Genomic DNA, 57671 nt, shown 5'->3' on the forward strand with positions numbered 1-57671 from the left:
CTGCACTACACCCAATTGGCCGATACCCGCCCGCATTACCAGGCCCACCTGCGCCTGCACGATGGCAGCCCGCTGACCATCGATGTGCGCCCCTCCGTCTCGCCGCTGTCGCCCTGGCTGCCCCTGGTACTGGTCGGCCAGTTGCTGCTGTTGCTGGCCTGTACCTGGCTGGCGGTACGCACGGCGATCCGCCCGTTGACCCGGCTGTCCCAGGCAGTCGACACCCTGGACCCCAACGGCGGCGGCGCGCGCCTGGACGAGTCAGGCCCGGTTGAAGTGGCCTACGCCGCAGTCGCCTTCAATACCCTGCAAACACGCATCGCTGCCCATGTGAAAGAACGCATGCAACTGCTGGCCGCCATCTCCCACGACCTGCAAACGCCCATCACGCGGATGAAATTGCGCGCCGAGTTGATGGAAGACTCCGTGGAAAAAGACAAGCTGTGGAACGACCTGAGCCAGATGCAACACCTGGTGCAGGAAGGCGTGGCCTACGCCCGCAGCATGGACAGCGCCACCGAAGCCAGCCGGCGCATCGACGTGCGGGCGTTTCTGCAAAGCCTGGTGTTTGACTACGAAGATACCGGCAAGCATGTCAGCCTCGACATGCCACGCGACGCCGTGCTCGACTCCCGCCCTCACGCCTTGCGCCGGTTAATGGTGAACCTGGTGGACAATGCCCTCAAATACGCCAGTGACGTCGAGATCGCCGTGGGCCGGCCCACGGCCGGCAGCCTGAGCATTTGCATTCTGGATCGCGGCCCCGGCATTCCCGAAGCGCTGCTGGGCGAAGTGCTCAAGCCGTTCTATCGCCTGGAAAGCTCGCGTAACCGCGACACTGGCGGCACCGGGCTAGGCCTGGCGATTTCCCAGCAATTGGCGCTGTCGCTGCAGGGTTCGCTGCAGCTGTACAACCGCGAAGGCGGCGGGCTGTGTGCCCAGCTGAGCCTGCCACTGCCGGTGGCCGAACAGGTGAAGGCCCAGTTGATCGGCTAACGCACCTGAAGGCGCACTGCCACAGGCCCCGGTAGGAGCGAGCGCAGCTCGCGATGCGGGCTCACAGCGGGCTGAGTGCGTGAGGTAGATTGCACCTGCCAGATCGCATTCGCGAGCTTTGCTCGCTCCTACAAGGGTTTGAACTGCGCACGCGCTAGCCCACGATGCGGCGTATTTCACAACCTGGCCTGCCCCGCCTCCCACCCCCCGCGGTTTTCAGGCAGACTCCGGGCAAAAACCACGCTGGCGGCCCAGCACACCTGGCCACACACAGAGAACCCCCATGCCCAACCCGCCTGACCTCAGCCACCTGGTCAATGCCGTGCCCGGTTTCATCTGGAGCGCCGGCGCCAATGGCGAGGTCAACTTCATCAACCAGCGCTGGTGCGACTACACCGGCATGACTCAGCAACAGGCCAGCGGCCACGGCTGGACGGCCTCGCTGCACCCGGAAGATGCCGAGGGCCTGCTGCACTACTGGGTGGCCTTGATGCAGGAAGGCACCGCCGGCGAATACGAAGCCCGCCTGCGCCGCCAGGATGGCGTGTACCGCTGGTTCCTGATCCGCGCCGTGCCGCAGCACGATGAGCACGGCACGGTGGTGGGCTGGTATGGGGAAAACACCGACATCGAAGGGCGCAAGCAGGCCGAAGAAGCGCTGGACAAAGTCCGCTCGGAAATGGCCCACCTGGCACGGGTGGCAAGCCTGGGCGCGCTCACCGCGTCCATCGCCCACGAAGTCAATCAGCCGCTGGCCGGTATCGTCACCAATGCCGGCACCTGCCTGCGCATGCTCGCAGCCGACCCGCCCAACGTCGAGGGCGCCATGGAAACCGCCCGGCGCACCCTGCGCGACGGCAACCGCGCCGCCGATGTCATCAAGCGCCTGCACGCCCTGTTCGCCCGGCACAGCGTAATGGCCGAGGCGGTGGATGTGAACGAGGCCGCGCACGAGGTGGTTACCCTGCTGCTGGGTGAACTGCGGCGCAACGGCGTGGTGCTGCAAGTGCAATTTGCCAAGGACCTGCCTGCAATCAAAGGCGACCGCGTGCAACTTCAGCAGGTGATCCTCAACCTCATCCTCAATGCCGTGGAGGCCATGCGCGAGGTGCCCGGCGCGCTGCGGCAACTGCGCATCAGCACCACGCTGGAGCCACGCCAGTGCGTTCAGCTTGCCGTGCGCGACAGTGGCGCGGGGTTCGATGCCACGGCGGTTGGCCGCCTGTTCGATGCCTTCTACACCACCAAGCCCAACGGGATGGGCATGGGCCTTTCCATCAGCCGCTCGATCATCGAGCATCACCAAGGCGAGCTCTGGGCCACGCTCAACGATGGCCCCGGGGCGACTTTCCATTTCTGCATTCCGCTGCCCGACCTGCTCTGGGAGTGAGGAGCCCACCCCATGAACGCCCACACCTCCTCCCCCTCTGCCGGCGCCGTGGTGTACGTGGTGGACGACGACATTTCCGTGCGCGAGTCGCTGGAATTGCTGATTCGCTTCGCCCACTGGCAACCGCGGCTGTTCGACTGCGCCCAGGCATTCCTGGCCCAGCCGCGCGAACCGCTACCCAGCTGCCTGGTGCTGGACATCAACCTGCCCGACCTCAACGGCCTTGACCTGCAAGCCGCCCTCGCCGCCAGCCGGCCGCACATGCCGATCATCGTCATCACCGGCTACGGCGACATTCCCAGCACGGTACGGGCGATGAAGGCCGGGGCTGTGGAGTTTCTGACCAAGCCGTTCGACGACGGCGTGCTGCTCGACGCCATCAGCGCTGCGCTGGAGAAAAGCCGCTGCGCCCTGGAACGCGAAGGCCAGCTCAGTGACCTGCGCGCACGCTACGTCTCGCTCACCCCACGCGAGCGGGAAATCATGCAGCGGGTGGTCGACGGCTGCATGAACAAAGTGATCGCGCTGGACCTGGACATCAGTGAAATCACCGTCAAGGCCCACCGTGGCAAGGTCACGCGCAAGATGAAGGCGCGCTCGGTGGCCGAACTGGTGCGCATGGCAACGCAATTGGCGCAGGCCCCCACGGTCGAACCGTGAGCCCTGCGCCCGGGGTGTTCATGCATTACCAGTTCATGGCGGCGCTCCTGTGTGGTGGCGGGCAACTGGCTCAGTTCTGGCCGATGCAGTGGTCGCCCAGGGTGCGGTAGTTGAGCACCTGGGTCTGGTCGTGGGAGTCAAGGTAGGTCAGGCGGGCATTGACCACACCGCAGCTGGGCGTTGCGTCCTGGCTGGTGGCCAGCACTTTCTTGATGTCCAGCTGGGTGCCGTAGGTGTAGTCGCGCACGTTGTCGGCGGCTTCGGCACGGGCGGCCAGGGTGCAGACGTTGAGGGCGGCGAACAGGCAGGCGGCGTAGATGGCTTTGGTGTTCATGGTGGATGCTCCGGGCTTCTAATGGGTTCTGGTTCAGTGACTGCGAGGCGCTGTGCCTCGATGGAGCCCATTTAACGCCCGGAACGTACCTGGTCCGTGTCAACAACCCCACCGGTTTGAACCCCCAGGTATCTGCCCCCCCTCTCGATACACACCGATACAAACCACCCCAGGTTCACCCCCACCACCCCGGTAGGAGCGAGCGCAGCTCGCGATGCGATTCCCCAGGCGAATACAACCCTTGAGGCATGCGGCGTTTGCCAGATCGCATCGCGAGCTGTGCTCGCTCCTACCGGGGGAGGGGGGCCGCGCTGTCAGCGCAATTGAATCCAGGTCGTTTTCAACTGCGTGTACTTGTCGAACGAATGCAACGAAAGGTCCCGCCCAAAGCCCGACTGCCCGCCCCCGCCAAACGGCACGGTCACATCCAGCGCATCGACCGTGTTCACCGACACGGTCCCCGCCTTCAGGCGCTTGGCCACGCGATGGGCACGGTTGAGGTCGTCGCTCCACACCGAAGCCGCCAGGCCATACACGCTGTCATTGGCCAGGGCGATGGCCTGCTCCTCGCTGTCAAAAGCGCTCACGGCCAGCACCGGCCCGAACACCTCTTCCCGGGCCAAGTCCATCTGCGGGCCAACCCCGGCGAAAATGGTCGGCTCGATAAAGTTGTCCGAGCCACCCAGGTTCAGCCGTTGCCCGCCACACACCAGCTTCGCCCCCTGCTCCTGGGCCTGGCCGATGGCCCGCAGGATGCGCCCGGCCTGTTCGCCGTCGACGATCGCCCCGGCCCGGCTGGCTGGGTCCAGGGGGTTGCCCGGCTGCCAGTGGCGGGCCTTGGCCTGCAGGCGCTCGATAAATTCATCGTGGATCGAACGCTGCACATACAGCCGCGAGTTGGCCGAGCACACCTCGCCCTGGTTGAAGAAAATGCCGAAGGCCGCCTTCTCCGCCGCCAGGTCCAGGTCCTGGCAGTCCTCGAACACCAGGTTCGGGCTTTTACCCCCGCACTCCAGCCACACCTGCTTGAGGTTGGACTGCGCCGAGTACTGCATGAAGTACTTGCCCACCTGGGTGGAGCCGGTAAACACCAGGCAGTCGACATCCCCATGCAGCCCCAGCGCGCGGCCAGCCTGTTCGCCAAGGCCCGGCACCACGTTGAGCACGCCCTCCGGCAGGCCCGCCTCCAGCGCCAGTTGCGCCAGGCGCAAGGCCGAAAACGGCGACTGCTCTGCCGGCTTGAGCACCACACTGTTACCCGCCGCCAGCGCCGGGGCGAGCTTCCAGGCCGCCATGTCCAAGGGGAAGTTCCACGGCACCACCGCCGCCACCACGCCCAGCGCTTCGCGGGTTATGGTGGCCACCGCGTTGGACGCCGTCGGCGCAACCTGGTCGTAGCGTTTGTCGAGGGCTTCGCCATACCAGGCGAACACCTGGGCCGAACCAGGTACATCGATGCTGTAGGCGTCCATCACCGGCTTGCCCATGTTCAGCGAATCGAGCAAGGCCAGTTCTTCACGGTGGGCCATGATCAGCTCGGCCATGCGCAGCAGCACACGCTTGCGCTCGGCAGGCGCCATGCGCGCCCAGGGGCCATGCTCGAAAGCCTGGCGCGCACTGCGCACCGCGTGGTCGACATCGGCGTCGGCACAGGCCGCCACCTGGGCCAGCAAACGGTTGGTGGCCGGGTTGATCGAGTCGAACGTTGCACCGCTGGCCGCGGCAACGAATTGGCCGCCGATCAGTGCGTTGTTCAGAAAGGTCTGCCTGGCAGCTTGTTGCTGCCAGTAAGCGAGGTCGTACACGTTGTGCTCCAGGCGACCGTCTGCTCGGTCGTTCGTGGGTGGATGCCGCTGCCGAGTATCAGCGTTAACAGCCACCCACGAGAATCACCCTTCAGGGTGAGCCCTGGCGCTCAGGGCTGCTGGCGCGTGGCGCACACCACGATTTCACGCACGCACACCGACTGCGGCTGGCCGTAGGCGAACTCGATGACTTCGGCAATGCTCTGGGCACTGAGCACCCCGCCCATCTCGGCCTTCCAGGCGTCGTAGCCGGCCTTGATGCCGTCGTCGGTGGTGTGGCTGAGCAGTTCGGTGTCCACCGCGCCCGGCTCGACGGTGATCACCCGCACATTGCTGGGCGACAGCTCCTCGCGCAGGTTCTCGGAAAGCCCGGTAACCGCGAACTTGGTGCCCACATAGGCAACGTGGTTGGGGAAGGCTTTGCGCCCCGCCACGGAGCTGACATTGATGATGGTGCCGTGCTTGCGCGCAACCATGCCGCCAGCCACGGCGTGGATGCCGTTGAGCAGCCCGCGCACATTGACGTCGAGCATGCGGTCCCACTCGGCCGGGTCTTGCGTGGCGATGCTGCCCAACAGCATCACTCCGGCGTTGTTGATGATTGCATCCACCGGGCCGAAGCGCGCCTCGGCCTCGGCGACGGCGGCCAGCACGGCGGCGCGGTCGGTGATGTCGACGGCCAGCGCCAGGCAGTTGGGCAACTGCAGCTGCTGCATCGGCGCCAGGCGGCGAGACAGCAGCAACAGGGCGTGGCCACGGGCGGACAGGCGCTGGGCAGTTGCCAGGCCAATGCCGGAGCTGGCGCCGGTGATCACCACCAGGGGTTTGTGCGTAGTCGTCATCAGAAGTGTCCTGTTATCCAGATTGCCTATAGGTAAGCAGCAGAGCGAGTATAAAAGGCCCTTAGATCAACGAAAAATGGGATATTCTTCTGGCAGCCATCGGCAACACTTATGGGTAACCCATGGATTATCGCCAGCTTCGCGCCTTCATCGCCGTGTTCGAAGAACGCAACATCACCGCTGCTGCACGCGCCATACACCTTAGCCAACCGGCACTTTCCGGCAGCATCAAGGCCTTGGAAGAAAGCCTGGGCACCACCCTGTTCGTGCGCCAGGCGCGGGGCGTGGAGGTCACCGAAGACGCCCGTGCGTTGTACCCCGAGGCCCAGCGCATGGTGGCCGATGCCGGCCGGTTGCTCACCCGCTTCCGGCAGGACCGTGAGCGTGAACCCCTGCACATGGGCGTCGAGCACGACGTGGCCGCCCAGGTGCTGCGCACTGTGCTGCAGGCGGCGGCAGGCCTCAGCCCAGCGGTGCGCCTGCAACTGCGGGTGGGTTGCCAGGGCGCGGTGCGCTTGGCCAGCGAGGAACTGCGCTGCGAGGATGAGCTGTTCCTGGCGCTGCACAGCGAACCGTTCGTGCTGGCACTGCCGCCAGGCGGTGAGCGGCATCACTGGGTCACCTGCCCCGCTCAGCCCAGCCACCAGCGCCTGCTACCCTACTACGACCGTGCGGCAGTGGCAGAAGCCGAAACCTTTGCCTTGGCGCTGGAGATGGTCGCCGCCGGCATTGGCGCTGCCATCGTGCCGCACTCGCTTGCCGCCGAACATCCGGGGGTGCGCAGCGAGCCATTGCACCAACTGGACCTGCGCCGGCGCATCGGCCTGTGCTATTCGGCCCAGGCACTGGCACTGGAAGGCGTGGTTCGCCTGCGCGATGCCTTGGAGGGCAAAATTGTACAAATAAATTCCGCTGTATAGATTTATCCAGGCACCTGCACTATACCTTGTACATCCAATGAATTTTGTACAGGTATTGTGCATGACCGCCTACCTGCAACATTTCACCGAACGCTTTACCACGCTGGGTGCACACAACCTCGACCTGCTCGCTGACTTGTACAGCGAGGATGTAACGTTTCGCGACCCGCTCCACCACATCAGCGGGCTGGCCGCCTTGCGCGCCTACTTCGCCCAGCTGTACGCCAACGTTGCCGAAGTGCGCTACACCTTCGAAGGCCTGGACGAACCACAGCCCGGCCTGGGCTACATTCGCTGGTCCCTGCACTACCGCCATCCACGCCTGGCCGCTGGCAAGCTGATCAGCCTGCAGGGCTGCAGCCACCTGCGCTGGCGCGAACGGGTTCACTTTCACCAGGATTACTTCGACGCAGGCGCGCTGCTGTACGAGCACATCCCACTCATGGGCGGCGCCATTCGCTGGCTCAAAGGCAGGCTGGCATGAGCCGCTGCTGGCTCACCGGTGCCAGCAGCGGCATTGGCGCAGCGCTGGCCCGGCGGCTGCTCGAACAGGGCCACCAGCTGGCACTGGGGGCGCGCCGCGCCGAAAGCCTGGCCCCCTTGGCAGCACGCTTCCCCGGCCAGGTGTTGCTGGCGGTTGGCGACCTCGACCAGCCCGAGCAGGTAGCCCGCATCGCCGCCGAAATCGAACAGGCCTGGGGCGGGCTGGACCAGGTGATCCTCAATGCCGGCACCTGCGAATACCTGGAGCCGGGGCAGTTCGACCCCGCCCTGGTCGAGCGGGTGATACGCACCAACGTGCTGGGCACCAGCCAGTGCCTGGCCGCCGCCCTGCCCTTGCTGCGCCGCGGCCAGCAACCGCACCTGGTGGTGATGGGCAGCTCGGTGAGCTGGCTGGCACTGCCCCGGGCCGGTGCCTACGGCGCGTCCAAGGCGGCGCTGCGCTACCTGGTGGAATCCCTGCGCATCGACCTTGCCCACGAGGGCATCGATGTCACCCTGGTCAACCCTGGTTTTGTCGACACACCGTTGACCCGCCGCAACGATTTTCCCATGCCCCAGCTATGGACCGCCGAGCGCGCCGCCGGCCTGATCGCCAAGCGCCTACCCCGTCGCCCGCTGGAACTTACCTTTCCCGCCACCTTCACCCTGGTGCTGCGCCTGCTCGGCGCATTGCCAGCCGGCTGGCGCCTGAAGCTGGGCCAGCGCCTGGCGCGCCAACCACAGGGCTGACCTATGCATATCGCCATCATCGGCACCGGCATCGCCGGGCTCACCTGCGCCCACCTGCTGTCTCGCCGGCACGACATCACGGTGTTCGAAGCGGCAGACCGCGTCGGCGGGCACACCCACACCTTCGATGTGCACTGGCGCGGCCAGCATTACGCAGTAGACACCGGCTTCATCGTGTTCAACGACTGGACCTACCCGCACTTCATTCGCCTGCTCGAACACCTGGGCGTTGCCTCACGCATCACCGAAATGAGCTTTTCGGTGCACGACCCGCGTACCGGCCTGGAGTACAACGGGCACGACCTCAACAGCCTGTTCGCCCAGCGCCGCAACCTGCTCTCACCCGGCTTCTGGGGCATGTTGCGCGATGTGCTGCGCTTCAACCGCCAGGCACTGGCCGACCTGGACCAACAGCGCATCGACGGCAACACCACGCTGGGCGACTACCTGCGCGAGCACCGCTACGGGCAGCGCTTCATTGACCACTACATCGTGCCCATGGGCTCGGCGATCTGGTCGATGTCGCGGGCCGATATGCTGCATTTCCCGCTGCAGTTCTTCGTGCGCTTCTGCCGCAACCACGGCTTGCTGTCGGTCAACCACCGCCCGCAATGGCGGGTGATCGAGGGCGGCTCGCGCAGTTACCTGGCGCCGCTGTGCCGGCCCTTTGCCGAGCGTATCCGCCTGGGCTGCCCGGTGCAGCGGGTGAGCCGCGACGCAAGCGGCGTAACCGTCACCTGGCCAGGCGCCAGCGAGCGTTTCGACAAGGTGGTGTTCGCCTGCCACAGCGACCAGGCCCTGGCCTTGCTGGAGGCCCCCAGCGAGCAGGAACAGGCGATTCTCGGCGCTATCCGCTATGCCAGCAACGACGTGGTGCTGCACACCGACACCCGCCTGCTGCCGCGCCGGCGCAGGGCCTGGGCCAGCTGGAACTACCGCCTGGGCGGCAGCCCCCAGGCCCCCGCCGCGCTCACCTACGACATGAATATTCTCCAGGGCATCCAGGCGCCGGTCACCTTCTGCGTCAGCCTCAACCAGACTGCGCAGGTGGACCCAGCACAGATCATCGCCCGGTTCGACTATGCCCACCCGCAGTACAGCCTGGCAGCGCTCGCCGCCCAGGCCCGCCAGGGCGAGTTGCAGGGCCCGCTGCACAGTTACTATTGCGGTGCCTACTGGGCCAATGGTTTCCACGAGGACGGCGTGCTCAGCGCCTTGCACGTGGCCGAGCAGTTCGGAGAACGCCTGTGAACAGTAGCCTGTGCCAAGGCTGGGTCAGCCACCGGCGCCTGACGCCCAGGCCCCACGCCTTCCGCTACCGCATCGGCATGTTCTACCTGGACCTGGACGAGCTGCCCGGCCTGTTGAAGTTGTCCCGCTGGCTGGGCCGCTCGCGCCTGGCCCCCCTGTGCTGGCGCGAAAGCGACTACCTGCCCGCGCTGACCCGCCACGGCATGCCCCTGGTGGACGCCGCCCGCCTGCTGGTCGGCCAGGCCACCGGGCAGGTGCCCGAAGGCGCCGTGCACCTGTTGACGCAACCGCGCTGCTGGGGGCTATCGTTCAACCCGGTCAGCCTCTACTTCTGCCACGACCGCCACGGCCAGCCCAGCGCGGTGCTGCTGGAAGTGCGCAATACGCCCTGGCGCGAGCGCTTCCACTATGTGCTGCCGGTGCACGGCGAACTGAACCAGCCCTTTGCCGTGGCCAAGGCCTTCCACGTGTCCCCGTTCATGCCGCTGGACATGGACTACCACCTGCGTTTCGCCGTGGGCGCGCAGCACGTGCGCGTGCACATGGAAAACTGGCGCGCCGGGCACAAGGTGTTCGAAGCCGACCTGGCCCTGCAACGCCAACCGCTGCAACGCAGTAATCTGCACCGCCACCTGCTGGCCTTCCCGTGGATGAGCCTGCGCACCGTGGCAGGCATCTACTGGCAAGCCCTGCGCCTGCTGCTCAAACGCACCCCCGTCTACGACCATAGCGCCAGCCAGCATGACCTGGCACTCGGCCAACCCATCCGCGAGGAGCCCGACCATGTCCGAACCGACCTTGAGCGTTAGCAAATCGGCCGGGATCACCCCGCTGCTCGGCGGACTGGCCAGGCGCGCCGTGCTGGCGCAACTACGCCAGTTGCGCCACGGCCACCTGCGCCTGATCAGCCGCGACCAGCAATGGACCTTCGGCGACGTAGCCAGCCCGCTGTATGCCGAAGTGGAAATCCTCGATGACGCGGCCTGGGGCCTGGTGGCCGGCAATGGCTCGATTGGCTCCGGCGAAGGCTACATCCACGGTTACTGGCGCAGCCCCGACCTGGCAGCAGTCACCCGCCTGTTCGTCGCCAACCTCGACGTGCTGGACGCCATGGAGGGCGGCCTGGCGCGCCTGGCGCGGCCAGCGCTGCACCTGCTGCACCGGCTCAACCGCAACGACCGGCGCGGTGCCCGGCGCAATATCCTTGCCCACTACGACCTGGGCAACGCCCTGTTCGAGCGCCTGCTCGACCCGACCATGATGTACTCCGCCGCGCAGTTCGACAGCGCCGAGCAAACCCTGGAGCAGGCGCAACTGAACAAGCTGCAGCGCATCTGCCAGAAGCTTGAGCTCAAACCCCACGAGCATCTGCTGGAAATCGGCAGCGGCTGGGGCAGCCTGGCCATTCACGCCGCCTTGCACCATGGCTGCCGGGTCACCACCACCACGCTGTCGGCGGCGCAGCATGCCTATACCCTGCAGCGGGTAAAGGCCCTGGGCCTGGAGCGGCGGGTTACCGTGCTGCTCGAAGACTACCGCGACCTGCGCGGGCGCTTCGACAAGCTGGTGTCCATCGAGATGATCGAAGCGGTCGGCCACCGCTACCTGCCCACCTACTTTCGCCAGTGCGCCGCCCTGCTCAAGGACGACGGCCTGATGCTGCTGCAGGCCATCACCATCCGCGACCAGCGCTACGCCCAGGCGCGGCGTTCGGTGGACTTCATCCAGCGCTACATCTTCCCAGGCGGCGCCCTGCCGTCGCTCAGCGTGCTGCTCGACACCGCCAGCCGCCAGACCGAGCTGAACCTGGTGCACCTGGAAGATTTTGGCCAGGACTACGCGCGCACCCTGCGCCACTGGCGCGACAACCTGCGCCATGCCCGCAGCGAACTGACGGCACTGGGGTATGACGACACCTTCCAACGCCTCTGGGAGTTCTACCTGTGCTACTGCCAGGGCGGTTTCGAGGAGCGCACCATCGGCGTTGCGCAGATGCTCTGGGCCGGGCCCCAGGCGCGCCGGGCAGTGCTGCCGGGTAGCTGAGCATGGGCCACCGGGGCTGGCTGCTGGGCAACGCCGTGTGGCTGCAGGCCGGCTGGTGGCTGTGTGTACTGGGCGCCGAGCGGCCCTGGCTGCTGGCACTGGTGGTGGCGGGCCTGGCGCTGCACCTGCGCCTTGCCCCTGACGGTGAACTGCGGGTGCTGCTGGGGGTGGCCCTGGCAGGCTGCGTGCTGGACAGCACCCTGGGCCTGCTCGGTGTGTTCGCTTTCAGCCAATGGCCGCTGCCCGCCTGGCTGGCGCTGCTGTGGCTGGTACTGGCCAGCGGCATGCGCCACAGCCTGGCATGGCTGGGCCAGCCCCTGTGGCGCGCGGTGCTGGCGGGCCTGCTCGGCGGCCCCCCGGCTTACCTGGCCGGCGCCCGCTTGGCCGGAGTCGAACTGCCCCTGGGGGCGCTTGGCACGGCGCTGCTGCTGGCACCGATCTGGGCATTGGCCCTGCCGCTGGCCTTGCGCGTTGCCGCACGTGGCTGAGGGCTCAGGTGCGCAGCACCTGCTCGCCGGCATTACGCGGCAGGCGCACGGCGTCCACCAAGGCGGCGCAGGCAACCAACGCCACGCCGAACAGGGCCCAGTGGAAATCACTGACCGCAAGGCCGCCCTCGCCGCCTCGCACTTGCATCGCCACCCGCAGCAGCAGGGCCGCCACCGCCACCCCCAGCGCCATGGCCAGTTGGAAGAACATGCTGAACAGCGTCGACGCCTCGCCCATCTGCGCCTTGGGCACCTCGGCAAAGCCCACGGCGTTGTAGGTGGTGAATTGCATCGAGCGCGACAGCCCGCCCACGAACAGCACCAGCGCCATCCAGTACCAGGCCATGCCCTGCTGCAAGCCCAGGCAGGCCAGGATGCAACCCACGCCGATCAGGCCATTGACCAGCAGCACCCGGCGAAAGCCATGGCGGCGCAGCAGCCCGGTGGTAAACGGTTTCATCGCCAGGTTGCCGGCAAAAATCGCCAGCACCAGCAACCCGGCATCCACCGGCGACAGGCCGAAACCAACCTGCAGCAACAGCGGGATCAGAAACGGCAAGGCGCTGATCGACAGGCGGAACAAGGTGCCGCCGACGATGCTGGCGCGGAACGTGGCGATACCCAGGGTCGCCAGCGGCAGCAGGGGTTGCGGGTGGCGCCGGCAGTGGCGCACCGACAGCCAGGTAAGCAGTGCGCCTGCAGCAACCAGGGCAGCGCCCGCCCCCAGGCTGCCACCGCTCAGCGAGCCCAGCATCTCCAGGCCGAGCAGCCAGGCCGCGCAGGCCGAGGCCAGGAACACGAAGCCCATCAGGTCGAAGCGGCGGGTTTCGCTGGCACGGGCGTTGGGAATCAGCCACCAGGCCGCGGCGATGGCGAGCCCGCCGAGGGGAATGTTCAGGTAGAAGATCCACGGCCAGGACAGGTGGGTGACGATCAGCCCGCCCAGCGGTGGGCCGAGCACCGGCGCCACCAACCCAGGCCAGGTAATCACGGCAAGCATCTTCACCAGGTCCTGCTTCTCGGTGGTGCGCAACACCACCAGCCGCCCCACCGGCACCATCAATGCCCCGCCAATGCCTTGCAGCACGCGCGCGGCAACGAAGGTTTCCAGGGTGGGGGCCAACCCGCATAGCCAGGAGGCCAGGGTGAACAGGCCGATGGCGCCGGCGAACACCTGGCGCGCGCCGAAGCGGTCGGCAACCCAGCCGCTTAGCGGGATGAATACCGCCACCGCCAGCAGGTAGGCGCTGATGCCGATGTTCAGGCTCACCGGGTTCTCGGCAAAATCACGGGCCATCTGCGGCAACGCCGTGGCGATCACGGTGGCGTCGAGGTTTTCCATGAAGAACGTGACGGCGACCAGCAGGGCGATCCAGGTGGCTTGGCGAGGGGTGTTGGGGGCTGCGGGGGTGGCCAAGGATACACATCCTTCTGCAAATGGGGGCTCGTCGTGTGTGTGTGTGTAGGAGCGGGCTTGCCCCGCGAACACCGGCAAGGCCGGTGCCAACCACCGTGTCGCCTGGTTCGCGGGGCAAGCCCGCTCCTACACGAGCCCTTTGATCATGTTCATCGCCGCACGCAGCGCCAGCAGGTAGGTTTCAACCCCAAACCCGCAGATCTGCCCGCGCACCACGTCGGCGAACACCGAATGATGGCGAAACGGCTCCCTAGCATGGATGTTCGACATGTGCACTTCAACCACCGGCGCCTCAAGAATGGCCAGCGCGTCACGAATGCCGTAGCTGTAATGGGTCCAGGCCCCGGCATTGATCAGCACGGCATCCACCCGTTGCTCATGGGCCAGGTGAATGCGCTCGCACAGGGCGCCTTCGAAGTTGCTGTGGAAGCTCTCGACCCGCGCCCCCAGCGCCTCGCCCAGCGCCAACAAGGCCCCGTCGATGTCGGCCAGGGTGGCCGTGCCGTACTGACGTGGGTCGCGTTTGCCGAACATGTTGTGGTTGATGCCGTGCAGCATCAGCACCGTGGCAACCATGGGCTTACTCCAAGGGAATCGTCAGTTGATCGATCACGGCGCGCGTGCCTGGCCGCACCCCGCGCCACCAGGCAAAGGCTTCTGCCGCCTGCTCCACCAGCATGCCGACACCGTCGGCCAAGCGCACCACGCCCTGCTCCCGGGCCAAGGCCAGGAACGGGGTGAGGCCTTTGCCATAGGCCAACTCGTAGGCCAGGCGTGCCTCGCCCAGCACCGCGCCCGGCAGCGGCGGCAGCTCGCCGGTCAAGCTCGCGGAGGTGGCGTTGACCACGATGTCGAACGCCTGCCCTTGCAGTTCCTCATAACGGCTGATGCGCAGCCGTGGGTGATCGAGTTCGTTGCGCAGGGCCAGCGCCTTGGCCATGTCGCGGTTGGCGATCACCAGCTCGCGTGGGCCTGCCTGCAGGAACGGCAACAACGCCCCGCGCACCGCACCGCCAGCGCCCAGCATCAGCACCCGGCGGTTGCGCAGCGGCTCGCCAAGGTTCTCTTCGATGTCGCGCAGCAAGCCGATGCCATCGAAGTTCTCGGCCACGATGCGGCCGTCCTCGAATTTCAGCGCGTTGGCCGCCCGTGCCAGTTGCGCCCGCTCGCTGCGCCGGTCGGCCAGTTCGAAGGCGCGCAGCTTGAACGGTGCGGTGATGTTCATGCCCAGCCCGCCGCCCTCGCGAAACTGCAGCACCTGGGCCTCGAAACCGTCCAGCGTCCCTTCGATGGCGCCGTACGCCAGCTGCTGGTGGCTGGCCTGGGCGAACAGGCCATGAATCAGCGGTGACTTGGTGTGGTTGATCGGCCGGCCGATCACTGCATAGCGGTCGCTCATCGTGCATCTCCGTGGGTAAACAGCACACCGTCTGCCTGCAGGGCCGTGATTTCTTCAGGGCTCAGGCCCAGGCTGGCGGCGACTTCGGCATTGTGCTGGCCAAGGTCGGGGGCCACTTGGTGAATCGTGGTGTCGCAGCCGGAAAATCGAAACGGCAGGTTGGCCAGGCGCACGCTGCCATAGCGCGGGTGCTGCTGTTCGATCACCATGTTGCGCGCCTGGACCTGCGGGTCGGCCAGCACCTCGTCGATGCGCTGCACCTTGGCGCTGGGAATGTCGATGCCATCGAGCAACGCCAGAATCTCGGCCACCGGGCGCACGCCAACCCAGTCGCGTACCACCGCCAGAATCGCCTCGCGGTGGGCGTTGCGGCCATTGAGGCTGTGGTAGCGGTGGTCGCTGCCGAACCCAGGCGGGCCACCGTTGGCTTCGAGCATGCTGGCAAAGCGTTGCCAGGCATCATCCACCTGGGCGGCGATCACCAGGTCGCCGTCGGCGGCGCGAAACACGCCGTACAGGGTCGAGGTGGGCATGTCGTGGCCGGTTTGCTGCGGCAGCACGGTGCCGCCGGACAGCGTGTAGCACTGCACCGCGTACTCGTGCATCGACACCAGGGTGTCGTACAGGGCCATGTCGATATGCTGGCCACGGCCACTGCTCACCCGGCCCAGCAGCGCCGCATTGACTGCCGCCACCGCATGAATGCCGGTGTACATGTCGCCCAGGGAAATGCGCAGCAACGGCGGCGCTTCTCCGGGCACGCCGACCATCTGCATGATCCCGCTCTTGGCCTCGGCGATCAGCCCGAAACCTGCACGGTGGGCGTCCGGCCCGGTATGGCCGTAGGCGGAGATCGAGCAGTACACCAGGCGCGGGTTGCGCGCCGCAAGCTCGGCGTAGCCCAGGCCCAGCTTGTCCAGTGCGCCGGGGCGGTAGTTCTCGATGAACACATCGGCCGAGTCGGCCAGGCGCTGCATGAAGGCCTTGCCGCGTGGGTCTTTCATGTTCACGCTGACGCCCTGCTTGCCCATGTTCAACTGCAGGAAGTAACCGCTCTGCTGGTCGTCCAGGGTGTAGGCATGCTGGCGGCCGGCATCGCCGCTGCCCGGCCGCTCCACCTTGATCACCTCCGCGCCCAGCGCAGCCAGGCAACGCCCCACGTAAGGCCCGGCAAGGAAATGGCTGTAGTCGATGACGCGGATGCCTGCCAATGGCAATGCCTGCTTCATGCCTGCCCCCTGCGCGGCACCATCAGCCGGTGCTCGCCACGTTGCACGACTTCGCCGTGCTGGTTGATAAGCTCCGACGGCAGCACCACGATGCCCCAGCCCGGGCGGCTGTTGCTCGGGCGCATCGCCCCCACCCGCATGCGTACATGCAGCACGTCGTCGACCTTGATCGGCAGCACGAAGTCCCAGGTCCAGCCCAGCGACATGCCCGGCAGGAAACGGTAGTCGCACTGGGTTTTCAGGCCATCGGCGATCGACAGCCCGAACAGGCCGTGGGCCACCAGGCAACCGAAGTGGCTGGCCTTGGCATAGGCCTCGTCGACGTGCACCGGGGTGTGGTCGCCGGTGAGTTCGGCGTAGGCCAGGATGCGCTCGCGGGTCACGGTGTAGCTCGGGCTGATGCACTCATCGCCCTCGTGGGCATCGTCCCAGTATTTTTCCACCACGCTCATGCCTGCACCTCCTGGCGTGGGTCGATGGCCAGCGCCTGGTGCACGCTGGCAGCCGGCAGCGCCTGGATGAATTCGACTGCCAGGCCATCGGGCAGGCGCAGCCAGTTGCGGCCCTGGGGCATTTCACTGACACCGAAGCGCTGCGCGGCGGCCAACGCCGCTTCCAGGTCTTCGCACATGATGCCCAGGTGCGCCATGCGCCCTTCGGGCCCGGCGAAGTCCGGCTGGTGGATGAACTGCAGGCCGCCGAGCGTCCAATATTGCGCCGGCTGCTCGACGTCGCCTTGCACTTCACGCATGGCCATGCCGCACACTTCGCTGAAGAAACGGATATGCCACTGGATGTCCTTGACCCAGAACGCGACGTGTTCCAGGTACGCTTTTGGCGGGTTCATGGGTGCTCCCTTTTCTGGTGGTCGGCCATGGCGCGCTCGATGCCCTTGATACAGGCCACCAGGGTTGCGTTGACCGGCGTGGCCACGCCGTGGCGCTGGCCCCAGCGCACGACAGAGCCGTTGATGAAGTCGATTTCAGTGATCGAGCCCTTTTCCAGGCTCTGCAGCATCGAGGTGCGAAAGCTTGCCGGCAGGCCTTCGGCGGCCAGTGTCCAGGCCGCTTCGGGGCTGTTCAGGCTCAGGCGAATGCCAGCCTGCCGGGCAACGCTGATGGCCTCGGCCACGGCGGCCTTGGCCGTGCTTTCAAGCAGCGGCTCGCTGTACAGCTGGCCATAGCTGAGCATGGTGATGCCGCTCAAAGCGCCAGTGGCAACGTTGACCAGCAGCTTGTCCCACAGGGTGCCGAGGATGTTGTCACTGGCCGTGGTGGCCAGCCCGGCACCGTTGAAGGCGTCGGCAATGGCCTGCAACCGTGGCGTCAGTTGCCCGTCGAGTTCGCCGATAAAGGTCTGCTTGCCCGCCACGCCAGCGCGGATCGAACCTGGCCCGAGCAGCACGCCGCCGACGTAGGTCTTGCCGGCCAGCACCCGCTCGCGGCCCACCGCCTCGGCCAGGATATCTTCGTGGCCCAGGCCATTTTGCAGTGACAGCACAGAGGTGCGCGGCCCAATCAGCGATGCTGCTCCGGCGATGGCTTCAGCGGTGTGGAACGACTTCACCAGCACCACCACCAGGTCGGCTACGCCAACCGTTTCGGCGCAGGTCGCCGCCTTTACCGCCACCCTGCGCTCGCCGCGCTCGTCCTGCACGTGCAGGCCATGCTGGTTCATCGCCTCGACATGGGCGCGGCCTCGGTTCAACAGCCAGGTTTCATGCCCCGCCTCGCTCAAGGCCGCGCCAATGGCGCAACCCAGGGCGCCGGCGCCCAGAATGCAGATCTTCACGTCGCAAACCTCCTGTGGTGTGCAGCCACCTTATGCAGGAGGTCTTATTTGCGCTATACAATGGCCTCAATACAACTATTGAGATTCGCAATAATGGATGCACGCGAAGCACTGCCCGAACCGAAGCTGCTGCAGCTGTTCGACGTGCTCTACCACTGCCGCAGCGTGACCCGCGCCGCCGAGCAACTGGGGCAGAGCCAACCGACCATCAGCATCTGGCTGGGGCGCCTGCGCGAGCAGCTCAATGACCCGCTGTTCGTGCGCACCCCAGGCGGCATGGCCCCCACGCCTCGGGCCGAGCAGCTGATTGGCCCGTGCCGCGAGGTGCTGGAATCACTGCGCCGGCTGGCCGCCTGGGAGCCGCAGTTCATTGCCGCGACCGCCCAACGGCGCTTGCGCCTGTGCGTAAGCGATGCCAGCCATATCACCTTGCTGCCCAGCCTGCTCAACCACTTGCGCAGCCATGCGCCGGGTATTCGCCTGGAGGCCCTGCGCATCGATGGCAACACCGAGCGCGCGCTGGAATCGGGCGAGGCGGACCTTGCCATCGGCTTCGTGCCCTGGCTGGGCGGCGGCATGTACCAGCAAGTGTTGTTCGAGCAAGACTGGGTGTGCCTGAGCAACCCGCAGCACCCGCGCCTGGGCAAGGGCTTGAACCTGGCGCGCTACCGCGCCGAGGGGCATGTGCAGGTCAGTGCCGGCACCGGGCAGAAGCTGCTGGAGGCGGGGCTGGCGCGGGCCGCGGTCGAGCGCCGGATCATGCTGGAGCTGCCGGGTTTTCTGGGGTTGGGCATGATCATCGGCACCACCGACCTGCTCGCCACGCTGCCCCGGCACATCGGCCAGACGTTGGCCGACATGCATGGGCTCAGGGTGCATGACTGCCCGTTCGAGGTGGAAGGTTTTACCGTCAAGCAGCACTGGCATGCCCGCTATCACCAGGACAGCGGCAACCGCTGGTTGCGCGAGGTGGTGCGCGGGTTGTTTGGCGTTGGTAGGAGCGAGCAAAGCTCGCGATGCGCCCCCACAGGCGGGCTCATGCCTTGAGGCAGATTGCGCTTGTCAGATCGCATCGCGAGCTTTGCTCGCTCCTACGGGCGGTGGCGCGCTGCCCGGCTGCGCCTTGCATCTGCCTGCCCATACGTGCAAGGGTAAAAAAGGAACGTCAGTCACCGGAAAAGGAAGATAAGCACCTTATGCTTGGAATCACACGTATCCATCGCTACGTGCGCCCATTGTCTGCACACCAAGCTGCAGCCAGTGGGCGTGACGTCAACGTCAAACGATGCACCCGCATCAAAGCCACCCTTGCCACCCTCCTCTGCACCCCCCGCGCCGTCCCGCCCTACCTCTGGGTCACCCCCAAGCGCCCCCCTGCCGACCGCATGCCCCCGACCTGACTGCGCACACCGCAGCCATCCCATCTGCCTGGCCGTTAAAGGGCTCAGGGCAGCACGTTACATGCAACACAAGGGGCAACACCGCATGATCTTTTTTCACGGCAAGACCATTCACAGCGCCATCTTCGACATGGATGGCACGATGTTCGACACCGAGCGCCTGCGCTTCAAGACACTGAAACAGGCCTCGCTGGAAATATTCGGCCAGGCCTTGAGCGAGCAGACGCTGATCGGCTCCCTGGGCCTGAGCGCAAAGAAGGCCGAAGCCCTGGCCAAAGCCCACCACGGCGAACACTTCCCCTACGCGGACATTCGCCAGCGCGCCGATGAGCTGGAACTTGAATACGTGCGCAGCCACGGCGTGCCGATCAAGGCTGGCCTGCTGGAAGTGCTCGAACGCCTGCGCAAGTCCGGCCTGACCCTGGCCGTGGCCACCTCCAGCCGCCGCGCCATCGCCGAGGAATACCTGATCAACGCCAACGTGCTCAAGTATTTCGACATCACCGTGTGCGGCGATGAAGTCGGCCAGGGCAAACCCCACCCGGAAATCTTCCAGCGCGCCGCCCGCGCCCTCAATTGCCCGCCCGCCCAGTGTTTCATGGTCGAGGACTCGGAGAATGGCCTGCTCTCGGCGATCCGCGCCGAAGGCCAGGCCATCCTGATCGAGGACATCAAGCCACCGGCCACCGAGGTCAAGGCCGGCGCACTCAAGGCCTACCGCAGCATGCACGCCTTTCTCGCCGACCTCAGCGAATGCGTGCCCGACCTGGGCATGCCGGAACTGGCAGAGCCCTTCCCCTCGTCGTTGAACCAGTTTCGCGTCGGCATCCATGGCTTCGGCGCCATCGGCGGCGGTTACCTGACCCAAGTGCTCTCCCATTGGGACGGCTACACCCGGCCGTGCGAAATCATCGCCGCCACCCGCTCGCGCCTGCTCAGGGAGTCGGTCACCGCCTTCGGCCGCTACAGCGTGCGCTACGGCGCCACCGCCTTCGACCAAACCGTCGACAACGTGCGCATGATCGACATGGACGACGACCAGGCCGTGATCGACATGTACACCGCCGCCGAGGTAATCGGCATGAGCCTGCCCGAGCAGGCCATCGCCCACCAGGCCAAGGTCATTGCCCAAGGGCTGCTGCAACGCTTCGAGCGGCGCGGCCGCGAGCTGACCCTGCTGATCGTGCTGAACAAAATCGGTGGTGCGGCGTTCGTGCGCCGGCAGGTACAAGCGCAATTGGCGCTGTTGTGCCCGCCCGGCATCTGCCAGCAAGTGCTGAAAAAAACCCACTTTGCCGAAACAGTGGTCAGCCGCATCGTTTGCAAGATCAGTAACGAGGCGCTGGTGCGCCAGTTGCGCATCAAGTCGCAGATCTTTCGCAACAGCCTGGAAGACGAACCGGCGGCCCCGGGTAAAACCACCACGCCCGTGCCCGAGTATGAACGCCTGATCGGCCATTTCAGGCCGTTCGCCCAGTCCAGCAGTGCCCTGAGCCAGTTGCACCTGGTTCTGTTCAACAGCGAACCGGACATGCCCCTGTACGTGGAACGCGGCAGCCCCTTGCTGGAACGGCTGCGCCAGGTCAGGACGGTGGCCGACATCACCCAGATCCAGGTGATCAAGAACCGCTTGTGGAATGGCCCCCATGCGATCATTGCCTGGTACGCCAGCGTGCTGGGGCATGCCTGGGTTGGCCAGGGCATGGGCGACGCCCGCGTGAGCGCGCTGGCCGAGCGCCTGATCCACCAGGAAGTCGCGCCCGCGCTGGTGGCCGAGTACCCGCACATGGCCGAGGTGGTGCGCAGTTTCGCCAGCACGTTCCTGGAGCGCTGCAAAACCTCGTTCAAAGACCCCTGCGCCCGGGTCGGGCGTGACCCGCTGCGCAAGTTGCAGCGCCACGAGCGCATCCTCAGCAGCATCGACCTTGCCCGCAAGCACGCCATCCAGGCACCGGCACTGGCCTTCGGCGCGGCCTTGGCGATTCACCATGCCTTGCGCTGCCCTGCCGGCAAGGACCGCGAGGCGCAGCGGATCAAGCAGCTGTACCAGGCCAGTGGCGAGCGCGTCGAAGCGGTGCTGACCTACAGCGGCGATTACAATGGCAAACCCTACCCAGGGCTCGACCCGATTGCAGACAAGCCATTGATCGACGCCATTGCCGCCAGCTTCCAGCGCTTGCAACAAGGCGTCGAGCCGCCGCGAACACGGGCGCAGCCCGTGCCATCAACCGCCTGATTGCACCCTCAGCCAGCCAGCATCTCCCGCACCTGCCCCACCAACGCCTCCAGCGCGAACGGCTTGGTCAACACCCGCATGCCGGCGGGCAGGTGCCCATGGCCGATGGCGGCATTCACCGCATAGCCGGTGATGAACAGCGTGCGCAGCCCCGGCCTGAGCTCGCGCCCGGCGTCGGCCAGCTGACGCCCGTTCATCCCGCCTGGCAGGCCGACATCGGTAATCAGCAGGTCGATCTTCACCCCCGAGCGCAGGATCTGCATGGCCGCCAGGCTGTCAGCCGCCTCCATCAATCCATACCCCAGCCCGGCCAGTGCGTCGTTGAGCAGCATGCGCACGGACGGTTCGTCATCGACGATCAGAATTGCTTCGCTGCCGGGGCTGCCGGTCACCGCCTCGGCCGCGTTGCGCTCCTCGCCCTGCAACAGGTCGCCGTGGTAGCGCGGCAGGTACAGGCTGATGGTGGTGCCCAGGCCAAGCTCGGACTGCATGCGCACCTGCCCGCCTGACTGCTTGGCAAAGCCATAGATCATCGACAGGCCGAGCCCGGTGCCCTGGCCCAGTGGCTTGGTGGTGAAGAACGGGTCGAAGGCCTTGGCCATCACCTCGGCGGACATGCCGGTGCCGGTATCGCTGACGCTCAGGCACAGGTACTCGCCCGGGGGCATCTCCAAGGCTGCAGCGGCGTCCTGGTCCATCCCGCGGTTGCTGGTTTCAAGGGTGATACGGCCCCCCTCGGGCATGGCGTCCCTGGCGTTGATGCACAGGTTCAACAGGGCATTCTCCAACTGGCCGGCATCGACCAGGGCCGGCCACAGGCCCTGCCCGCACAGGGTCTGAAGCTTGATTTCAGGGCCCACGGTACGCCCGATCAACTCAGTCATGCCGTCCATCAGCACGTTGACATCGGTTGGGCGCGGGTCCAGCGTCTGCCTGCGGGAAAACGCCAGCAGTCGGTGCGTAAGGCTGGCGGCGCGGCGGGCGGCGCCTTGGGCGGCGTCCATGTAGCGCTCGACCTCGGCCAAGCGCCCCTGGGCCAGCCGCGCCTGGATCATTTCCAGCGAACCGGAGATACCGGTGAGCAGGTTGTTGAAGTCGTGGGCCAAGCCTCCGGTCAGCTGGCCAACGGCTTCCATCTTGTGCGCCTGGCGCAGTTTCTCCTCGGCTTGCATCAACGCCTGGGTTCGCTCGTCAACGCGCTTTTCCAGGGTATCGTTGAGTACCTGCAAGGCGGCGGTCGCCCGGTCACGCTCCTGCGCGACGGTGCGCCGCTCAGTCACATCGTTGAAGAAAATGGCGATCTGGCGCTCATCCTGCCGCCCGACCTTCACGGCGCGCACATCGAACCAGCGGTCGAAGGTGGTGGCGTAACTCTCGAAGTTGGCAGGTTCCCCGGACTTGGCCACGTGCCCATAAATTTCGAACCAGAACGGCTCAAGGTCGGGGGCGTACTCGGTGACCCACTTGCCTTTCAGGTCGATGCCGGATTCCCTGGCGAAGGCCGGGTTGGCGTCCAGGAAGCGGTAGTCCACGGGGCGATCCTCCTCATCGAACTTCACCTCGACGATGGCAAAGGCCGCCTCGATGGTATTGAGGATGGTGCGAAATAGCTCAAGGCGCTCCTGCAAGCGGGAATCGGCGGCGCCCGGCGCGATGAAGTCGAAATAGCCCAGGCTGGCCGGTGCTTGTTCAACCGATGGGGGTGGAGCAAGTGCCCGCAAGCGCATCACTTCGGCGATGAGCTCGTCACGGGTCAACGTGTTCAGGGAGTCGTCCCGAACCATCGCAGCGTTCCATGAAAGGGGTTGGAAAGAAGCCTGTCGCGGTTTGCAGCCTGTTCAAGATATAGCAGGCCGCTTGCCTGATGAAAACCCCAGGCCAGGGCGCCGTCAGTACGGGGCTTTGCTAACAGCACCAAACAGCAACAGATCCTGGTACTGGCCATCCTTCAAGAAGGCTTGCCGCTTGCAGCCCTCGGCAACCAGCCCTGCATTCTCCAACACACGCGCCGACGCCTCGTTGAAGCCGAAACAGGCACTTTCCACCCGATGCAACTGCAACACCCGAAAACCATGATCGACTACCGCCCTCGCCGCCTCGCTCATGTACCCAGCCCCCCGGTAGCCAGCCCCCATCCAGTAACCAAGGTGCCCACTGCGGTGACGCAGAGACAGTTTGAGATTGATCACACCGATCAAGCCCCCATCGCGCAGCTCAATAGCAAAAACCGGATTGGTTGCGCCGCTCTCGGTGGCCAAGGCGATATAGGCCTGAGCACACGCCAGCGTGTAGGGCGAAGGAAAATTAGCCGTGTGCGCAGCGATCAAAGGGTCGTTTCCCAATTCCGCCAAGCGCGGTGCCTGCTCAGCACGCAAAGGGCACAGCAGCAGGCGTGCAGTACGAATAACGTGGGTCATCAGCCGGCGTCCAAAGCCAACATCTTGCCTGCACGACATGACAATTTTGCCAGCAGCCGCGCCGCGGCCCCTTGTAGGAGCGGGCTTGCCCCGCGAACACCGGCGTAGCCGGTGCCATGCACCGCGTTGTCTGCTTCGCGGGGCAAGCCCGCTCCTACAGGATTTGTGCCATGCAAATGAAACGGCGCCCGAAGGCGCCGTGACGGGAAAATCAACCAACCGATTTCAACAGCGGGCGCCCCTCGATGCGCTCAAGCATGGTCGCGCAATACCAGTCATCGAACTGGCATACCCCATTCTCGGCATTCTCCGAAAACGGCCCCGGCTCGTAGCTGGGCGACGAAACCCCGGCATGGGTGCCCTCCACCAAGCGCCGATCCTGATCGTTGGTGGCCAACCAAACCTTGGTCAGGCGATCAAGGTCATAATCCACACCCTCAACCGCAGACTCCGGCACCAGCCACTTGGTGGTCACCAACGTTTCCCCAGGCCCGATCGGCAACACACGGAAACTCAGTGCATGGTCACCGAGAAAGTGGTTCCAGGTAGACGGATAATTGAAATACAGCAACGCACCGATATCCGCCTCACCGCTCTTGTCCAACCGCCCCGCTACCGCAGGCTTGCCATCCATGGTGTAGCTCACCGCACCGGCAGAAAGCGGAATGCGCGTCATGCGAAAACGCCCCAAGGGGTCCATGTTCAGCCGGCTGGGCATCCCGGCGGCCTCGCAGCGGTCCCAGTGCGCCACCAGTTCCGGGTCGTCATCTCCGCCCACCCCAGCCACCGACAAGTTCTCGACGAAGGAATTGAGCAGTTCAGGGTGGGTGCCGTCGCAGTGGTAGCACTCACGGTTGTTTTCGAAGACCAGCTTCCAGTTACCCTTCTCGATCAGGTTCGACTCGAAAGCCACCTTCGCGTTTTCCAGGAAATGCGGCGCAATGAACGGGCTCACCGCCGCGCGGAAGCTTGAGAAATCAGGTGCCTTTTCCGCCACGCACACATAGATGTACGTGTGCACCACCTCCACATGCACCGTTTTCAGGCCATAGTTCGAGCGGTCGAAGTCAGCCCCCATGTTGCCGGCATAGATCAGGTTGCCGTCGAGCTCGAACGTCCACTTGTGGTAGGGGCACACCAGCTTGGCCACCTTGCCGCTGGCATGCTCGCACACCTTGGCACCGCGGTGCCGGCAAGCGTTGTGGAAGGCCCGTACCTCGCCCTCTTTGCCACGCACCACGGCTACCGGGTAATCCCCGATCTGCAGGGTGAAATACTGGCCGGCCTTGGGAATTTCAAAGGTATGCCCGGCAAATACCCAATCCTTGTGCCAGATATGTTCCAGGTCCTGGCGATATACCTCAGGGTCGAGATAAAGTTCACGCGGCAATACATGACGCGGCTTGCGCTGCTTGATCAGGCTGATAACGGATTCATTACTGTTCATTATTATCCTCCACGCACCGCTAGCCTCATCGCCTGGTGCACTTGACTGAAATATTGTTCTTGTTGGTAGCGGCTCAAGCCGATTAATGCGGTGGCTGGCGCCGGGTAAACTTGGACATCACCCACTCCTTCACCCGCGCGCAGGCCTGTTGGTTCGCCGCGTCTTCCTTGCACGCCAGGTAATGAAGGCTGTTGCGTAGCGTTACATGCTCTGGCACAGGCTTGACCAACTGCCCCGATGCCACCTTGTCCGCCACCAACTGGTCCCAGCCCAAGGCAATACCTTGCCCGGCCAGTGCCATGTTGATGATCAGGGTGTAGTCGTTGGCCTGAAACACGGGCGGGCTGCCGGGCAGTCGTTCATCGATGTCGATATTCTGAAACGCCAGCCAAACCCGCCAGTCAACATGCTCCGCTACCCCTGCGCGGCCATAGGGGCTCAAATCAAGCAGCGCGGCATCCGGCAAGCCTTCCAATGTGGCAACGCCAGGGTGGCGCTTTACATAATCCGCCGAGCACACCGGGTAGATGACATCGTGGCAAAGTGGGAAGGCCTTGTACCCTGCCCCCACGTTGGCAAACTTCGAGATGACGATATCGGGTTCGACCCCCGGCTCTTTCGTCTGGAAGTTCTGCGTGGTGATCACGTTCAACCTGATATCCGGGTGATCGGCAAGAAACGCCTGTATATGCCTGCTCAACCACAAGGCCGAGAACGCCGGCGAGCAGCACACCGTCAGCACTTGCGTGTCCGTGGGCGCGTTGCGAATCCGCTCGGCCGCCTGGGCGATATTCACGAACGATATTTGCGAGGCATCGAAGAAAACCGCGCCCTCGGCCGTCAGCTCCACGGCACGCCCCGCCCGCACGAACAACGGCGCATCCAGGTAGATTTCCAGCTCGCGCACCTGGCGGCTGATCGCAGCCTGGGACACGCACAGCGCCTCGGCGGCGCGGGTGAAACTGGCGTACTTGGCTGCAGCGACAAAGGCCTTCACTGCTCTTAAGGAAGGCATCTTGAGCAACAAGGTGTCTGGGTCAACGTGCCTGTGCGACATACTGCCTACCGTTCTGTAATGCCATCCAAGGCGCTGTGTTACCCCCATACTAGGCAGGGAAAAATTATTGTCATCGGCACAAAAATTCAATGCCGTATAACTTAAAGTTATGCGAAAAATTTGGACTTTCGCCCCACGCTTTCCGTAGCCTGATCAGTAACTTCCGATAACACGAGGTTATGCAAAAACGGCTGAAAATGTCGTTGGCCCCTTCTCATTTCAACGCCGTATTCTTACTTTCAACTGGATGATTACGCCGTGCTCATCCTGCACCGCCTTACTTCAGTGAGTGGCTCAAGCCTTGCGTTTGAACTGCCGGGTGCCCCCAATGAAAACAAGTACAAGAACATTCAACCGCACGTTCGCCGACCGTAACCTGGGGTTCATTCGCCAGGCGCAAACCGAACAACCGGCCTCGCGGGTAGGCTTCCTGCTGCTGGAGCATTTCTCGTTGCCCAGTTTCACCCAGGCACTGGATGTACTGGTTACCGCCAACCTGATCGCGCCGGGCAGTGTTCGGGTGCATACCTTCAGCCATAACCATGCCGAGGTGATGAGCGACCTGGGTATTCCCATCAGGCCCGATACGCCGTTGACCGACATCCGCTTGGCCGACCTCGACTTCCTGGTGCTCTGCGGTGGATTGCGGGCGGCCAGAACGGTGCCGGGCTGGTTGGCGGCGCTGCTGAGGAAAATCGCCAGGCTGCCGATCACCCTCGGTGGCCTGTGGAACGGCGCCTGGTACCTGGGCGCGGCGGGCCTGCTGGACGGCTACCGCTGCGCCATCCATGCCGAGCAACGCACGGCACTGGCCGAGCGCGTGCCCCACGCCAACGTCTGCCACGACGCACTGGCCTTCGACCGCGACCGGGTCACCTCGGCCAGCCCCAGCGGCGCCTTCGACATGATGATTCGCTGGCTGGGCCATGGCCTGGGCGCACAGCTTGCAGGGGCGGTGCTCGACACCCTCGACGGCGACCAGAACAAGCACCGCAGCGTACACAAGCCGCAGCAACCCAAGGTCAGCAAGCCGCTGCGCGAAGTCATTGGGCTGATGGAGGCGAATCTGGAGGAGCCCTTGAACCCGGTGCAGCTGGCCCAGGCCGTGGGGCTGTCGATTCGCCAAGTCCAGCGCTTGTTCAAGGACCAACTGAACACCACCCCGCAAAAATACTACTTCCAGCTGAGAATCACCGAGGCCAGGCGCCTGATACAGAACTCCAGCGCCTCGATCTTCGATGTGTCCATTGCTTGCGGTTTCGTTTCCTGCACGCATTTCAGCCGGTCTTACCGGGCCTTTTTCGGGCACCCGCCTTCCCAAGAAATTCGCCATGAACTCTGAGCCATGGCAGGGGCCCGACAGGCTCACGTCCAGCAGCATCCAATGATAAAAACAATGTGGAGATGTACTTGTGTCCAACCCAGCGTCGCCGCCTGTAAAGGCCATGTCCGACAAACAACGTAAATTCATCCTGAAGCTGACCGTGCTGATTTCAGGCGGCATGTTGATCGATGGTTTCATTCTCGGGGCCATCGGCATCGTGATGCCGGCGATCACCCACAGCTTGCAACTCTCACTGGCCTGGCAGGGGCTGATCGGCGCCTCGGCCCTGATTGGCATTTTCCTTGGTGGGCCACTGGGGGGGTACCTGGCGGACAAGATCGGCCGCAAGCCGATGTTCACGGTGGACCTGGCGATCTTTCTGCTGGGTTCGGTGCTGCAGTTCTTCGTCACGGAAGCCTGGCAGCTGTTCGCCGTGCGCCTGGTGATGGGCATTGCCATCGGCGCCGACTACGCCATTGGCTGGCCCTTGCTCGCCGAGTTCGCGCCGGCCCGCCTGCGCGGCAAGCTGCTGTGCGTGCAGGAGGTTGGCTGGTATGTGGGCTACCTGGCGTCCTATGCCATTGGCTGGGCGTTGACGGTATCGAACAGCGCGAACTGGAACGTGATTCTGGGGCTGAGCACCCTTCCGACCGTGATCGTGCTGCTTGCCCGGCTGGGCACGCCAGAATCGCCGCGCTGGCTGATGAGCAAAGGGCGAACCGAGGAGGCGCTGGCCCTTGCCGAGCAGTACATGTCACCTGAAGAACGCGCGGACCTGGGCTCGACACAGGTAGGCCGCACGCTTGGGTTTGCCAGCCTGTTCTCCCCGGCGTACGCCAAGGCCACGGTCTTCGTCTCGGTGTTCTGGATTTGCCTGGTGACGCCGTACTTCGCCATTGGCACCTTCGTGCCCACCGTGCTCGAACAACTGGGCCTGGAAGACGGCCTGACCGGCGGGCTTGCGATCAACGCAATCGCCGTGGGCGGCACTCTGATTGCGGTGGCCCTGATCGAAAAAGTCGGGCGGCGCAAGCTGGCGATACCGCCGTTTGCCCTTGCCACATTGGCGTTGTTCATCGTCGCGTTTTTCTGGAATGTATCGCCGCTGGTGACGGTGGGCTGCTTCCTGGTCTTCTCCCTGGCCAACGCGGTGTCCACGACGCTGACCGGGGTTTACCCGGGCGAGGTGTTCCCAACCGAAATCCGCGGCGTGGGCGTGGGTTTTGCCACTGCGGCATCGCGTGTCGGGGCGGCGGCAGGTACCTTCCTTCTGCCGCTGTGCCTGGAGGCCTATGGCGTCACCACGACGGTGCTGATTGCAGGGGGCATCAGCCTATTCGGGGTGATCGTCACCTACTTCCTGGCCCCGGAAACCAAAGGCAAGCTGCTCAGCGAAACCTCCGCACCGAGCGCCGCTGGCAGCACCCGTGAACACGGGCGAAGAATGGCCCGGACCTAAGGGTTTGCGCCAGCCCGGTAGGAGCGAGCGCAGCTCGCGAACACCGGCAAAGCCGGTGCCATCCACCGCGGTGCTTGCTTCGCGGGTCAAGCCCGCTCTTACAGGATTAAATTTGCTTTTGCTTTTGCTTTTGCTTTTGCTTTTGCTTTTGCTTCTAAGCGCACGGTAGTTCAGCAGACGCAGATTGCGACCTCAGGAGGCCGAACGGAGGTCTTGCGGAGGGAGGTGACGGGCATGGATGCCCGTCAAGCGCTGGGCCCCAGGATGGGGCCTGCAGCGCGGTCCTCCCGGGAGCAAGGCCGGAGTGAGGGGACCCCGGAGCGCAGCGCAGGGGCCGTATGTGGGAGCCAGCGTTTTTTGGTTACTTTTTGTCGCGTTCGGTGCGTGTCAATGTACCTGTCGCCTTAACTTCAGCCAGCTATGGCAACGCCAGCTTCCGGGCGCTCCGGATTCAAGTAAACAGCATCTGCAAGTCGCCAATTTCGCGTCTGACCGCTCCAGCGTGTCGGATTAGCTGCTTTGGCAGACAAATACAATGCCGCTCGCGCCTGTAGCAACGCAGTCGCTCTGCCTTCGTGACGCTCGTTGGGCGTGACGTATCGCAGGGCACTGTGCCGGTGCTCCTCGTTGTACCACTCGACAAATTTCTGTACCCAGAGTCTCGCTTCCGTAAGGCTGTCGAACGGACGATCTGGCCACAGTGGGCAGTACTTCGCAGTGCGGAAGAGTGTTTCCGCATAAGCATTATCATTGCTCACCCGCGGACGACTGAACGAAGGCTTAACACCCAGCGAAACCATTTGTTCGCGTAACAGTGAGCCCCTCATCACAAGGCCGTTGTCAGAGTGCAGTACCAAAGGGCGACCCGCTGTTCGCTCACGCAAACACCCTTTCTCAAGCAGCACACAGGCGTTCTCAGCACATTCGGATTCATGGACTTCGTTAACTACAAGCTTGCGGCTGTAGATGTCTTTGACCATGTACCAGTAGTAGAAACGCCCCTTGATCGTGGTTGGCAACCATGTGATGTCCCAGCACCACACCTGGTTCGGGCCATCCGCTCGATGCGTAGTCAAGATTCGGCGCTTCGGGGCTTTAGCCCGGCCTCGGCGCACATTTTGATTCGCCTCTTTAAGCACTCGATAGAAAGTCGATTCCGATGCCAGGTAAATGCCTTCATCCGCTAACTTGGGCACGATTTGATGTGGCGTCAGACTGGCATAGCCTGGCTGATTTGCTGCAGCTAATACTGCCTGTCGCTCCGCCACACTTAGCTTGTTCGGTGGTGCCTTGCGTTGGACTGTCTGACGCCTATCACCGTTGCTATGGCGCCAGCGCTGGATCGTTCGAAGGCACAGCCCTAGCTCGCGGCACGCATGGGATTTTCTTGCCCCCGCTTCGACAGCTTCGGCTATCAAACCTAGTGCCTGCATGCGATCTGAGGAACTGATCAGTCTTCCTTGTCCTTGCCCCAGATCGCATTGGCTTTTTTTCGCAATTCCAGTAAAGCCTCCGCCTCTTTGCGACCAGCATCAGACTTCGATAACTGACGTTCTAGTTCTTTGATGCGCCTATGTTCTGCAGTTTTCTTGGTACAAGGTTGGGGCTCTGCTACCTCGTTGGCGTTTTGGCAAGCCAAACGCCATTGTTGGATCTGCTCAGGGAATATCCCTTTCATGCGGCAATACTGAGAGATTTCGATCTCACTCAAGGGAGCTGTCTCCATGACAGCATTGAATTTGTCGGCGCTGGACCATTGATCGCTGGTCTTGTTGTTACCAGGGACGATCAACCCTTTATCTCTAGCCATTTGTCTCCAGTTTCGCAGGGACTGCGGAGTAACGCCGATTGCAACGGCAAGCTCCGCCACAGAACGGTTCAGAGGCGGCATCATTTGCTGAACAGCCCAGTCTCTGAACTCAGAGTCATAACGCTTTTTCATTACCTTGCACCTTCGCCCCCTTGGAGGATTGAGTCAATCAATAGAGGCGACAGGTAGCCTGACACGGGGGGCGTTTGACAAAAAGTGACCCGCCGTAAGGGCGGAAAGGTGACTGTGCGCCGCCATCGCCAATGAATGTTGGCTTCATTCGATAAGCAAAAGATCGAAAGATCAAAAGATCAAAAGATCAAAAGATCAAAAACCTGGATCGCGCCGGTTTTGATTCACGCGAGTCATTCATTTGCGATGGCGACGCTTATTCACCTTTTCGCCCTTACGGAGAGTCACTTTTTGTCAGACGCGACAAAAAGTAACCAAAAAACGCTGGCTGGTATGACTCACCCTCATGGGTTACAAATCAGTTCACGCACATAGGTAACAGTCTTTAACTGGCAAGGTCGGTTTTCGAGGATCTGACCATGCCGTGGCGAGAGCTAACACCTATGGACCTGAAAATGCTTTTCATCGCCGACTACCTACAGGGGCCACCTAGCTTCAGCGCCCTGTGTGAGGCCTACGAGATCAGTCGAAAGACTGGCTACAAATGGGTCGAGCGATACGAGAAAGAGGGCCCCGCAGGCTTGGAGGAGCGCAGCCGGCGTCGGTTGACCCAGGAATGGGTTGTGCCCGTCGCGGTCCGCGAGGCCATTGTCGAATTACGCGGCCAGGGTGAGACGGTGCCTGGGCCGAAGAAAATCCAGGTAGCGTTGCAGGAGCGCTTTCCTGATCAGGCGCCCCCCTCAAAGACCGCGATCTACAACATCCTCAAGAAAGCCGAACTGATCAAGCCGCGGCGTTTACGTCAGCGCGTGGCCATCTATCCCAAGCCACTGGAGAAAGCGGAATCGCCCAATCAGCTGTTCAGTGCCGACTACAAGGGGCAGTTCCTCACAGGAGCAGGTGTCTGGTGCTATCCGTTGACGATCATGGATCACGCCAGTCGCTTCTTGCTTGCGTGTCACAGTATGGCTAACACGAACTTCCTGGAAACGCAGGCAGTGTTCACCGAAGTATTCCGTGAAAATGGCCTGCCTGAGCGTATCCGCACCGACAATGGCGTACCGTTCGCCAGCAAGGGACGCGCAGGCCTTTCCCAACTGTCGATCTGGTGGTTGCGTTTGGGCATCATTCCCGAGCGCATTGCACCAGGCAGGCCTGAACAGAATGGCCGGCACGAGCGTATGCACCGGACACTCAAGAGCACGCTTCCCTCACCGCCGGCAGTGGCATGGGAGGCTCAACAACGGCACTTTGATCGATTTCGGCAGCATTACAATTACGAGCGGTTGCACGAGGCGTTGAAACAAAGAACACCGGCGTCCTGTTATCAAGCTTCGCCGCGCCCATTCCCTGAAAAGCTGCCTGAGATGACTTATCCCAGCCATGTCGAGAGCTTGTCAGCTGACAGCTGCGGCATCGTCAATCGCTGTGGTTTGAGGATCTATGTAGGGTACGTGTTGAAGCACCAGACCATTGGGCTGGAGCAAATTGGAGAGGGGGTGTGGGATGTTATTGTCGGTCCCATCATCCTCGGTAGGATTGATGCGCGTGATGCCGTTGATGGCTATGTGACGCTCAAGGTGTCACCTATGTGAGTGAACTTTTATGTAACCCATGTGAGTGACCCGTACAGGCTCCCACATCCGGCCCCTACGCTGCGCTTCGGGGTTCCCTCGCTCCGGCCTTGCTCCCGGGAGGACCGCGCTGCAGGCCCCATCCTGGGGCCCAGCGCTTGACGGGCATCCATGCCCGTCACCTCCCTCCGCAAGGCCTACGCTCGGCCTCCTAAGGTCGCAATCTGCGTTTGCTGAGCTACCGTGCGCTTAGAAGCAAAAGCGAAAGCAAAAGCGAATTTAATCCTGTAGGAGCGGGCTTGACCCGCGAAGCAAGCACCGCGGTGCATGGCACCGGCTGCGCCGGTGTTCGCGGGGCAAGCCCGCTCCTACACGGGATTGCGGCGCGATTGCGGGCAATGGTCCCTGTGCGACAGCGCAGCCCTGCGGGCTGGCAGATCGCCTACAAACGCTTACACAACGCTAATCATTATCATTTACAATTTGTAAAAAATCCCTATCCTTGATGCGTGCCCCAAGGCCTTGGATGGCCTATTTCACCCACCGGGTACATCAGCGCTTTGGTTTCTGGGAGATAGATTGTGCCGACCCCATCTTGCCCCCCCGCAGATTCACCGTTCAACGATATCGACCCCGGCTACGCCCGCTTCGACCTGCCCCGCCACCACGGCAGCGGCTGGACCGACCTGCACCGCATCGCCCATGGCATCACCCTCGCCCGCGGCCAATACGACTTCACCGGCACCTTCGAAGACCACTACGTACAGCCCCCCGAATGCCTGACCATCAAGATCATGGTCGCCGGCGAGCTGCACCTGCAGGTGCCCGAGCAGCGCAAGCCCACGGTCTACCGCGGTGCCGGGGTAATGCTCCGCCAGGCCAGCGAACAACAAACCTTCAACCGCGAGATGGTCGGCCATTTCAGCGGTGTCTCCATCGAAGTGCCTACCCCACTGCTGGAACAGCTATTCGAAGACCAAGCCGAAACCATCGGCGGCCCGCACGGCACCGAATTGCTGCTCGACAGCGAACACCTGTGCCACAACCTGGGCATGGCCACCGCCAGTACCCTGCTCACCAGCGCCATGCACACCACCGTCGGGCGCCTGCATGCCGAAGCCGCCGCGCTGCAGATGCTCGCCCAGTTGATCGACCACAAGCCCTGGCGCCAGGGCCCGAAACTGCCCCTGCGCCAGCGAGTAGCGGTGCAGGATGCACGGGATATCCTTCACGACGAATTCGCCCACAGCCATTCCATCGCCTCCCTCGCCAGGCGCGTGGGCATCAACGAGTGCTACCTGAAGTCGGCCTTCAAGGCCGCCACCGGCCAAACCATCGCCCAGTACCTGCGCGGGGTGCGCATGCAGCAGGCGCGCGCGCTGCTCGAAGCGGGCGAATGCAGCGTGCTGCAGGCCTGCGAGTTCGTCGGCTACTCCAACCCCGGCCAGTTCGCCGCCGCCTTCCGGCGCATCCACGGGGTGACCCCGGCCAGCGTCAAAGGCGTCAAGGACGCCCCCTAAGATGAAGTTTTCCCGATCGGGACCGTAAATTCCCGAATGGGGTAGATCGCCGCCGCCCAGATAATAATCATTCTTATTATCAAAAATAGACGATCTGCCAACATGAAAAAAACCACGTTCCTGCCCTACCCGCTGTCGCTGCTCACCCTGGCCCTGGCCGCTCCGGTGCATGCCGACACCACCACCAACAGCGTCGAACTGCCCGCCGTGACCGTCAAGGCCACCAAGCGCGATCAGCCCCTGCAGGACATCGCCGGCGCGGCCGACGTGGCCACCGCCGACGAAATCCTGCCGCGCGGCCTGCACCGGGTCGACCAGCTCGACCGGGTGTTCACCGACGTGAACATTCGCCAACGTTCCTCCCGCGCGTTCGACAACTTCACCATCCGCGGCCAGTCCTCGCCAGACTTCTACAACCCCGCCGCGCAGCTGCTGATCGACGGCCTGCCGCAAGACCAGGCGCTGCTCTCGCAGCTGCTGCCCCAGGGCCTTGAGCAGGTGGAAATCCTCTACGGCCCGCAAGGCACCCTGTACGGGCGCGGCGCCGTCGGTGGCGTGGTCAACGTGGTCACGCGCAAGCCAGACGACCAGGCCCGCCTGGACGCCACCGTCGATGCCAACAAACGCGGCCAAGGCGTGCAACTGATGGCCAGCGGGCCGCTGGTACCCGGTGCGCTGTTCGGTGACATCGCCGTCGGCACCCGCGACGACCGCGGCGAACTCAAGGACATGTACACCGGCTCCCGCCTGGGCGACAACGACGACAGCAATGGCCGCGTGCGCCTGCGCTACGCCCCCGACGGCAGCCCGCTGGACGTGATGGTCACTGCCGCCCGCGACGTCACCCACTCCGACGAGGAATATTTCATCGTCAACGGCAACAAAGACGCGCGCCGCGTGCTGCCCATGGCCTCGCACTACCGCCTGGCCACCAACAGCTACGGCCTGCACGTGGACTACGACCTGGGCCCGATGGTGCTCAGCGCCCTCACCGGCTACCAAACCCGCGACAACGAACGCACCGTGTTCGGCAGCTACACCCCCGAGCAACAACGCACCATCTCCCAGGAACTGCGCCTGGCCTCGCGCCAGGCACCGGGCAACACCTTCGACTTCGTCACCGGGCTGTACGCCGAAGACCTCGACTTCAAGCGCCAGATCCCGCTGTACGCGCTGGACTCGCACCAGGACATCCGCTCCTACGCCGCCTACGGCGAGCTGACCTGGCACGCCACCGACCGCCTGGACATCACCCCCGGCATCCGCTTCGAGCAACAGCGCACCGACGTCGACACGCGCTTTGCCGCACTGTCGATGGACAACGACAAACGCGACAACGCCACCTCGCCCAAGCTTGGCATCAACTACAAGCTCACCGATGACGTGTCGGTGTACGCCCTGTTCAGTACCGGCTTCAAGGCCGGCGGCTTCACCCGCGCGGTCACCCCGCAAAACATCGACTTCAGCTATTCGCCGCAAAAAGCGCGCAACTACGAAGTGGGCTTCAAGGCCAACCTGTTCGACAACAGCCTGGAACTGGCCGGCGCCGCCTACCTGATGAAAATCAAGGACTACCAGCTGTCGGTAGGCCCGGTCGAAGGCCAGTACCTGCAGAACGTGGGCGATGCCCGCACCCGCGGCGCCAGCCTGACCGCCAAGTGGCAGGCCACCGAAGCCCTGCGGGTCAAGGCCGGGGTGGCGGTGAACAAGTCCGAGTTCCGCCACTACCAGGACCCGACCGGCGCCTCCAGCAACGACCTGTCGGGCAACATCCTGCCCTACGCCCCACGCAGCACCGCCAACCTCGCCGCCGAGTACGCCTTCGAACTGGGTAACGGCATGGCGCTGATCCCCCACGTGGGCGTGTCGTACATCGGCAAAACCTATTTCGACGAAGCCAACACCATGGTCCAGGGCGGCTACTCGCTGCTCGACGCGGGCGTGTCGTGGCAGGTGAACCGCAACCTGTCCGCCGACTTCTACGTCGACAACCTCGCCGACAAAACCTATGCCGTGTACGCCTTCGACGCCGGTGCGCCAATCGGCACTGCCTACCAGGTGGGTGAAGGCCGCCTGGCGGGCGTGCGCCTGAACCTGAGCTTCTGACATGACCGAGCATACCCCTGGTATCGCTGTCACAGGGCGCCGCCCGGCGTCCCTGGCTGGCCTGCTCGCCGCCTTTGGCGGCCTGTATGCCACCCAGGGCCTGCTCAGCGGCCTGGCCCACGAAGGCCTGCCGGTGCTGCTGCGCGCCCAGGGCGTGGGCCTGGACAAGATCGGCCTGCTGTCGTTGCTGTTCCTGCCCACGGCCATCAAGTTCCTGTGGGCAGCGCGCACCGACCGAGTCGCCGGCAACGGCCCCAGCGGCCGCCTGCGCCTGGCCAACAAGCTGCAAGGCCTGTTGGTGTTGGGCATGCTGCTGGCCATCGCCCTGCCCCCGGCTACTTCCCTGGTGCCATTGCTGGCCTTGCTCGGCGTGATGATGCTGGTGATGGTGACCCAGGACATCGTCACCGACGGCACCGCAGTGCTAAGCCTGGCCCCCGCCCAGCGCGGCATGGGCAACATCATGCAGATCGGCGGCAGCTACCTGGGCTACATCCTGGGCGGCGGGCTGTGGGTAGCATTGGCCAGCCACAGCGGCTGGGCGCCAGCCACCCTCTACCTGGCGGCGCTGCTGGCGCTGTGCGCCCTGCCCGCCTGGCTGCTGCGCCGCCGCGCCCTGCCGCTGCCGGCCAACCCGGCCCCGCTACAAGGCAACCCACCGAGCCTGCGCCGAGCCTGGCAACGGCCGGCGGTGCGCTGGGGCATGGCCTGCGTGGTCAGCTTCCAGGCGCCGGTGCGCTGGTTCACCGCGATCATGCTCACCTACCTGGTCGACCGCGGTTTCGACGTGCTGCAGGTTGGCCTGCTGTCGAGCAGCGGCATCGCCCTGTCGGGCATCGCCGGTGCCTGCCTGGGCGGATTGTTGCTGGAGCGGGTCGGGCGCAAGCGCATGGTGCGCGCCAGCCTGTTCTGCTACCTGCTGCTGCAACTGGGCTACCTGGCGCTGGAAAGCCACGCGGCCACCAGCAAGGCGCTGCTGACCGCGATCTTCCTGGCCTTCTGCCTGTGCATGGCAATGGGCTTCGTGGTGCTCTACAGCCTGATGATGGACTGGGCCTCCCCGGCCCAGGCCGGCACCGACTATTCCGTGCTGCAATGCACCGACGCCTTGTGCGCCCTGGTGCTGGGCCTGGGCGCCACCCAGTTCACCCATCACTACGGCTATGCCGCCAGCTTCGCCGTTGCCTGCGTGCTGGCCCTGCTCGGCCTGGTGCTGGCGCCGCGTTGCCAGGCCCGCGCCAGCGCGGCCGTGGAACCTGGCCAATGACCACCGCCGTGCCCCTGACCCGGCTGGTGTACGCACGCCTGGACGAATTGAGCCAGGCGCTGCAACTAGACCCTCAACTGCAGTGGCTATGCCACGGCATCCCCGCCGCCCAACCGCAAGAGGCGCTGCTGTGGGCCGCCCTGGACGGCGTGACGCTTACCGGGCGCCAGGTGCTCGACCTCGGCTGCGGCCGCGGCGGCGCCCTGGCCGCCCTGGCGCGCCGGGGCGGTGCGGCCACGCTGACCGGCATCGATGTGTGCCCCGAGCAGATCGCCGCCTGCCGGCGCCAGTTCGCCACGCTGAAAGTGCGCTGGCAGGTGGCCGATGCCTGCCACCTGCCCCAGCCCGCTGCCAGCTGCGACTTGCTGCTGGCAGTGGAACTGTGCGAAGGCCTGCACGCCCCGGCCAACCTGCTGCACGGCGCGGCCCGGGTGCTGCGCCAAGGCGGCCTGCTGGTGCTGGCCGACCTGCTCAGCGACGACGCCTGGCAGTTGCTGCTGGAACAGGCCGCCGCCGAGGGCCTGGTGTGCACCCGCAACCTCGACCTGAGCAACCCCGTGGCCCAGCAGCTGGCACGTTCGGCCACGCAGGCCGCCCCCGGCGATTCTGCCGAGGACGACTTCATCCACCAGGCCTTCGTCGAAGGCCGCACGCGCACCGCCCAGGCCCTGGAACACGGCCAACTGCGCTACCGCGCCGTGCACCTGCAGCGCGACACCCGCCCCACCCGCGACCACCCAGGCCCCGCCTGGCACTGGCCGCAGCCAACGCTGCCGGTGGCTGAAGCCGCGGATGTGGCCATCGACCCCATTGCCCAGGTGTTTCCCCAAGGAGCGCCCGAGCGCAGCCGCCTGAGCGTGTTCGCCTTCCCCTTCGGTGGCGGCAGCGCCTCGCTGTTCGCCGGCTGGCGCCAGACGTTGAGCCCGGCCATGGACTTCTGCCCGCTGCAGTTGCCAGGCCGCGAAGGCTTCCGCCAGCACTCGCCCCTGCCCGACATGGCCGCCTGGGTGCAGTGGGCCCTGGCCCAGCTGCGCCCGCACCTGGCAGGCCGCCAGGCGCCCTACGTGCTCTACGGCCATTGCCTTGGCGGCCAACTGGCCTACGAGCTGGCCCTGGCGCTGCAGGCCGAAGCCACCCCACCCGCCGCCCTGTGGTTGTCGGCCAGTGCGCCACCGGACATGGCCGTCAGTGCCCGCCTGGCGCGCCTGCTGCAGGTGGCCGAACTGCGCGGCACCGACCTGCCGGCGCTGCTGGCCCTGCTCGGCGGTACCGCGCCCCAGGTACTGGCAAGCCCGGCGCTGCTGGCGGCGGTCAAACACACCCTGCTGGCCGATTTCCAACTCGCCTGCCGCTACCAGCGCCACGACCTGCCGGCGCTGCACTGCCCCGTGCATGGCATCGCCGGCCTGCGCGACAAGCTGGTGCCAGCCAGCCATATGCACGGCTGGCAACGCTGCGCCAAGGCCGGCTTCAGCCTGGCCCAGATCGATGGCGAACACTTTTTCCTGCGCGATCAGCGCCCACTGCTTCAGGCCCAGTTGCGCCAGCTGGCCGAACGCACGCTTGCGGAGTGCCCATGACCGAACCCACCCCCACCCATGAAACCGGCTTCGCCGCCCTGCTGGCCCTGGTCGGCCAGCAGCGCCGCCGGCTGATCGTTGCTGCACTGTGCAGCGCGCTGTCCGGCGTGCTGTCGATCACCCCATTGATCGCCCTGTACCTGGTGTTGGTCACCTACGCCCAAGGCAGCGCCGCCCCCTTCGCCGAGGTGCTGCCGATCCTCATCGGCTGCGGCGCGGCCATGCTGCTGCGCTGGCTGCTGCTGTGCAGTGGCGGGGTGTTGTCGCACCTGGCCGCCTTCGACAGCCTGCACGACCTGCGCCTGGCCCTGGCCAACAAGCTGACCCGCCTGCCGCTGGGCTGGATCGACGCCCGCACCGCCAGCCTGGCCAACCAGGTGCTGCGCGAAGACATCGACCGCCTGGAGCAGTTCATCGCCCACCACCTCAACGACAGCGCCGCCGCCCTGGCCTTGCCCCTGGCCAGCGCCGTGGCGCTGTTCTGGCTGGACTGGCGCATGGCCCTGGCAACCCTGGCCACCGTGCCACTGGCCCTGGCCGTGCAGATTGCGCTGTTCAAGCGCATTCCCCAGGTGATGGCCGAATACGGCGAGGTGAATGCCGAACTGTCCGCCAGCATCGTCGACTACGTGCAGGGCATCGCCGTGGTCAAGACCTACCTGCGCGGCGAACACGCCACCGGCCGCCTGCACAACGCCCTGGACGCCTACCGCGCGGTGATCGGGCGCATGGTCGCCAGCACCGTGCCCGGCTGGTCGGCGTTTACCGTGGTGATCGGCGCCAACAGCCTGTTCATCCTGCCCATCGGCGGCTACTTCTACCTCAACGGCAGCCTCACGCTGCAGGCCTTCACCCTGTGCCTGCTGCTAGGCCTGGGCATTACCCGGCCGCTGTTCGCACTGGCCTTCTTCGGCAACCTGATGCGCCTGGTGCAGGCGGCCAATGACCGTGTGCAGACCTTGCTGCGCGCCCCCGAACTGGCCAGCCAGGCCCAGCTGCCCGCCGGCGACAGCGAACATGCGCTGGCCTTCGAGCAGGTGGGCTTCAGCTACGACCAGGGCGGCCAGGTGCTGCACGACATCAGCTTCAACCTGCCCCACGGCAGCCTCACCGCCATCGTTGGCCCCAGCGGTGCCGGCAAGTCGACCCTGGCGCAACTGATGCTGCGCTTCTGGGACGTGCAGCAAGGCCGTATCACCCTGCAAGGCCGCGACCTGCGCGCCTGGCCCCTGGGCGAGCTGCACGACCAGGTGGCCTTCGTGATGCAGGAGGTGCACCTGTTCGACCAGAGCGTGCTCGACAATATCCGCCTGGGCCGCAGCGACATCGACGAGGCCCAGGTGATTGCAGCGGCCAAGGCGGCCCAGGCCCACGACTTCATCCAGGCCCTGCCCCAGGGCTACCACACTGTGCTCGGCGAACGCGGCGCCCGGCTCTCGGGCGGTGAACGCCAGCGCTTGTCGATTGCCCGGGCACTGGTGCGCAACGCGCCCATCGTGGTGCTCGATGAAGCCACCGCCTTTGCCGACCCCATGAACGAAGCGCAGATCCTCCAGGCCCTCGGCACCCTCACCGCCGGGCGCACCGTGGTGATGATCGCCCACCGCCTGGCCAGCATCGTTGACGCCGACCAGGTGCTGCTACTGGAAGCCGGACGCATCCGTGCCCGCGGCAGCCATGCCCAGTTGCTGGCCGCCGAGCCGCTCTACCAGCAGCTCTGGCACGCCCAGCAGGCCAGCGCCAACTGGCGCCTGGGCCATTCACCTGCCCTTGAGCCGACCCTGGAGGCGGCACGCCCATGAACATGCTCCTGGCCGTTTTCCGTATCACCCAAAGCCCCGACACCCCGCGCGTGTGGCGCAGCATCGGCTGGCGCCTGGGCGAAGCGCTGTTCGCCACCGTGCCCTATGGCGTGCTGTACATCGCCCTGCGCGAACTGTTCGCCCAGCGCCTGGACGGCGCGCTGCTCGGCTGGCTGACCCTGGCCTTGCTGCTGAGCCTGGCCTTGCAGCTGGCCTGCAACCTGGCGTCGAACCTGGGCGGTTTTCTGGGGGGCACCGGCATGCTCTGCGACCTGCGCCTGCAACTGGCCGCGCAGTTGCGCCGCCTGCCCCTGGGCTTTCACAGCCGCAACCGCAGTGGCGAACTGAGCGCCGTGCTGGGCGAGAACGCCACCCAGGTCGAAGAAGCCTTCACCCACCTCACCGGCGAGCTGTTCGGGCGCCTGGGCATTGCCGTGCTCAGCGGCGCGCTGATGCTGCTGGTGGACTGGCGCCTGGGCCTGGTGGCGCTGCTTGCGGTGGCGGCCGGCAGCCTGCTGGCCGCCGCCCTGCGCCAGCGCTTCGCCGCCATGAGCCGGGCCAAGCACGCCCAGCGCGCCAGCGTGGCCAGCCAATTGCTGGCGTTCGTTCAGGGCATCAAGGTGATCCGCGCCTTCGGCCTGTCGGCCGAGCGCTTCGGTGCCCTGCAGGCGAGCATGCTGCAACTTCGGCGGCTGTCGATTCGCATCGAGGTGGTGGCCGGGCTGCTCGCGGTCGGCTTCGCCGTGCTGCTGGAAATCGGCCTGCTGGCCTTGCTCGGCCTGGCCGTGTACCTGGCCGTGCAAGGGCAGCTGGCACCGGCGTCGCTGATTCTCACGCTGGTGCTGGCGCACCGGTTCTTCGCCATGCTGGGCGAGTCGGCCACGCTGATGGCGCAACTGGCCTTCTACCGCAAGAGCCTGGAGCGCATCGAAAACCTGCTGCAGGTACCCTGCCTGCCGGAACCTGCCAGCAGCCGTGAACCCCAGGGCCATGGCATCGAGGTGCGCAACCTACACTTCAGCCACCCAGGCGGCGCCGTGGCGCTGCGCGGCATCGACTTCGACGCGCCAGCCGGCAGCATCACCGCCCTGGTGGGCGCCAGCGGCGCAGGCAAGACCACCCTGGCGCAGTTGCTGGCCCGCTTTCACGATGCCGACCAGGGCCAGGTGCTGATTGGCGGCGTGGACGTGCGGCAGATGCGCCAGGACGACCTGCTGGCCCGCATCGCCTTCGTGTTCCAGGACACCCACCTGTTCGCCGATACCGTCGCCAACAACCTGCGCATCGCCCGCCCCGAAGCCAGCGACGCCGAGCTCGAAGCCGCCGCCCGCGCCGCCTGCTGCCATGCCTTCATCATGGCCCTGCCCGACGGCTACCAGACTCGCCTCGGCCAGGGCCTGGACCTCTCCGGCGGCGAGCGCCAGCGCCTGTCGATTGCCCGCGCCCTGCTCAAGGATGCGCCCATCGTGATCCTCGACGAAGCCACCGCCGCGCTGGACAGCGACAACGAAGCCGCCATCACCCAGGCGCTGAACGCCCTGACCCGCAACAAGACGGTGATCGTCATCGCCCACCGCCTCTACACCCTGACCCAGGTGCAGCAAATCCTGGTGCTGGACCAACAGACCATCGCCGAGCGCGGCACCCACGCCGAGTTGCTGGCAGCTGGCGGCCTGTATGCACGCTTCTGGGCCCAGCAACAGGCCACCCGCCACTGGCGCCTGCGGCCACGGGACAACGCCCTGGCCTGATTCAACCGCTCGCCCCGCCCTTCGAACAACGCGGCCCCCACCGGTGGCCGCGCAGGAACCGCCTACCCCGAAAACGGGGCGGCAACCAGTCAGCATCGCCCGCGATGCCCAAAGGAAGACAGCATGAAAGCCCAGACGGTACCTACCCTGCCCGGCTTCCCGACCCTGGTCGACAGCCTCGAACACCATGCCACCCATACCCCTGACGCCCCGGCCCTGTACTTTGCCGGCAAGGCCGGCGACCCCGGCCAGCGCCTGAGCTACCGGCAACTGGCCGAGCGCGTGCGCCACTGCGCCGCCGGCCTGCAGCAACAGGGCCTTGCCGGCCACACCGCGCTGATCCTGTTCCCCTCGGGGCTCGACTATGTGGTGGCCCTGCTCGGCTGCCTGTACGCCGGGGTGATCGGCGTGCCGGTCAACCTGCCGGGCGTGGCCCGGGTGCGCCGGGTACTGCCCAAGGTCGACGGCATCGCCCGCGACTGCCGCGCCCGTGCGCTGATCACCAGCAGCGCCATCGAACAGGCCTGTGCCGACGACCTGGCCGCCTTCGCCAGCCGCCACGGCCTGGCCGTGCAACAGCTGGACGGTGCCCACGATGCCCAGTGGCAACGCCCGGCCATCGACGGCCAGAGCATCGCCTTCCTGCAGTACACCTCCGGCTCCACCGGCGAGCCCAAGGGTGTGATCAACCGCCACGGCGCGCTGATGGCCAACCTGGCGTTCTTGTCTCGGTTGACTGGCTGCAGCGCGGACACAGTGGTGGCCAGTTGGTTGCCGCTGTTCCACGACCTGGGGCTGATCATGGGCATCCTGCTGCCGCTGGCCCAGGGCAACCGCGCGGTGTACATGGCGCCCATGGCATTCATGGCCGACCCGCTGCGCTGGCTGGAACTGGCCGCCGCCGAGCATGCCACCGCGCTGCCCTGCCCAAGCTTCGCCCTGCGCCTGTGCGCCGACCAGGCCGCACGCGAGCCGGGCCGCCTGGCCACGCTTGAACTGGGCGCGATCACCTGCCTGATGCCGGCCGCCGAACCGGTGCTGCCCGGCCAGCTCGACGCCTTCCTCAACGCCTTCGGCCCCTGCGGCCTGCAGGCAGCGGCCCTGCGCCCGGCCTATGGCCTGGCCGAAGCCACCCTGCTGGTTTCAGCCAACACCGCCACCCAGGCACCTTGCCTGCTCGACGTCGACAGCCAGGCCCTGGCCCACGGCCAAGTGAACGTGCGCCCGGCCCACGGCGCGCTGGCTGAAGGCTGGCGCCGCTACGTGGGCAACGGCCATGATTTCGATGGCCAGGCCCTGTGCATCGTCGACCCGCACAGCCACACCCTGTGCGCGGACGGCCAGGTGGGCGAGATCTGGCTGGCCGGCCCGTGCATTGCCACCGGCTACTGGGACGCCGACGGCAGCAAGGCAGAGCTGAACCGGCAAGTGTTCGCCGCACGCACCGTGCCCGACCAAGGCCGCGACTTCCTGCGCAGCGGCGACATGGGCTTCGTGCACCAGGGCCAGTTGTATGTCACGGGCCGGCACAAGGACCTGCTGCTGGTGCGCGGCCAGTGCCATTACCCCAACGACCTCGAAGCCACCAGCGCCGCCGCCCACCGCGCCTGCGTGGCCGACGCCGCAGCCGCCTTCGGTGTGTGCGACGGCGGCGAAGACGAGCGCCTGGTGATCGTTCAGGAAGTGCTCAAACCCGCCGACGCCGTGGCCTACCCCGCCGTGGCCCAGGCCATCCGCACCGCCATCGCCAGCGAACACCAGTTGGCCACTGCAGCGGTGGTGCTGATCCGCAAGGGCACCCTGCCGCGCACCACCAGCGGCAAGGTTCGCCGCAAGGCCGTGCGCGAGGCCTACCAGAACGGCCAGTTGCAGGTCACCTGGCAAGATGAGCTGGCCCAACCACAAGCCACCCCGGCCCAGCACACCCCGGCGGCCGCCGAACTGCTCGCCCTACCCCCGGCGCAACGCCGCGAGCAGCTGGTTGGCTGGCTGGCCGAACAGGCCGCTGCCATTCTCGGCACGGTGGCCGCACGCAACCTGGCGGCCCACACCAGCTTGTTCGAACACGGCCTGGATTCGCTGTCGGCGGTGCGCCTGGCCGCCTGCGCCGGGCAGGCCTTCGGCGTGGAAACCGCCGATGAACTGCTGTTCGAACAGCCCACCCTGAATCACCTTGCCGAGTGGATCCTACAGCGCCTGCAACCCACCGAGGCGCCAGCTGCGCAAGCGGCGCCAGCTGCGCCCGGCCCCGTAGCCGACACTGAAGCGGTGGCGATCATCGGCATGGCCTTCCGCCTGCCCGGCCGCGACGGCGAAGTGCAGGACGACGAGGCCTTCTGGCAGCAGCTCGAAGCGGGCGCCAGCGCCATCGGCCCGATGCCGGCAGCGCGTTTTCGCACCCCTGAAGGTATCCCCGGCTTCGGCGCCTACCTGCAGGGTATCGAGCAGTTCGACGCCGCGTTCTTCGGCATGTCGGCCCGCGAGGCGATCAACACCGACCCGCAACAACGCCTGCTGCTGGAAACCGCCTGGCACGCCCTGGAAGATGCCGGCCAGCGCCCGGCGCAGCTGCGCGGCAGCGACACGGCGGTGTACGTGGGCATTGGCACCGGCGACTACGGGCATATCCCGTTCATTTCCGGGCAAGCCGAGCACTTCGATGCCTACTGGGGCACCGGCACCTCGTTCGCCGCCGCCTGCGGGCGGCTGTCGTACTGCTTTGGTTTCGAAGGCCCCTCGATGGCCGTGGACACCGCCTGCTCGGCGTCCCACAGCGCCCTGCACCTGGCGGTGCAGAGCCTGCGCGGGGGCGACTCAGGGTTGGCCCTGGCCTGCGGGGTGAAGCTGCAGCTGCTGCCGGAGGTCGACCAGGTGCTGACCCAGGCCGGCATGCTCGCCGCCGACGGGCGCTGCAAGACCTTCGACGCCCGCGCCGACGGCTATGTGCGCGGCGAAGGCTGCGTGGTGCTGGTGCTCAAGCCCCTGGCCCAGGCCCTGGCCGATGGCGACCCCGTGCGGGCCGTGATCCGCGCCAGTTGCGTGCGCCAGGACGGCGCCGGCAGCAGCCTGTCGGCGCCCAACGGCGATGCCCAGCGGCGCCTGCTGCAGCAAACCCTGCAACGCGCAGGCCTGGCCCCGGCCGACATCGACTACGTGGAAATGCACGGCACCGGCACGCGCCTGGGCGACCCCATCGAGTACCAGTCGGTGGCCGACGTGTTCCGTGGCCGCGACGGCCACGACCCGCTGTGGCTGGGTTCGGTCAAGACCAACATCGGCCACCTGGAAGCCGCCGCGGGGGCTGCCGGGGTGGTCAAGACCGTGCTGGCCCTGGAACGTGGGCGCATCCCGCCCCTGGTGGGCCTGCGGCAGCTCAACCCGTCCATCGACCTGCAGGCCATTCCCGCCCGCCTGCCCAGCCACAGCGAACCCTGGCCCCAGCGCCAGGCCGTGCGCCGGGCCGGGGTGACCTCCTACGGCTTTGCCGGTACCATCGCCCACGTCATCCTCGAACAGGCACCCGCCACCGGCCAACCCGTGGCGGCCGAGCACGGCCCGGCGCTGTTCGTGCTCTCGGCGCGCAGCAGCCAGTCGCTTGGCGAACTGGCCAGCGCCTGTGCCGAGCGCGCCGGGCTACCGCTGCAGGCCCTGGCCAACGCCATGGCCCGGCGCCGCGATCACCTGCCGTACCGGGCGGCGCTGGTGGCCGAAAGCGCTGATGAGCTGCGCGCAGGCCTGCTGCGCCTGGCCAGCCAGGGCAGCGAAGCGCAGCCCCAGGCGCCACGTGTAGGCTTCCTGTTCACCGGCCAAGGCTCGCAGTACGCCGGCATGAGCGCCGGCCTGTATGCCCGCGAGCCGGCCTTCCGCCAGGCCCTGGATGCCGTCGACCAGGCCCTGCAGCCGCACCTGGGCGAATCGATCATCGCCGTCATGCACGCCGCCGACGACCCGCGCCTGGCACAGACCGCCTGGGCCCAGCCGGCACTGTTCGCGGTCGGCTATGCCCTTGCCGAGCTGTGGCGCAGCTTCGGCGTGGTGCCACGGGTGATGGTGGGCCATTCGATTGGCGAGTTCGCCGCCATGGTGCTGGCCGGCGCCTTGCCATTGGCCGTGGCCGCGCGGCTGATCGCCCGGCGCGGTGCCCTGATGCAGGCGCTGGAAGAACCCGGCGGCATGCTTGCCGCACGCCTGCCACAGGCCGAGGCTGAAAGCCTGCTCGCGGCATTGCCCGAGGCCCAGCGCGCGCGCCTGGCCATCGCCGCCTGCAACGGCCCACAGGACGTGGTGTTCTCCGGTGCCAGCAGCGCCCTGCAAGCGCTGGAAGCCATGCTTGCCGAGCGCCAGGTGCATGCCCGGCCACTGGCCGTGTCCCATGCCTTCCATTCGCCGCTGCTCGACCCGATGCTCGATGCCTGGCGCGATACCTGCGCCAACCTCGATGCCCAGGCGCCCATGGTGGCGCTCATCAGCACCCTCACCGGGGCCGCGTTGAACGCTGCGCCCGATGCCGACTACTGGGTGGCCCACGCCCGCCAGCCCGTGCGATTCGCCCAAGCGCTGGCGTTGGCCAGCGAGCAATGCGACCTGCTGCTGGAAATGGGCGCCCACGCCGTGTTGACGCCCATGGCCCAGCGCAGCCTGGCCGATACCCCCTGCGTTGCCAGCCTGCGCCGCGGCCAGGACGACGCCCGCAGCCTGCTGGAGGCCTGCGCCACGCTGTACCAGGCGGGCCAGCACTTCGACGAAGCGGCCCTGTGGCGCGGCCCGCAGCTGTCGCCACGGGCGCTGCCGCGCTACCCGTTCGAGCGCCAGCCCTATTGGCTGGAGTACGACGAAGACGCCCCGCGCACGCCCCTGCCGCTGCAACCGCAACCCGAGCGCGCCGCACCGGCACCGGTGGCGCTGTACCAGCTGCAGTGGGAAGTGTTCGAGCCGCACGCGCTGAGCGAACGGCCACGCTGCTGGTTGCTGGGCGGCAGCGCCGGCTTTGCCAGCGCCCTGGCCCTGCAACTGACCGGCTTCGAGTGCCAGCACCTGAGCCTGGAAGCCTGGCCGGCCCATGCCGAGCGGGTCGAAGACCAACACCTGCTGATTTACCTGGGCGCGGTGGACGCCTGCATCGAGCAACTGGAAACCTCGCGCCACGTCTGGCAACTGGCCGAAGCGCTGCAACGGCTGCAGCGCGCCGGTGGCAAACCGCGCATCCTGCTGCCGACCTTCCAGGCCCAGGCCCTGGCCGGGGAGGCCTGTGACCCCCTGCAAGCCGCCCTGGCCGGTGCCGCACGCCCGCTGTCGCTGGAATACCCCGGCCCGCGCTGGCTGCAACTGGACCTGAGCGCCCGCGACCCGGCCCTGCTGGCCGCCGCCCTGCCCCAGGCGCTTGGCCAGTTCGGCAACGAAGACGCCGTGGCCCTGCGCGAGGGCCAATGGCAGCGCCCACGCCTGACCGCCGAAGCGCCCGTAGCCACCGATACCCCACTGCGCCTGCGCGCCAACGCCCTGTACCTGGTGGCCGGCGCCTACGGCGCCCTGGGCCGCCACACCACCGACTGGCTGGTGGCCAATGGGGCTCGCCACCTGCTGCTGTTGGCCCGGCGCGAGGCGCCGGCCGGTTGGCAGGCGCGGCTTGAACTGCTGCGTGGCCAGGGCGTGCAGTTGCAGCACCTGGACTGCGACCTGGCCGATGCCGCCAGCGTGGCCGACGCCTTCAGCACCCTCAATGCCCAGCAGCAACAGGGCGGCCCGGCCCTGGCCGGTATCTGGCACTGCGCCGGCACCAGCCGCTTCAGCGCCCTGGCCGAACTCGACGAAGCCGGCTGCCAACAGGTCACCCTGGCCAAAACCCGCGGCAGCTGGCTGTTGCACCAGCACAGCCAGGAACATGCGCTGGAGCACTTCGTTTGCTTCACCTCCATCTCCGGCATCTGGGGCTCGCGCCTGCAGGTGCCCTACGGCGCCGCCAACGCCTTCCAGGACGCCCTGGTGCGCCTGCGCCAGCAACAGGGCCTGCCGGCACTGTCGGTGGCCTGGGGGCCGTGGGGCGGTGGCGCCGGCATGAGCGAGGTGGACGCCTCGCTCCTGCAACTGCTGCGCTCGGCCGGCATCGCCCGGCTGGCGCCGCCGCGCTACCTGGCGACCTTGTCGGCGCTGCTGGCCGCGGGCGCCAGCGGCAACCATGTGGCCGTGCACGTGGACTGGCAGCAGTTCATTCCACTGCTGTCGCTGTACAACCCGACTGCCACCTTCAGCCGCTGCGCCGAACACCCGGCCCCCGCCGCCTGCAGCCAGGGCAGCGACGGCCAGCAGGTGCTCGATGCCGACGCCGTGCACGCCTTCGTCGTCGCTGAACTGGCGCGCACCCTGCACATCGCCCCGGCACGCCTGGAAGACCATACCGAACTGCTCAAGCTGGGCATGGACTCGATCCTGGTGATGGAATTCGCCCGCCGCTGTGAATCCGGCCTGGGCGTGCGCTGCGAACTCAAGGCGATCTTCGAGCGCAGCACCCCGCGCGGGCTCAGTGACTACCTGGTCGAACAACTGCCCCACGCCGGCGCCCGGGCAAGCGTGGAAACGCCGGCCATCACCGCCGACCCAAGCAACGCGGCGCAGCCCTTCGCGCTGACCGAACTGCAGCACGCCTACTGGATCGGCCGCCAAGGCCACTACGAACTCGGCGGCGTGGCCTGCCACGCCTACCTTGAAGCCGACGCCGCCGCAGGCCTGGACCTTGCCCTGCTCGAAGCCTGCTGGAACACCCTGGTGCAACGCCACGGCGCCCTGCGCATCGTCATCGGCGAAGACGGCCGCCAGCGCGTGCTCGACCAGGTGCCGCACTACCGCCTGCAGGTCGCCGACCTGGCCGCGGCCAGCAGCGCCGAGCGTGACGCCCACTGCCTGGCCTGGCGCGAGCAGATGTCGCACCAAGTGCTGGACTGCGCCCAGTGGCCGCTGTTCGACGTGCGCGCCACGCGCCTGGCCGGGGGCGCCGTGCGCCTGCACATCGGCATCGACATGCTGATCAACGACGCCACCAGCGGGCAGATCATCTGGGAAGAACTGGCCGCCCTCTACCAGGCCGGCAACGATACCCAGGCCGCCGGCCTGCAGCCCTTCGCCATCGGTTTCCGCGACTATGTCCTGGCGCGCCTGAACGACCCGCTGCGCCAACAGCAGCGCGAGCAGGCCCGGCAGTTCTGGCTGAACGCGCTCGATGAGCTGCCGCCAGCCCCGCAACTGCCCTTGCGCAACAGCGCCCGGCAACAGGCCAAGCCCACCTTCAGCCGCCGTCAGCACCGCCTGGAGGCAGCCACTTGGCAACGCCTGCGCGACCGCGCAGCGGCCGTTGGCTGCACCCCGGCCTCGCTGTTGATTACCGTGTTCGGCGAGGTGTTGGCCGCCTGGAGCAGCGAACCGCGCTTCACCCTCAACCTGACCATCTTCGACCGCCTGCCCTGGCACCCGGACGTGTCGCGGCTGCTCGGCGACTTCACTGCAGTCACCCTGCTGCCGCTGGATTTCAGCGCCGAGCAGGCCTTCGCTGCACGCGCCGCCGGGGTCAACGGCCAGGTACTGGAACACCTGCAGCACCGCGCCTTCAGCGCCGTGGATGTGCTGCGCGAAGCCAACCGTGGCCGCGAGCGCCAGGACACCCTGGCCATGCCCGTGGTGTTCACCAGCCAGCTGGGCATGAGCGACCCGACCAAGGGCGCCGCCGCCGAAAGCGTGCTGGGCGTCGTCGGCCACGGCATCAGCCAAACCCCGCAAGTGTGGCTCGACCACCAGGCCTGCGAACTCGAAGGCGCGCTGATCTACAACTGGGATGCAGTCGAGGCGTTGTTCCAGCCCGGCACCCTGGACGCCATGTTCGCCGCCTACAACCAGCGCCTGGAGCAGCTGGCCGAACAACCGGCGCTGTGGCAAGCCGCCACCCCGGCGCAACTGCCCCCCGCCCAGCAGGCCGTACGGGCGCACATCAACGCCTGCACCGCACCGCTGCCTGAACGCTGCCTGGACCAACTGTTCTTCGACCAGGCGCTGCGTACCCCGCACGCCCCGGCCCTGCTCACCCACAGCGCCAGCTGGAGCTACCAGGCCCTGGCCAGCTGGGCCCGGCGCCTGGCCAACGGCCTGCTGGCCGAGGGCGTCATGCATGGCGAGCGAGTGGCCGTGGTGATGCGCAAAGGCCCGGAACAGGTGGCCGCCTGCCTGGCCATCCAGGCCGTGGGCGGTGCCTACGTGCCGGTCGATGCCGATGTGCCGGCGGCGCGCCTGGCCGCCATCGTGCAAGGCAGCGGCATCCGCGTGGCCATGGCCCAGGCCGACCACCTGCCGATCGTCCAGGCCCTGGTTGCCGAGCTTGCCGTCAGTGTCATGGATGCCAGCGAGGACGCCGCCCAGGCCTATGCCGACCAAGCGCCGGACGTACCCCGCGCGCCCACCGACCACGCCTACGTGATCTACACCTCCGGCTCCACCGGCACCCCCAAGGGCGTGCTGATCGACCACCGGGGCGCGGTGAACACCGTGCTCGACATCAACCGGCGCTTCGCCATCCAGGCCAGCGACCGGGTGCTGGGCCTGTCGGCGCTGTATTTCGATTTGTCGGTGTACGACCTGTTCGGCATCTTCGCCGCCGGTGCCGCCCTGGTGCTGCCACTGCCGGCCGGGGTGCGCGACCCGGCGCACTGGCGCGAGCTGGTGGAGCGCCACGGCATCACCGTGTGGAACTCGGTGCCTGCCTTGCTCGAACTGCTGCTCGATGAGGTGGCCGCCGTTGGCGGCAGCCTGCCCACCCTGCGCCGGGCCATGCTCAGCGGCGACTGGATCCCGTTGAACCTGCCGGGCCGCCTGCGCCAGCTGGCGCCGCAATCGGCGTTGGTCGCCATGGGCGGCGCCACCGAGGCGTCGATCTGGTCGAACTGGTTCGAAGTCGACGAGGTGCCCGCGCACTGGACCTCCATCCCCTACGGCTACCCCCTGGCCAACCAGGGCTACCGGGTGCTCGACAGCCACCTGCACGACCGCCCCGACCACGTCACCGGCGACCTCTACATCACCGGTGTGGGCCTGGCCCTGGGCTATGAGAACGACCCCGAGCGCACGGCGGCCAGCTTCTTCGAGCACCCGCATGACGGCCAGCGCCTATACCGCACCGGCGACCTGGCCCGCTACTGGGCCGACGGCACCCTGGAGTTCCTGGGCCGGCGCGACTTCCAGGTGAAGATCGCCGGCAACCGCATCGAGCTGGGTGAAATCGAAAGCGCCCTGCTGCGCCACCCCGGGGTGCGCGAGGCGGTGGTCGACGCCATTGGCCCGGCCCGCGGCAACAAGCGCCTGGCGGCCTGGGTGGTGCTGCGCGAGCAAGACCCGGCCCTGCATGAAACCTTGAGCTGCAGCGCGGCCGCCTGCGCCGCCCAGTGGCAAGCGGCCAGCGATGCCCCCAGCTGGCCCACCGCGCCCACCGGCCTGGCGGGTTTCTGGCAACTGATGGACGACCTCGGCCACTTGCTGATGCGTGACACGGTGAACGCAGCCGGTGGCTGGCAGGCCTTGGCCACAGCCCCGGCCTTCGAGGCCCTGGGCCAGCGCTGGCAGGCCCTGCTGCCTGAACACGGCCCGGCCAGTGCCGAGCAATGGGCACGCCTGCAACCGCTGGCCGAGGCCTGTGGCCTGCCACGCCAGGTGCTGCTGCGCCTGCGCGAAGGCGCCGAGCAGCGCCTGGCCGTACTGCGCGGCCAGGCCAATGCACTGGAGCTGTTCTATGGCGTGGATCAAACCCTGGCACCGGAGCAGATGACCCGCCTCAACCCGCTGTGGCCAGCCACCCTCGGGGCGCTGGCCAAGGTGGTCGAAGCAACCGCGCAGGCCCTGGGCCGGGCACCGCGCATTGTCGAAATCGGTGGCCGCAGCGGCGTGGCCAGCCGCGAACTGCTGGCCCTGCTGGCGGGCACCGCGCTGGACTACACCCTGAGCGACGCCGCACCGCTGCTGGTGGAACAAGCCCGCGCCGAGTTCGAGCACGGCAACTGGCCGGCCCACCAGCAACTGGCCTGCCGGGTGCTCGACCCCGATCAGCCACCCGCCTTGCAGGGCCTGGAACCGCACACCTTCGACCTGGTGATCGCCTTCAACGCCCTGCACCGCAGCCGCGATATCCCCGCACTGCTGGCCAACCTGGCCAGCCTGCTGGCCCCAGGTGGCGTGCTGGCTGCCCCGGAAATCACCCGCAACAGCGACTTCCAGCTGGCCACCGTGGCCCTGCTCGAAGGCGGCTACCAGCACTTCGCCGACCAGCGCCAGGCCAGCGGCCAGGCACTGCTGGGCGCCGAACAGTGGACGGCGGCGCTGGGCGCAGCTGGCTTCGCCCAGGCCCAGGCGGCCAGCGTCGCCAGCCCGGCACCCGGCATGCACCTGCTGCTCGCCCAGCACCCGGCCCAGGCCCGGCGCTTCGCCCCGCGCAAGCTGGTCGACCACCTCAGCACCCTGCTTCCGGCCTACATGGTGCCGCAGACCATCACCGCCCTGGCCGCCCTGCCGCTGTCGGCCACCGGCAAAGTGATGCGCCAGCAGCTGCCCCACCCGGACCCCGCGCAACGGCGCAACCGTGGCCGCCGCGCCGCAGGCGATACCAGCCAGGTGCCCGCCGCGCTGCTGCAGATCTGGGAACAACTGCTGGGCGTGCAAGGCCTGGACGCTGCCGACCACTTCTTCGACCTGGGCGGCGACAGCCTGGTGGCGGTGCGCCTGATCGAGCGGGTGCGCCACGAACTGGATGCCCAGGTCGCCCTGCCGGACCTGTTCGACCACCCGCGCCTGGCCGACTTCGCCGCCCGTGTGGCGGCCGCCCCGGCCTACGAAGACCGCTTGCCGGCGCTGGTCGCCGCCCCAGCCGAGCGCCACGCGCCGTTCCCCCTCACCGACGTGCAGCAGGCCTACTGGATTGGCCGTGACGAAGGCTTCGAGCTGGGCGGCGTATCGACCCACCTGTATGCCGAGGTGGACGTCGACGGGGTGGCCTTCGACGCCCTGGAGCACGCCTGGCAGGCGCTGGTCGAACGCCACGAGATGCTGCGCGCGGTAATCGACGACAACGGCCTGCAACACATCCTGGCCCAGGTGCCGGCCTACCGCATCGCCTGCACCGACCTGCGCACGGCCAGCCGCGAGCAGTTGCACGACTGGCAACAGGTGGTGCGCCTGGAGCTGTCCCACGAAGTGCCCGACACCCGCCAATGGCCGCTGTTCTCCCTGCGCGCCGCGCAGTTGCCAGGCGAGCGCGTGCGCCTGTGCATCAGCCTGGACAACCTGGTGTGCGACGGCCGCTCGATGCGCATTCTGCTGGCCGAATGGTCGAGCCTGGCGCGCCACCCTGGCCGGGTGCTGCCCGCCTTGCGCGCAAGCTTTCGCGACTACGTGCTGCTGCTCGAACGCTTCGAGCTGCGCCCGTCCTGGCAGCGCTCGCTGGCCTACTGGCAAGGCAAGCTGGCGCAGTTGCCGGCAGGGCCCGCCTTGCCGCGCCACGACGGCCCCGCACGCCAGGTGCGCCCGCCGCACTTCAGCCGCCGCGAAGCACGCCTGCAACCGGCCCAGTGGCAGGCCCTGCAGGCCGCTGCCAGCGCTCGCAACGTCACCGCCAATGCCCTGCTGCTGTGCGCCTATGGCGAGGTTCTGGCGCATTGGTCCGCCGACCCGCGCCTGACCCTCAACCTGACCCTGTTCAACCGCCCGGCCGTGCACCCGGACATCGACCAGGTGGTCGGCGACTTCACCTCGCTGGTGCTGCTGGCCTTCGAAGGCGAAGGCGCGGTGCCCTTCGCCGAGCGCGCCAGCCAGCTCCAGCGCCAGCTGTGGGCCGACCTCGAACACATGCAGGTTTCCGCCGTGCGGGTGCTGCGCGAGGCCGCGCGGCGCAATCGACGGCTGGATGCGGTGGCCATGCCGGTGGTATTCACCAGCGGCCTGGGGGTGGCCGCTGACGACGCCGGGCAAGACTGGCTCGGCCAGTTCGGCTACGGCATCAGCCAAACCCCGCAGGTGTGGATCGACCAGCAAGTGGTCGAGCGCGAAGGCTGCCTGGTGTTCAACTGGGACTCGGTCGACGGCCTGTTCCCCGACGGCTTGCTAGACGCCATGTTCAGCGCCTACCACAGCTTGCTGCAACGCCTGGCCAGCGACCCGTCGGCATGGGACACCCCGGCCCGCAGCGCCATGCCGGCCAACCGCTGGCCGGCAAGCGCGGCGGCGCGGCCCACCGTCACCGAGGCCCCGTCCCAGCCAGAGGCCGACGCCGGCCTGCTGGCCACCCTCGGCCAACTGCTTGGCGAACTGCTGGGCCGCGATGAGCTGCCAACCACGGTCAGCTTCTTCGAGCTGGGCGCCTCGTCGATGGACTTGATCCGCCTGCGCCGCCTGCTCAACCAGCGCCTGGGCCTGGCACTGGCGGTGACCGACGTGTTCGACCACCCCAGCCTCACCGCCCTGGCCAGCCACCTGGGCCGCCTCACCGACCCGGCGCAACTGCCCCAGGCCGACGACCAGGACCCACGCCGGCGCTCGCGCCAGGCCAACGAACGCCGCAAGCAGCGCGACCAGACCTCGCGCCTGTAACTGCCACGAACCGGATGAACGCTATGAACCTGAGTGAACAGCTGGACCTGCAACAGCACTATGGCGACACCCTGCCCGTGGCCATCATCGCCGCCGGCTGCCGCATGCCGCGCGCGGTGGACATCTTCGACTACTGGCGCCGGCTGGCCGATGGCGAAGCGCTGATCGGCCGTTTCGAAGCCAGCGACCCGGCCCTGCGGGCGCGGCCCGACTACGTGGGCGCTGCCGCCGTGCTGGACGATGTGGAACGCTTCGACTGGTCGTTCTTCGGCTACTCGCAGCAAGAGGCGCAACTGATCGACCCACAGCAGCGGTTGTTCCTGATGTGCGCCTGGGAGGCGCTGGAAATGGCCGGCTACGGCCCCCAGGCACTGGCCGACGACCCGCGCCGGCCCTGCGTGGGCGTGCTCGGGGCGTGCAAGCTGTCGACCTACAGCGCCGCCCACTTCGACCGCGTGCAGGACATCGCCTCGCCACTGACCTTCGCCCGCCTGATGGGCAACGACAAGGACTACCTGGCCACCCGCGTGTCCTACAAGCTCGGCCTGCGCGGGCCCAGCCTGACCGTGCAAACCGCCTGCTCCAGCTCGCTGGTGGCCGTGCACCTGGCGTGCGAACAGCTGGCCAGCGGTGAATGCGACATGGTCCTGGCCGGGGGAGCCGGCATCGGCTTCCCGCAGCAGGCCGGCTACCTGCACCGGCCGGGCATGATCTTCTCCGCCGACGGCCTGTGCCGGCCGTTCGATGCCCAGGCAGACGGCACGGCCATCGGCAACGGCGTCGGTGTGGTGCTGCTCAAGCGCCTGGACGCCGCGCTGGCTGACGGCGACCCGATTCTGGCGGTGCTGCGCGGCTCGGCGGTAAACAACGACGGCGCCAGCAAGGCCGGCTATACCGCCCCTTCGCCGGAAGGCCAGGCACAGGTGATCGGCCAGGCCTTGCACCTGGCCGACGTGGCCCCGGCCAGCATCGGCCTGGTGGAGGCCCACGGCACCGCCACGCCGCTGGGCGACCCGATCGAAGTGCAGGCCCTGTGCCGCGCCTGGCAAGCCGGGCCGACCAGCCCGTGGTGCGCCCTGGGCTCGGTCAAGGGCAACCTTGGCCACCTGGACACCGCAGCAGGGGTCGCCAGCCTGCTCAAGGCCGCGCTGGCGCTGCACCATGGGCAGATTCCACCCAGCTTGAACTTCGACCAGCCCAACCCGGCCATCGACTTCGCCCACAGCCCGTTCTATGTGCCGCAGATGCTGCTGCCATGGCCGGCCGGCGACGGCCCACGACGGGCAGCGGTCAGCGCCTTCGCCATCGGCGGCACCAATTGCCATGCGATCCTGGAACAAGCCCCGGCGTTGGCCTTCGAGCCAATGCCAGGGCCTGCCCTGCTCTTGCTCAGTGCCCGCAGCGAGCAGGCCCTGGCCGAACTGGCACGGCGCCATGCGCAATGCCTGGAAGACAGTCAGGGCGACCTGCACGACTACGCCGCCACCAGCGTGCACCACCGCAGCCTGTACCCGCGGCGCCTGCTGCTGGTAGGCGAGAGCCGCCAGGCGCTGGTCGATGCCTTGCAAGATTTCGCCGACGGCCAGCTGGAGGCGTTCACCCAGCACGAAGCGGCGGCCATCGGCGTGTGGCAGCACGCCGCCGCCGACCCCGCACTGCTTGAACTGGCCCTGGCCGAGGCGCCGGCCTGGCAGCATCACGCCCTCGCCGCCCGGCGCCCCCGCCAGCGCGCACTGCTGCCCACCGCGCCATTCGAAGGCCAGCGCTGCTGGTACAACGCGCCCGTGGCCAGCCCAGCAGCCGCGCCAGTGCCAGCAGACGACTGGCAAGCCCTGAACGCCGCCGCCGCGCAGGCCGCCGAACAACAGGGCGCTGCGCTCGACTTGTCGGGCCTGGCGCTGGAGCAGCGCGGTGTCGATGCCCTGCACAGTGCCTATGTCGGCCAGGCCTTCGCCGCCCTGGGCGTGTGCACCGCGCCTGGGCAGTGGCTGGATGTCGACCAATGCCTGGCCCAGGCCGGAGCGGCGCCTGGCCTGCGCGGGCTGTTCGCACGCCTGCTGCGCGACCTGGCCGGCGCCGGGCTGCTGGACGCCCAAGGTGGCAGATACGCCAACCTGCGCCAAGCGCAATTGCCCGCCCCCGGGCCGTGGCTGTCGACCATGCGCGAGCTGGGCTATGAACAACTGGCCGTGCTGGTGGAGCGCACCGGGCCACGCCTGGCCGACATGCTCGCCGGGCGGGTCGACCCGGTCAGCGTGGTGTTCCCGGGTGCGGCCACCGACGATGTCGAGCACATGTACCAGGAGCAACCCTGGTCGCGCTACCTGAACCAGATTGCCGCCGCGGCGGTGCACGGCCTGGCTTGCCGTGGCCGGCCCCTGC

At 66.6% G+C, this 57671-nt stretch carries 38 protein-coding genes (2 of these 38 cut by a window edge); 23 read left to right on the forward strand and 15 right to left on the reverse strand.

Going from position 1 to position 57671, the window contains the following annotated elements; translation table 11 throughout:
* From F3J44_RS21865 to F3J44_RS21875, 3 genes are all read left to right on the forward strand, one after another.
* Positions 1-996, forward strand: partial view of a HAMP domain-containing sensor histidine kinase gene (locus F3J44_RS21865; RefSeq protein WP_167275991.1) — the 3' portion only. It extends 342 nt beyond the left edge of the window; only the last 996 of its 1338 coding nucleotides appear in the window; its start codon lies beyond the left edge, outside the window; the stop codon is at positions 994-996.
* Positions 997-1279: 283 nt separating this feature from the next.
* A complete protein-coding gene (locus tag F3J44_RS21870) occupies positions 1280-2386 on the forward strand; it encodes an ATP-binding protein (RefSeq protein WP_167275994.1) in 1107 nt (368 codons plus the stop codon).
* Positions 2387-2398: 12 nt separating this feature from the next.
* A complete protein-coding gene (locus F3J44_RS21875) occupies positions 2399-3046 on the forward strand; it encodes a response regulator transcription factor (protein ID WP_167275996.1) in 648 nt (215 codons plus the stop codon).
* A gap of 70 nt (positions 3047-3116) precedes the next feature.
* Here the strand turns inward: F3J44_RS21875 and F3J44_RS21880 are convergent, their stop codons facing one another.
* The 3 genes from F3J44_RS21880 to F3J44_RS21890 form a co-directional block, all read right to left on the reverse strand.
* Positions 3117-3380 carry a DUF2790 domain-containing protein gene (locus F3J44_RS21880; protein ID WP_167070664.1) on the reverse strand — a complete coding sequence of 88 codons (264 nt, stop codon included), beginning with the start codon at positions 3378-3380 and terminating at the stop codon, positions 3117-3119.
* A 314-nt stretch (positions 3381-3694) separates the two neighbouring features.
* Positions 3695-5185, reverse strand: coding sequence for an aldehyde dehydrogenase (locus F3J44_RS21885; RefSeq protein ID WP_167275999.1), 1491 nt, complete (start codon positions 5183-5185; stop codon positions 3695-3697).
* 110 nt (positions 5186-5295) lie between these two features.
* Positions 5296-6027: an SDR family oxidoreductase gene (locus tag F3J44_RS21890; protein ID WP_167276002.1), complete on the reverse strand. Its 732-nt coding sequence runs from the start codon at positions 6025-6027 to the stop codon at positions 5296-5298.
* 122 nt (positions 6028-6149) lie between these two features.
* On the opposite strand from F3J44_RS21890, the gene F3J44_RS21895 reads away from it, so the two are divergent.
* The 7 genes from F3J44_RS21895 (at position 6150) to F3J44_RS21925 (ending at position 11962) form a co-directional block, all read left to right on the forward strand.
* Positions 6150-6947, forward strand: coding sequence for a LysR family transcriptional regulator (locus F3J44_RS21895; RefSeq protein ID WP_167276005.1), 798 nt, complete (start codon positions 6150-6152; stop codon positions 6945-6947).
* Between the two features lie 61 nt (positions 6948-7008).
* Positions 7009-7431, forward strand: a complete 423-nt coding sequence (locus F3J44_RS21900; RefSeq protein WP_167276007.1) for a nuclear transport factor 2 family protein — start codon at positions 7009-7011, stop codon at positions 7429-7431.
* Positions 7428-8180, forward strand: a complete 753-nt coding sequence (locus tag F3J44_RS21905; RefSeq protein WP_167070659.1) for an SDR family oxidoreductase — start codon at positions 7428-7430, stop codon at positions 8178-8180. Before F3J44_RS21900 ends, F3J44_RS21905 begins: the two co-directional genes overlap by 4 nt.
* Positions 8181-8183: 3 nt before the next feature.
* Positions 8184-9431, forward strand: a complete 1248-nt coding sequence (locus F3J44_RS21910) for an NAD(P)/FAD-dependent oxidoreductase (RefSeq protein ID WP_167276010.1) — start codon at positions 8184-8186, stop codon at positions 9429-9431.
* A complete protein-coding gene (locus tag F3J44_RS21915; protein ID WP_167070657.1) occupies positions 9428-10240 on the forward strand; it encodes a DUF1365 domain-containing protein in 813 nt (270 codons plus the stop codon). The genes F3J44_RS21910 and F3J44_RS21915 overlap by 4 nt, the downstream gene beginning before the upstream one ends.
* A complete protein-coding gene (locus F3J44_RS21920; RefSeq protein WP_167276012.1) occupies positions 10215-11474 on the forward strand; it encodes a cyclopropane-fatty-acyl-phospholipid synthase family protein in 1260 nt (419 codons plus the stop codon). Before F3J44_RS21915 ends, F3J44_RS21920 begins: the two co-directional genes overlap by 26 nt.
* Positions 11475-11476: 2 nt before the next feature.
* Positions 11477-11962 carry a DUF2878 domain-containing protein gene (locus F3J44_RS21925; RefSeq protein ID WP_167276016.1) on the forward strand — a complete coding sequence of 162 codons (486 nt, stop codon included), beginning with the start codon at positions 11477-11479 and terminating at the stop codon, positions 11960-11962.
* A 4-nt stretch (positions 11963-11966) separates the two neighbouring features.
* Here the strand turns inward: F3J44_RS21925 and F3J44_RS21930 are convergent, their stop codons facing one another.
* The 7 genes from F3J44_RS21930 to F3J44_RS21960 form a co-directional block, all read right to left on the reverse strand.
* The gene (locus F3J44_RS21930) at positions 11967-13379 is read right to left on the reverse strand and encodes an MFS transporter (RefSeq protein ID WP_167070654.1); all 1413 of its coding nucleotides are present in this window, start codon (positions 13377-13379) and stop codon (positions 11967-11969) included.
* Positions 13380-13505: 126 nt separating this feature from the next.
* Positions 13506-13955, reverse strand: coding sequence for a type II 3-dehydroquinate dehydratase (aroQ, locus tag F3J44_RS21935; protein ID WP_167070653.1), 450 nt, complete (start codon positions 13953-13955; stop codon positions 13506-13508).
* Between the two features lie 4 nt (positions 13956-13959).
* Entirely contained in the window at positions 13960-14778 is an 819-nt protein-coding gene (aroE, locus tag F3J44_RS21940) for a shikimate dehydrogenase (protein ID WP_167276019.1), read from the reverse strand.
* Positions 14775-16007 carry a CaiB/BaiF CoA-transferase family protein gene (locus F3J44_RS21945; protein WP_167276021.1) on the reverse strand — a complete coding sequence of 411 codons (1233 nt, stop codon included), beginning with the start codon at positions 16005-16007 and terminating at the stop codon, positions 14775-14777. Before F3J44_RS21945 ends, aroE begins: the two co-directional genes overlap by 4 nt.
* Positions 16004-16459 carry a MaoC family dehydratase gene (locus tag F3J44_RS21950; protein ID WP_167070650.1) on the reverse strand — a complete coding sequence of 152 codons (456 nt, stop codon included), beginning with the start codon at positions 16457-16459 and terminating at the stop codon, positions 16004-16006. The genes F3J44_RS21945 and F3J44_RS21950 overlap by 4 nt, the downstream gene beginning before the upstream one ends.
* Entirely contained in the window at positions 16456-16854 is a 399-nt protein-coding gene (locus tag F3J44_RS21955; protein WP_167276024.1) for a VOC family protein, read from the reverse strand. Before F3J44_RS21955 ends, F3J44_RS21950 begins: the two co-directional genes overlap by 4 nt.
* On the reverse strand, positions 16851-17798 hold the full coding sequence (locus F3J44_RS21960) for a ketopantoate reductase family protein (RefSeq protein WP_167276027.1): 948 nt from the start codon (positions 17796-17798) through the stop codon (positions 16851-16853). Before F3J44_RS21960 ends, F3J44_RS21955 begins: the two co-directional genes overlap by 4 nt.
* Positions 17799-17891: 93 nt before the next feature.
* Between F3J44_RS21960 and F3J44_RS21965 the strand changes: the two genes are divergently transcribed.
* Together F3J44_RS21965 and mtlD are read left to right on the forward strand one after the other, a co-directional pair.
* A complete protein-coding gene (locus F3J44_RS21965) occupies positions 17892-18845 on the forward strand; it encodes a LysR family transcriptional regulator (protein ID WP_167070647.1) in 954 nt (317 codons plus the stop codon).
* A gap of 438 nt (positions 18846-19283) precedes the next feature.
* Complete coding sequence (mtlD, locus tag F3J44_RS21970) at positions 19284-21434, forward strand: bifunctional mannitol-1-phosphate dehydrogenase/phosphatase (protein WP_167276030.1); 2151 nt, start codon at positions 19284-19286, stop codon at positions 21432-21434.
* Between the two features lie 8 nt (positions 21435-21442).
* On the opposite strand, the gene F3J44_RS21975 is transcribed toward mtlD, so the two are convergent.
* The 4 genes from F3J44_RS21975 to F3J44_RS21990 form a co-directional block, all read right to left on the reverse strand.
* Positions 21443-23218 carry an ATP-binding protein gene (locus F3J44_RS21975; protein WP_167276032.1) on the reverse strand — a complete coding sequence of 592 codons (1776 nt, stop codon included), beginning with the start codon at positions 23216-23218 and terminating at the stop codon, positions 21443-21445.
* Positions 23219-23323: 105 nt separating this feature from the next.
* On the reverse strand, positions 23324-23851 hold the full coding sequence (locus F3J44_RS21980; RefSeq protein WP_167276035.1) for a GNAT family N-acetyltransferase: 528 nt from the start codon (positions 23849-23851) through the stop codon (positions 23324-23326).
* 211 nt (positions 23852-24062) lie between these two features.
* A complete protein-coding gene (locus tag F3J44_RS21985; protein WP_167070643.1) occupies positions 24063-25298 on the reverse strand; it encodes an SRPBCC family protein in 1236 nt (411 codons plus the stop codon).
* Between the two features lie 82 nt (positions 25299-25380).
* Positions 25381-26355, reverse strand: coding sequence for a LysR substrate-binding domain-containing protein (locus F3J44_RS21990; protein WP_167276038.1), 975 nt, complete (start codon positions 26353-26355; stop codon positions 25381-25383).
* Positions 26356-26683: 328 nt separating this feature from the next.
* Here F3J44_RS21990 and F3J44_RS21995 point away from each other — a divergent pair, with 328 nt between their 5' ends.
* Both F3J44_RS21995 and F3J44_RS22000 read left to right on the forward strand, forming a co-directional pair.
* The gene (locus F3J44_RS21995; RefSeq protein WP_167276040.1) at positions 26684-27697 is read left to right on the forward strand and encodes a GlxA family transcriptional regulator; all 1014 of its coding nucleotides are present in this window, start codon (positions 26684-26686) and stop codon (positions 27695-27697) included.
* A 103-nt stretch (positions 27698-27800) separates the two neighbouring features.
* Positions 27801-29138, forward strand: a complete 1338-nt coding sequence (locus tag F3J44_RS22000) for an MFS transporter (RefSeq protein WP_167276042.1) — start codon at positions 27801-27803, stop codon at positions 29136-29138.
* 410 nt (positions 29139-29548) lie between these two features.
* Here F3J44_RS22000 and F3J44_RS22005 read toward each other — a convergent pair.
* Positions 29549-31080 (reverse strand): IS3 family transposase gene (locus F3J44_RS22005; RefSeq protein WP_167276044.1). Its coding sequence is split into 2 segments (ribosomal slippage): positions 29549-30621 and positions 30621-31080, totalling 1533 coding nucleotides; the frame shifts between segments, so codons are not numbered across the junction.
* A gap of 455 nt (positions 31081-31535) precedes the next feature.
* Here F3J44_RS22005 and F3J44_RS22010 point away from each other — a divergent pair.
* The 9 genes from F3J44_RS22010 to F3J44_RS22050 form a co-directional block, all read left to right on the forward strand.
* Positions 31536-32675 (forward strand): integrase core domain-containing protein, encoded by a 1140-nt coding sequence (locus F3J44_RS22010; protein WP_205300053.1) that lies wholly within the window; start codon positions 31536-31538, stop codon positions 32673-32675.
* A 560-nt stretch (positions 32676-33235) separates the two neighbouring features.
* The gene (locus tag F3J44_RS30410; RefSeq protein WP_167276049.1) at positions 33236-34174 is read left to right on the forward strand and encodes an AraC family transcriptional regulator; all 939 of its coding nucleotides are present in this window, start codon (positions 33236-33238) and stop codon (positions 34172-34174) included.
* A 102-nt stretch (positions 34175-34276) separates the two neighbouring features.
* The gene (locus F3J44_RS22020) at positions 34277-36280 is read left to right on the forward strand and encodes a TonB-dependent receptor (protein WP_167276052.1); all 2004 of its coding nucleotides are present in this window, start codon (positions 34277-34279) and stop codon (positions 36278-36280) included.
* Position 36281: 1 nt separating this feature from the next.
* Positions 36282-37547 (forward strand): MFS transporter, encoded by a 1266-nt coding sequence (locus F3J44_RS22025; RefSeq protein WP_167276054.1) that lies wholly within the window; start codon positions 36282-36284, stop codon positions 37545-37547.
* Entirely contained in the window at positions 37544-39127 is a 1584-nt protein-coding gene (locus F3J44_RS22030) for a thioesterase domain-containing protein (protein WP_167276057.1), read from the forward strand. Before F3J44_RS22025 ends, F3J44_RS22030 begins: the two co-directional genes overlap by 4 nt.
* Positions 39124-40929: an ABC transporter ATP-binding protein gene (locus F3J44_RS22035; protein ID WP_167070680.1), complete on the forward strand. Its 1806-nt coding sequence runs from the start codon at positions 39124-39126 to the stop codon at positions 40927-40929. The genes F3J44_RS22030 and F3J44_RS22035 overlap by 4 nt, the downstream gene beginning before the upstream one ends.
* Positions 40926-42680: an ABC transporter ATP-binding protein gene (locus tag F3J44_RS22040; protein WP_167276059.1), complete on the forward strand. Its 1755-nt coding sequence runs from the start codon at positions 40926-40928 to the stop codon at positions 42678-42680. Before F3J44_RS22035 ends, F3J44_RS22040 begins: the two co-directional genes overlap by 4 nt.
* A 123-nt stretch (positions 42681-42803) precedes the next feature.
* Positions 42804-55289 carry a non-ribosomal peptide synthetase/type I polyketide synthase gene (locus F3J44_RS22045; RefSeq protein WP_167276062.1) on the forward strand — a complete coding sequence of 4162 codons (12486 nt, stop codon included), beginning with the start codon at positions 42804-42806 and terminating at the stop codon, positions 55287-55289.
* A gap of 23 nt (positions 55290-55312) precedes the next feature.
* Positions 55313-57671: the 5' end (the start) of a beta-ketoacyl synthase N-terminal-like domain-containing protein gene (locus F3J44_RS22050; RefSeq protein ID WP_167276064.1), read on the forward strand. 4265 nt of this gene lie beyond the right edge of the window; only the first 2359 of its 6624 coding nucleotides appear in the window; its start codon is at positions 55313-55315; its stop codon lies off the right edge, out of view.

Source organism: Pantoea sp. Tr-811 (genome assembly GCF_011752535.1).
In the GTDB taxonomy this organism is placed as follows: Bacteria; Pseudomonadota; Gammaproteobacteria; order Pseudomonadales; family Pseudomonadaceae; genus Aquipseudomonas.

What these genes read in the sequence shown, in the direction of transcription:
- F3J44_RS21870 (WP_167275994.1), top strand. Translation starts at nt 1,280, where the DNA reads ATGCCCAACCCGCCTGACCTCAGCCACCTGGTCAATGCCGTGCCCGGT.
- F3J44_RS21875 (WP_167275996.1), top strand. Translation starts at nt 2,399, where the DNA reads ATGAACGCCCACACCTCCTCCCCCTCTGCCGGCGCCGTGGTGTACGTG.
- F3J44_RS21880 (WP_167070664.1), bottom strand. Translation starts at nt 3,380, where the DNA reads ATGAACACCAAAGCCATCTACGCCGCCTGCCTGTTCGCCGCCCTCAAC.
- F3J44_RS21890 (WP_167276002.1), bottom strand. Translation starts at nt 6,027, where the DNA reads ATGACGACTACGCACAAACCCCTGGTGGTGATCACCGGCGCCAGCTCC.
- F3J44_RS21895 (WP_167276005.1), top strand. Translation starts at nt 6,150, where the DNA reads ATGGATTATCGCCAGCTTCGCGCCTTCATCGCCGTGTTCGAAGAACGC.
- F3J44_RS21900 (WP_167276007.1), top strand. Translation starts at nt 7,009, where the DNA reads ATGACCGCCTACCTGCAACATTTCACCGAACGCTTTACCACGCTGGGT.
- F3J44_RS21905 (WP_167070659.1), top strand. Translation starts at nt 7,428, where the DNA reads ATGAGCCGCTGCTGGCTCACCGGTGCCAGCAGCGGCATTGGCGCAGCG.
- F3J44_RS21910 (WP_167276010.1), top strand. Translation starts at nt 8,184, where the DNA reads ATGCATATCGCCATCATCGGCACCGGCATCGCCGGGCTCACCTGCGCC.
- F3J44_RS21920 (WP_167276012.1), top strand. Translation starts at nt 10,215, where the DNA reads ATGTCCGAACCGACCTTGAGCGTTAGCAAATCGGCCGGGATCACCCCG.
- F3J44_RS21925 (WP_167276016.1), top strand. Translation starts at nt 11,477, where the DNA reads ATGGGCCACCGGGGCTGGCTGCTGGGCAACGCCGTGTGGCTGCAGGCC.
- aroQ (WP_167070653.1), bottom strand. Translation starts at nt 13,955, where the DNA reads ATGGTTGCCACGGTGCTGATGCTGCACGGCATCAACCACAACATGTTC.
- aroE (WP_167276019.1), bottom strand. Translation starts at nt 14,778, where the DNA reads ATGAGCGACCGCTATGCAGTGATCGGCCGGCCGATCAACCACACCAAG.
- F3J44_RS21945 (WP_167276021.1), bottom strand. Translation starts at nt 16,007, where the DNA reads ATGAAGCAGGCATTGCCATTGGCAGGCATCCGCGTCATCGACTACAGC.
- F3J44_RS21950 (WP_167070650.1), bottom strand. Translation starts at nt 16,459, where the DNA reads ATGAGCGTGGTGGAAAAATACTGGGACGATGCCCACGAGGGCGATGAG.
- F3J44_RS21955 (WP_167276024.1), bottom strand. Translation starts at nt 16,854, where the DNA reads ATGAACCCGCCAAAAGCGTACCTGGAACACGTCGCGTTCTGGGTCAAG.
- F3J44_RS21965 (WP_167070647.1), top strand. Translation starts at nt 17,892, where the DNA reads ATGGATGCACGCGAAGCACTGCCCGAACCGAAGCTGCTGCAGCTGTTC.
- mtlD (WP_167276030.1), top strand. Translation starts at nt 19,284, where the DNA reads ATGATCTTTTTTCACGGCAAGACCATTCACAGCGCCATCTTCGACATG.
- F3J44_RS21975 (WP_167276032.1), bottom strand. Translation starts at nt 23,218, where the DNA reads ATGGTTCGGGACGACTCCCTGAACACGTTGACCCGTGACGAGCTCATC.
- F3J44_RS21980 (WP_167276035.1), bottom strand. Translation starts at nt 23,851, where the DNA reads ATGACCCACGTTATTCGTACTGCACGCCTGCTGCTGTGCCCTTTGCGT.
- F3J44_RS21985 (WP_167070643.1), bottom strand. Translation starts at nt 25,298, where the DNA reads ATGAACAGTAATGAATCCGTTATCAGCCTGATCAAGCAGCGCAAGCCG.
- F3J44_RS21990 (WP_167276038.1), bottom strand. Translation starts at nt 26,355, where the DNA reads ATGTCGCACAGGCACGTTGACCCAGACACCTTGTTGCTCAAGATGCCT.
- F3J44_RS21995 (WP_167276040.1), top strand. Translation starts at nt 26,684, where the DNA reads ATGAAAACAAGTACAAGAACATTCAACCGCACGTTCGCCGACCGTAAC.
- F3J44_RS22000 (WP_167276042.1), top strand. Translation starts at nt 27,801, where the DNA reads ATGTCCGACAAACAACGTAAATTCATCCTGAAGCTGACCGTGCTGATT.
- F3J44_RS22010 (WP_205300053.1), top strand. Translation starts at nt 31,536, where the DNA reads ATGCTTTTCATCGCCGACTACCTACAGGGGCCACCTAGCTTCAGCGCC.
- F3J44_RS22020 (WP_167276052.1), top strand. Translation starts at nt 34,277, where the DNA reads ATGAAAAAAACCACGTTCCTGCCCTACCCGCTGTCGCTGCTCACCCTG.
- F3J44_RS22025 (WP_167276054.1), top strand. Translation starts at nt 36,282, where the DNA reads ATGACCGAGCATACCCCTGGTATCGCTGTCACAGGGCGCCGCCCGGCG.
- F3J44_RS22030 (WP_167276057.1), top strand. Translation starts at nt 37,544, where the DNA reads ATGACCACCGCCGTGCCCCTGACCCGGCTGGTGTACGCACGCCTGGAC.
- F3J44_RS22035 (WP_167070680.1), top strand. Translation starts at nt 39,124, where the DNA reads ATGACCGAACCCACCCCCACCCATGAAACCGGCTTCGCCGCCCTGCTG.
- F3J44_RS22040 (WP_167276059.1), top strand. Translation starts at nt 40,926, where the DNA reads ATGAACATGCTCCTGGCCGTTTTCCGTATCACCCAAAGCCCCGACACC.
- F3J44_RS22045 (WP_167276062.1), top strand. Translation starts at nt 42,804, where the DNA reads ATGAAAGCCCAGACGGTACCTACCCTGCCCGGCTTCCCGACCCTGGTC.